Source organism: Streptomyces sp. UC4497, assembly GCF_054871485.1.
Window position 1 is genome coordinate 1 of the sequence record NZ_JBTYHB010000033.1, and the last position, 56,744, is coordinate 56,744.

Here is a 56,744-nt window from a genome sequence, read left to right on the forward strand (position 1 = left end):
CAGCAGTCGGCCAAGCAACAGATCGCCATCAGAGCAACTGGGGCGCTGTTGGCGGTGGCGTTCGCTGCGAGTTGCTCGGCGAGCGTGGGATCGAAGAACGTGAACAAGGACGAGGTCGCGAAGCAGGCCTCAACGGCCCTGGGCAAGCAGATCGGCCGGGAGCCCGACGACATCACCTGCGAGGACGACCTCAAGGCCGAGGTGGGCGCGACCGTCCGCTGCGAGCTCACCGACAGCGGCGAGACGCTGGGCATGACGGTCACCGCGAAGTCGGTCGACGGCGACAAGGTCAACATGGACTTCAAGGTCGACGACGCCGCGGTCGGCTGACCTCGGCCACCATGCCTGCGCCATGCTGAGCCGCGGGTGCGCCGTGGAGCGGGAGTTGGGCGCGGACGGCGCCCCCCCTTCGGCTACGCCGCCGACTCCGGTTGGCGTTCAGAGGCATCCGCCGTTCCGTCCCCCGCAACAGTCGGGGAACTCTGTACGGAGCCCGCACCCCGGCCGAAGAACAGCGATGCCGCGAACGCCACCAGGCCGATGACACCCGCGAGGACGAACGCCGCGCTCAGGCCACTCGCGTCGGGTGCGCCGGACGCACCGTCGGACGCACGGGACGCCACGGTGACGAAGACCGCCGTACCGAAGGCACCCGCGACCTGCTGCACCGTCGCGAGGATCGCACTGCCGTGGGAGTGCAGGTGGTCCGACAGCACGTTCAGGGACGCCGTCATCAACGGGGTCATCATCAGACCGAGCCCACCCATCAGCAGCAGGTGCATGCCGATGACCGCCACCAGCGAAGAGTCCGGGCCGAGCAGCGAGAACAGCCACAGCGAGGCCGCCAACGCGGCCGCCCCCGGAATCACCAGCGGACGGGCGCCGACGCGGTCGTAGAGCCGGCCCACCGGGCGGCCGAGGACGCCGAGGAGCAGGCCGCCGGGGAGCACGGCGAGGCCGCTGACGAAGGTGGTCGTCCCCATGACCGTCTGAAGGTAGAGCGGCAGGAGGATCGCGGCCGCGCCCAGCATGCACATGAACAGCAGCGCGGACAGCAACAGGGCAACGGAGAAAGTGGGGTTCGCCAGCGGGCGCAGGTCCAGCAGGGCGCGATCCTGGCGCTGCAGGCGCAGTTGACGTACGACGAACAAGGTGAGGGACAGCAGACCGGCGACGATCGGCATCCATGGCGCGACGGTGTGCTCCCCGCCGCCGGACTCGCCGATGGAGGCGAGGCCGTAGAGGACGCCGCCGAAGCCGATGGCGGAGAGCACCACCGACAGCACGTCCAGCGGAACCTTCCGCGTCTCACTGTCCAGGCGCAGCCATATCGCACCGATCACCAATGCCGCCAGTGCCAGCGGCAGCACGATCCAGAACATCCAGCGCCAGCCCAGCGAGGACAGCACCGCGCCGCCCACCGTCGGGCCGATGGCCGGGGCCACCGCGATGACGATCGTGATGGTGCCCATCATCGCCCCGCGCCGCTCCGCGGGGACCAGGCGCATCACCGTCGTCATCAGCAACGGGATCATGACAGCGGTGCCGAACGCCTGCACCACGCGACCGGTGAGCAGCATGCCGAAGCCGGGCGCGAGGGCGCTGATCAGGGTGCCGGTGCTGAACGCCGTCAGCGAGGCCAGGAAGACCTGGCGCACGGAGAAGCGCTCGAGAAGAAATCCTGTGATCGGGATGACCACGGCCATCGTCAGCAGGAAGCCGCTGGTCAGCCACTGCACGGTCGTCGTGGAGACACCCAGGTCGACGGTGAGGTCGCGCAGGGCGACGCTCAGAATCGTCTCGTTGAGGATCATCACGAACGCGGACGCGACAAGGACCGCGATGAGGACGCCCGCGCGCGCTGGTGTCCCGCCCGCGGGCGGGGCGGCCGAACTGCCGCTGCCACCGGGCGCGTTCGCGCTCTCGACGTTGGTTGGCTGGCTCATGTGGGGCGGTACCTCGCAAGAGTCGGTCGTAGTCATGGGCCAGGCCGTACGCCGCGGGCCAGGGACTTGGCACACACGGACAGGCCGGGCCGCTCAGGGCGCTCACCGCAGAACAGGAGAACGGCGCGCGCACAGCACGCACTCAACCCCCAACGCCTCGCCGGTGCACGGCATTCCCGGCATGACGGCCATCACAACGGTTCATGCCATCACGACGGATCACGCCATCGCAGTGGACCGCGCCATCGCAGTGGACCGCGCCATCGCAGCGGACCACCGCGACAGGAGTCGGACAGCCGTGTGCGCCGCGGGCACCATAGCCCGCGCCTCCGCCTCCAGCCGCTCACGTCACACCGGAGAGTCCTTCCGCCAGGTCCACTGCGCGTCGGGCGGCTCCTCGCCCAGTACGCGGAGCGAGTCGGTGGAGATCTGGGCGAGTCGGTCGACCTCGTCGAGGCCGAACCACATCTCGTGATTCTCCGAGCGCCCGCTGCGCGGCGGGTGGGTGTCCGGGTCGGACCAGCCGAGCGACAGCAGCTGCTGCTTCTGCGCCTCGGTCATCTTCCGGTACGCCAATGAAACGCATTCGGCGCCGAACCCGTCGTGCCACCTCATGAACTGCACGTAACGCCCGGTCTCCTGCCGGGGCTTGGGGCGCCGCTGCCACCAGCGCCGGCCCGGGTCGTCGGGCACCGGCACCGGCTCCGGGTCGGGCTCGGAGACCACCAGGGTGTCCCTGTCGCGCATACCGGCCACTTCCGCCCGCAGCCGTTCACGAAACTCGCTCCACGCCTCGTCCATCGGGCCAAGGTACCGGCACCGTTCGGTGAGACACCCCGCTGGGGCGTTTCCCCCAGCGGCATGTTGGTGAACGCGGACCACCCGCGCAGGAGGTGTCATGGAACGAACCGGCGGGTGGGGCCGGCAAGGGACGTAAGTACGCCTTGACCAGTGACGAGGGCGGTGACGATTTCTGGGGGTTCGTACAGGACTCCAACGGGCTGTTCGAATCTCAAGAAGACGGTCTTCGGCAGGTTGAACCGCTGGGGTGCTCACCGCAAGGAGTGTTCCTGGCCAGCCTCGACCATCTGGGGACCCGGAGAGCGACGGCCGGTGGGGCCCATCTGGCATTCCTCGATGCTGAAGGCATCGAAATGGGTTCCTACTTCGTCAGCGGAATGACCACGACGGCTGCGAGGTCGTCCGTGCACGGTGACGGCCTGTTCGATGTCGAAGTACGCCTGTGGTGCGATGAACTGCTCCCTGGAGCCGCAGAAATCTGGGACCTGCTCCGAACAGGGAATCTCGACCGCAAGGGCATGTGGGAGGACCTCGACGCGGTAGACCGGAAGACCTGGTTGTCCGTCGCGCTGTGGTCCCGTGAGTACCGGCGGGGAGGCGCACCGCCACCGATCTCGAGGTTCTCTTTGAGATCTTCGCCGACCACGATTCGTTCGCCAGGACGCCCTCACCGGCTTGCCGAAGACCGATGGGATCAGCCCAGTGAACGGCGCTGTCCAAGACGGTCCCGACGTCGTCATCACGCCACTCACGTCTGAAAGTCCCATTCCCTAAAGGGAATTGTCGGTCTCCACCGCGCCCCGCAGTATCGGGTCCGAATGGACCTGCCCGGGCAAGGAGACGAAGATGATCGAGATCGACCCGCAGCAGCTGGCCGACCGCTACACGGCTCAATGGAATGTGCCCGATGCCGCAGAGCGCCGCGCTGCCATCGAACGGCTCTGGGCCGAGGACGGCACCCATGTCCTTCACCCGCCTGCGGAGATACGGGAGGCCGCCGCGGAACTCGGCTTCGACCACCCGACTCTGGAGGCACAGGGATACGACGCCGTCGAGACCCGAGTGGCGCGAAGCTACGAGCGGTTCGTCGAGAAACAGGGGTTCGCGTTCCGGGCGCGCCCCGGTGCGACACGCCTCAATGGCGTGGTCAGGATCGGCTGGGATGCGGTGTCCACCGCAACCGGCGACGTGGTGGGTGGTGGTTCGGACCTCCTCGTACTCGACGACAACGGCCGCATCAAGATGGACTACATGTTCCCGGGATCCTGAGCGGCGGCGGCACAAGCCGTTGCCCCGGCGGCTGTTGAGAGAGCCTCGGCAGTCGCCGGGTCCGCCGGCAGGAACGCCTCCAGCTTCAGCTCGGCAAGCGTCACGTCGACGGCGGTCGCAAAGGTCGTCACAGTCGTCATCAGGCGGAGCTCACCGTACGAGGACCGCAGACGGAGTGGCACCGCGAAACCGAGTTGCCCGGCGGACGGCTCCAGCTCGGGAACGTACCCGGCGAGCTCAGTGCGCAACTCCTCCAGATGGCCAAGGCGCACCAGGATGTGGCGCGCCCACTCGGCGAGGTTGAGGATGCGGGGAGCCAGCCCGTCGGGATGCAGCGCCAGGCGGTACACATTCGTGCCCGGACCCACCAGATCGTCAGCCGCGCCCTCGGTGATCAGGTCGAATGCGGTGTTCGCGGCGACCAGGTCACCACCTCGGTCCACAACCAGCGCCGGATACGGCAGATGTCCGCGGAGGATGTGGTCGATCGCCGCGCGCACGGGGGCCAGCACCGGATCGTCCAGCGAGCTCTCCGGGTAGGCGGGCGCGTACCCGGCGGCCAGCAGCAGCTCATTGCGCTCCCGCAGGGGCAGCTCCAGCGACTCGGCCAGGCGCACGACCATGTTCCGGCCCGGGACGGACCTGCCGGATTCGATGAAACTGAGGTAGCGCTGGGTGGTGCCCGCTCGCAGCGCCAGATCGAGCTGGCTGACATGACGGCGGGTACGACGTTCACGAAGCGTACGAGGGAAGTCCACGGGCCTGTTGTAGCGGTGGCGGAGGGTCCTGGGCCATTCCCTGCAGGGAATTGTCGCCAGTCGTACCGGTCGTGAACATGGCCGACATGGACATCGGTGTACTGCTTCCGACCGGAACCGCCCAGTGGGGCCCTGCCGACGACCCTCGCGAGCTTGTTGCCTTCGGCCGCTGCGCCGAACGCGCCGGGTTCTCCTCGCTCTTCGCCAACGATTCGCTCATCAGCCCGCGCATCGAGGCGCTCACGATGCTGGCCGCACTCGCCCCGGTGACCGAGACCGTGGTGCTGGGAACAGCCGCACTGATGCCGTTCCTCCGTCGGCCGATCCAGGCGGCGCAGGCGCTTGCGTCGATCGATCTGCTGTCCGGTGGCCGGCTCACCGTGACCGTCGGCGCCGGCTTCCCCGGCCGCTTCGGACGGCCCCTCTACGCACTGTCCGAGCTGCCGTGGGAAAGGCGCTTCGCCCGCCTGGACGAGACTGTTCTGCTGTGGCGGGCCCTGTGGGACGGCGCCGACGCCTTCCACGGCGAGATCCTCAGGTTCGACGACATCCCGCCCACGACCAGGCCGCCCCGCGCCGGCGGCCCGCCCATCTGGCTCGGCGGCGCGGCCCCCGCAGCGCTGGCCCGCACTGGCCGCCTGTACGACGGATGGCTGCCCTACCCGCCTGACCCCGCCGACTATGCGTCCGGCCTCCGCACCGTCCACAAAGCGGCGACCGAAGCAGGACGCGAGACCGAGGACATCACCCCCGCACTGTTCGTCTCGGTACGGATCGACGACGACATCGAGCGCGGCCGTCGGGCAATGGACGACTACGCGCGGGCCACATACGGCATGCCACTGGAGGAGCTGGAAAAGATCCAGGCAGTGGTCACCGGCTCCGCGGACCAGGTGCTAGAGCACCTCGGACGGTACGTCGCCGCCGGTGCTCGGCACATCGTCGCCCGCCTCGGTGCCCTGGACCTGCGCTCCCAGCGCGACCAGCTCGAACAGATCGCAGCCCTGATCCCCGCCGTCCAAGCGTCAGCGCATCACGCCTCCACCAAGGAGACGATTCCGCCTGTGAGTTAGCGCCTCAGTTGGTTCTGACCGCGCTTCCGTGATAGCTACGGCTGCAGGAGGATGCGGGCTCTGAGCAGGGTGAAGGAGGCTCGGCCGTACATCTGCCGTTTGATCGTCTTGATTCTGTTGACGTGCCCCTCAACGGCGCCGGAACTGTAGGACAGGGTGAGACCAGCGGTGACGGCCGGGAGGTCCTGACGGACGGAGTCGGCGAAGACACCGATGGCCTCAGGACCGCTCACCTCGGCTTTCTGGATCCAGTCCCGGAGTAGGTGGCCCTGACGGTGGTGGACCATGGCTGTGAACTCCCATGCGAGGTCGCAGACAGCGGTGATCGCCGGACAGGCGTTCCGTACGGCTTCCAGCTGCGCGGTCTCCGAGGGCCGGAGTGTCTCCTGAGGGCACATGAACCATGAGGTGATGATGCGTGGGCTGGGCGTCGCTGCCTGGGCGGGGACCGCAGTGCCCTTCCTGATAGTGATCACGTAGCGGTTCACGACGTGATAGCCGCCGACATAGCCGAGACCGACCAACTCGCGATAGAGCTGCATCGAATTCGTGCAGCCCGCCTGGAAACGGTGCTGCACGTAGTCGGTGAACGGGTCGAGGAGACCTGCGCCCCGGTCCCGTGCCGAGGCGAGGAGGTCCTCAAGGTCGCTGTGCAGGTAGCGCCGTACCGTCTTGCGGTCCAGTCGCAGGCGGCGGCCGATGGCGCTGAGGGACAGCCCCGTGGCGGCCAGTTCGTTGACGTCCCTGTGGCGTTGACGCACACGGTCCAAGAAGGGGGTCGCTGGGGCAGTCGGCAGCGGTCCGGCATCTGTGGTGGCAGGTCGGCGCAGGCATGCACGGTGTCGGCGGCACGTTTTCTCCACGGCCGTCGAAAGGTTTTGGAGGAGGTGCCAGCGATCGGCGACTTCCAGGGCATCAGGGGCCGCCTGCTTGATCGCCTTGGTGAAGGCCAACAGGCGGTCACGGCATACGATCTCGGCGCCGGGGTGCTCGTGGAGCCAGGCGGCAACCGAACTGGTCTCGCGGTTGGGCAGGACGTCTACGGCCTGGAATTTTCGACGTCGACGAGGACAGTGCCGTAGGTCCGCCCCTTACGGAACGCGAACTCGTCGATGCCCAGTATCCGCGGTGCCCTGGCCGGCACAGGGGGAGCTACCAGCTGCCCCAACAGTGCCGTCCGCCGGCCGTGAAGCCGCAGCTTCGCGCAAAGACGCTGGCCCGGGCGCCCGCCGAGTTCCGTCGCGACCGCCTTCATCACCGGCCGCGCCGCCGGTGAAGAACGGCGGCGTGGTTCGGTCAGGCCCGCCACCTGTTCCACGAACGTCCGGCATTGGCACTGGCTCTGATCGCAGAAGAACCGACGCACGTGCAGGCGGACGATCAGCCACCGCCCGCTGACGGGTACCTCGGATATCTGACGCCAATATCGGCTGTGGACCCGCGTGGCGGGATGCGCGCACTGTGGACACCTGCCCGGCGGCCCGCATCCCGCCGCCTCGACCACCAAGTGGCCGTCGACGGTCTTGAGTTGCCGCGCCATGAGGTACACGCCGGGCCAGAGGACATCCTCAAGTGTCTCCACTCGCATGAGGAAGGGATTCCCTGGTGGAACGGTCCTGCAGTCCGGCGCTGCCGGACCAGGCTCTCTGTGGTCGTCACAGTTGGATGGGCCGGGCCGTCTCTTGCTACCCGGCGCGCGGTCCGAGGAACAGTCCACCACTTGCGTCGATGACCTGCCCGGTGATCCAGCGCGCCGCGTCGGAGGCGAGGAACGCGACTACGTCGGCGACGTCGTCGGGCCCGCCCAGCCGATCGAGCGCCGTCGTTCCGGCGATGAGTTCGGCCAGGCCAGGCGCTTCGAAGAACGATCCGTTGGTCGCCGTCAGAGTGGCGCCGGGAGCAACCGCGTTCACTGTGATCCCTCGGCCCCCGAGCTCGTTGGCCAAGGTCATGCTCATCGTCTCGACCGCGCCCTTCGTCATGGCGAAGGACGTCTGGGTGGGGTTGGCCATCCGGGTCGCCACGGATGAGATCGTGATGATGCGGCCACCGTCGCGGAGCGATGACAATGCTCGCTGGATGATGAAGTAGGGCGCTCGCACGTTCACCGCGAAGAGGTGGTCGAACTCCTTCCGGGTCGTGGCTCCGAGCGGGCCGGCGGGCGCAGCCGCCGCGTTGTTGACGAGGATGTCGAGTGGCCGCCCGGCCAGGCCGGCCTCGACTCCCGCGAAGAGCGTCTCGACGTCGTCGTCCACACCCAGTTCCGCCCGGACGGCGAGCGCGGTTCCACCAGCACGCTCGATCTCGTCGACCGTCGCCGTCGCACCGTCCTCGTCCGTGCCGAAATGCACGATGACCACTGCCCCCTTCGCCGCCAGCCGGACCGCGATCGCCCTGCCGATGCCGCGCGATGCTCCGGTCACCAGAGCTGTCCTGCCGGTCAGATCGCTCATCGCCACCACCCCGCCATGTGAGTGACTACCGATTTGATAGTCACTACCACTCCGGTAGGGTCTATCACATGCCCGACCAGCACTCAACGCTGCGAGCCCAACGGCGAGCCGAGACGCAGCGCACGATTCAGGCACGCGCGGTACGGCTGTTCACCGAGCGCGGATACGACGCCACGACCGTGACCGACGTCGCCGAAGCCGCAGGCGTGTCGCCCATGACCGTGTACCGGCACTTCCCCACAAAGGAAGACCTCGTGCTCGTCGACCAGCATGGCCGGCTCGTCGCTGAGCAGATCGCCGCGTCGTCCGCCACGCAGCCCCTGGTCCGCCGCATCGGCAGCGCGCTCATCGACGCGGCCGTGACGTTGACCAGGGGCGGCCACGGAGACGACCTGACAGCGAACGAGCAGTTCCTGCTCGCCCGCCTCCGGCTCATGATCTCGACGCCGGCCCTGCGGGCCAAACACCTGGACAACCACTACGCCCTTCAACAGGTAATCGTCGACGCCCTCGGGGCCGATACCACCGATCCCGACACGGCGTTCCACGCCGAAGCGGCGGTCGGCGCCTGCCTGGCCGCAATGCACACGGCACTGGTGCGCTGGGCCGAGGACGACGGACAGACCGAACTTCCCAACCTGATCGCCAAGGCGCTTACTGCCGCCTTCGGCGATGGCGCCGTCGACACCGGCCCGGACGCGTGAGAGAGACCTTCCGAGCACCCGTCAGAAGCGACCGACTCCGGCCAGGTCGGTCTCACAGTCGCGTCCCATGACGTCTCGGCGAGAGCGAGCTGGCCACAGAGAGCGTCCCTTTCAATACATTCCGGATCACAGGGCCCGGGTGGCGGTCAGGAAGCTGAAGAAGCTGCAGTACCGGCCCGAAGTGCTGACCGACTGCCTCCGTGCGACCGGCCGGGCCCTGATCCACCGCCGTCGGAACCCGAAACCGGATCCGCTCGCCGGAGATCGTTGCGGCAGCGCTTCCATGGCTGCTAGGGCAGATGCATCGCCGGGCTGTACCTCATCGAGTCGATCCTTCACGGAGGCGCGGTCACAACCAACCGGGGCGCCCAGCCACATCCGCCCTCGCTGTCCAGAGGGGGTGTCGCCTTGCCTCAGAAATCGAACACATGCTCTAGTGGCTGTATGCGGCACACCATCACCGATGACCTCGTACGGACCCAGCAGGAGTGGACCGCGACCTACCAGCAGCTCGCGAAGCAGCCCGGCCGCACCGTCCTGCGGCGCCGACTGCTGCACCTGTCGCGAGTACTGGCCGGCGAACGGCTCACCCCGACGCAAAAGGCGGAGCTGCGCCGACGCGCACAGGGTCAGACGTGACTCTGGAAGGCCCGTACTTCGTTGGTGCTCGCCGGGCGAGTGTCGGCTCCGGACGCACACACCTCCGCGGGATGTCACTGCGAGGCCGCCGCCACCACTTCAGGCGTGGCTGATCACGACCTTCCCGAAGTGGCCCCGCTTTTCGACGCAGGCGAACGCCTCCGGAGCCTCGTCGAACGCGAAGACGCGGTCGATGACCGGGGTCAGGCGGTATCGGGCGATGTCCCTGTTCATCTGCTCGAAGTCGCTGCGACTGCCGACACTGACGGACCTGAGAGTCGCCGAGCGCTGAAAGAAGCGTGTCAGTTCCATGCCGCCGCCCGACGCGAGGTCGCCGACCAGAGCGATCTGCCCTCCGTAGGCGACGGCCTCCACGGACTGGGCAACGCTTTCGGCGCCGCCGCCGATCTCGACGATGCGGTCGACGCCACCGTCCGACAGCGCGTGCACCCGGGCGCCCCACTCCCGTGTGCTGGTGTAGTCGACGACGTCGGACGCGCCGAGGGCGCTGAGGCGGCGGGCCTTGTCGGCGCTGGACGTCGTGGCCAGCACTCGTGCGCCGTACAAGCGGCCGAATTGCAGCGCGAAGAGTGACACGCTTCCCGACCCCTGGACCAGCAGCGTGTCCCCCGGACCCACACCGCGCACGGCCGACCACGCCGTGAGCGCGGCGCACGGCAGCGTGGCCGCCTCCTCAAAGGACAGCCGGTCCGGCACGGCCACCAGACTCTGCTCGTCAACGGCAACGTACTGAGCCAGCCATCCGTCGCGTTGCGTGCCACGCAGCTCGCCCCACCCCGGGAACCGGCCCTGCACCCAGTCCGGATGGAACGTACCCATGACACTGTCCCCGACCCGGAACCGCGTAGCCCCCTCCCCCACGGCCTCCACGACGCCCGCACCGTCGGAGAGCGGAATGCGCCCCGCCGGCACGGGGACGGCGTACTTGCCCGCGACGATGACGCGGTCACGGGCGTTCACGGAAGTGGCCATCACTCGTACGAGCACCTGGCCCGCCGACGGACGCGGCGTCGGGCGCTCGGTCGAGGCGACGAGGCCTCCACCCGCTTTTATGTGAAACGAGCGCATCTGTTACCTCTCCACCCTTTCGTTCGGTGATGCTCAACAGACTAGAAAGGCATGGCTGGACGCGTTGTATCTTGGGGTCCGCTGTTTGGTGCAGATCGTCCAGGACAGCGGAGAGTGGAGAGTGGAGGGCGGATGGACCCGATCGACGACCTGCTCGCCACGATGAAAGTCGAGGACGCCCGGTACGTGCGCGTGGATGCCCACGCCCCGTGGGGCATCTCGTTTCCTCCGCGACACCTCGCCCGGTTGGTGCTGGTCGCCAGCGGCTCGTGCCAACTGGAAGCAGACACACTGGACCAACCACAGTGGCTGGAGAAGAACGACTGCCTTCTGGTTCGCGCCGGCGTGGGGTTCACGCTCCAGGACGCTCCGGGCCGCGAGGTCACCGACTGCGACGGCCTCACCTTCCAGGAATCGGACCACTCGGCGAGAGCCGGTGGCGACGGTGAGCTGACCCGCATCGTGTCCACGCGGTTCGCCTTCGACGCGGTGGCGGCCGAGCCCCTCTTCGCGCTGCTGCCGCCACTGTTCAGGCTGAACCTGGACGACTCCTCCAGTCGGCTCCTGCGCACCACCTTCGACCTGATTGCCCGAGAGAACTCGGCGGACGGCCTCGGCAGTGGCTTCATCATGAGTCGTCTGTCCGACGTGCTCTTCGTCCAGGCACTGCGCACCTGTTGCACGGATGTCAGGAGCGGCACCGTCGGCTGGATCGCCGCGCTGCGCGAACCACGCCTGGCGTCCGCCCTACGACAGTTGCACGCGGACCTGTCCCACCCCTGGACGGTCGAGGAACTTGCCCACGCGGCAGGAATGTCCCGTTCGGCGTTCGCCGCCCTGTTCAAGGAGAAGACGGGAGACACTCCCCTGGGCCACCTCGCGGCGTGGCGCATGTACCGAGTGAAGCTCCTGCTCCGCGACACTCCCCTGAGCATTCAGGAAATCGCCGTCCGGGTCGGCTACGACACCGGAACCTCACTGAGCCGCGCCTTCGCCAAAAGAGAAGGCGTCTCCCCGGGGACCTGGCGAACGCAGAGGGAACCGAAGACCCTGCCCCGTGCAGACATGCCTGCCTGAGCCGGTCCACTGCCCCACTGCCGCACCACCCGGCCTGGAATCGGAGTCAGGACCCATCCACCCGCCCGCCGGCACCGGCATGGGGCCCGCGGATTCCGTCCAGGAGGTAAGTGGTGCGCCGGTCGTACTCGTCCCGGGCAGGTCGCTCCCCGTACTTGAGGGCGAGGGCGGTGTCGACGACAAGCGCGTAGAGGTCGCCCGCCGTACACTCCGGCCTCAGCGCACCGCAGGTCCGCGCGGCTGCGATGAGCTCGTCGTTGACCTCGCTTCCGACCCGGCAGATCTCCATGAGCTGCTGTGAGTGCGGATACGTCTGCAGCAAAACGTCGTTGACGGCGGGCTGGCGGTACTGGAGGTCGCGGATCGCGGTGAGGTAGTACGCGATCCGCTCGCCGACGTCGGCGATGGTCCGAGTGCGGTCGATGACGGCGAACAGCTCCGTCGCGACGACCTCTTCGATGACGGCCTCGATCAGGCCGACCCGCCCGCCGAACCGGTTGAAGATCGTGGCCTTGCTGACCCCTGCCGCTTTGGCGACCTCCTCCAGCGGCACCGTCAGGCCTCGCCCCTGGAAAGCGCCGATCGCGGCGGCGCGGATCTGCTCGGAGTTGCGCCTGGCGTCGGCGCGCAGCCGGGGTTCAGAGTTCGCCGCACCGGCCAAGGCCCTCACCATCTCTCGTCGCCACAACTTGACTCACCCGGTCAGTTTACCTACGGTCGCCGGCAGCGAAGAAATTGACCGCCTTGGTCAACTTACGGCGCGGAGCCCGTCACGACGGACACCGCACGGGCCCGCAGGAAGAGAGCACGCACATGATCGTTGTCACTGGCGCGACCGGTGGGCTGGGCGGCGCCACCGTCGAGCACCTCCTCAAGCGCCTGCCCGCCGACCAGATCGGCGTCAGCGTCCGCGATGCGGCCAAGGCGCAGCGCCTCGCCAACCGCGGTGTGCGCGTACGGCAGGGCTCCTACGAGGATCCGGCCGCGCTGCGCGACTCCTTCGCCGGTGCCGAGCAGGTGCTCGTGGTGTCCGGCAACGACCCGACCGCCGACATGGTCGGCCTGCACCGCAACGCCATCGAAGCCGCCGTCGCGGCCGGCGCCCGGCGGATCCTCTACACCAGCCAGCAGGGCGCCGTCCCCGGCAACCCGTACCCGGCATCGGATATCCACATCGCCACCGAGGCCGTCCTCGGCGACTGCGGCGTCGCCTGGACCGCACTGCGCAACGGCGCCTATGGCCCGCTCGACCAGGTCCTCGGCCCGTGGCAACGGACCGGCGAGATCGCCCGGCCGGCAGACGGCCCCGTCCCGTACACCGACCGCGACGACGTGGCCGAGGCTGCCGCGGTCATCCTCGCCGGTCACCGCTCCTTCGACGGCCCCGTCACTCTCACCGCGCCCACCGCCGTCACCTTCGACGATGTCGCCAAGATCGCCTCTGGCCTCACGGGCCGCACGATCAACCACATCGTCCTGGACGACGAGCAGTGGGTTGCCAACCAGATCACGACCGGTGTCCCGGAGCAGGCGGCCCGGTTCATGCTCACCTGGTACCAGGCCGGCCGCGCCGGCTACTTCGCCCAGCCGGGCCCTCTGTTGGCCGAACTCCTTGACCGCGAACCCCGCAGCATCGCCGACCGACTCGCAGCCGACATCACCGCCTGAAAGGGGGCATTCGATCGTTGCCCTTGGCTGGTGCCTGGTACGCCGTGGGCGGCCCGTAGAAGCCATCCAGTCCAGGCTGTTCTGCACGTGCCACCTCGACCAGACGCTTCGGGGCAGTGTGTGCGGCTTGCCGCGCTAACCGGCTACTGGGTCACGTCACCGTCGACGTACATCTGCCCCGCTGATCGCGTGACCGAGCTGCGGCGGATGACCGGCACGGTCAAGGCTGTTCCGGCCATCCGCTCTACGGGTCCAGACGCCGGCGCGGCGACCTCGCGGGCGTAGTCGGTGAGGTCTTTTGGTTGGCGACCCGGGGCCTCCTGGACGTGGATCTCTATCTCGCCGTCGACCGGCGCCCTCGATGCGTTGCCGTGCCCAGAGCACCGAGACCGTGGGCACCATCGCGGGGCGTTCATCGCGGCCGGAGGCTCAGGAACCAGCCACGTTTGTGGGCGCGGTCCAGCCGGTGACTCGGATCCACTCGGCCAGGTCCAGGGTGGCCGGCTCGATCGAACGCACCGCCGCGCGGTCCGCAGGATGTTCCGCCGGCTTCGCGAACTCGCGGAACATCTCCTTGTCGAGGTCGTTGGGAAGCACGCTCAACGGGAGGGCCTCGTACCGTGCCGGGAGCCCGGCGCGCGCGCCGAACGCCGCGGCGATCTGGGGGCCCGTCAGCTCGTCGCCGACGAGCTCGACGGCTCCGCCGGGCGCTTCCGCGATGTCGAGCAGGAGCGCGGCGGCGACCCGGCCGATGTCCCTGACCGAGATCATCTTCAGGGCGACGTCCTCCGGCAGCGGCAGCCTCAGCACGATTTCCCCGTACTCCAGGCTCGGTGCCATCACGCTCGCGAAGTTCTCCATGAAGGCGGTCGCGCGAACCATCGTCGCCCTGAGGCCGGACTTCCTCAGGTGCTCCTCGATCGAGTGCTTCGAGTCGTGGTGCGGCACACCCGACTCCCGGTCCGCCCCGAAGACCGAGTTGAAGACGACGTGCGGGACACCGGCCTCGACCGCCGCGTCGACGAGCGCGGTACCGATGCGGATCTCCGCCTCGACCTCTTCGAGGCTGTTCGCCTCCGGGGTCATGAAGTAGAACCCCTCGACCGTCGCCAGCGCGGCGGCCAGTGACGCCGGGTCGTCGGCCCGGACAGCCGCCAGCTCGACGCCGCGGGCGGCCAGTGCCTGAGCCCGGTCGGACTGCGGGTTGCGGACCAGAGCCCGCACCCGCGCCTTGTGGTCCAGCAGCGCGTCGACCACCGCCCCGCCCTGCTGCCCCGTCGCGCCGAAGACTGCGATCGTGCCGGTCATCTGTGTACGCATCGCTGCCACCCTTCATTGGTTCATGGCGTGAACGAAATTAGTTCACGCCATGAACTTCGTCAAGGTCGGGGGGAGCGGGAGCTTACGGTGTGACGGGTGGGTTCGAGGTGGACGAAGAGAGGTCCGAGGTGTCCACGATGGCGGTGGCCACGCGCTCGAAGTCACGCTGGTCGTCGGCGTCGAGGTTTTTCGCGATCTCGGGCAGGCGCTTGGCGACCTCGGCGTAAAGGGCCTCGGCGAGCACCTTCCCCGTGGGCGTCGCGCTGAGCATGACGACCCGTCGGTCCTGCGCCGAACTTGCCCGGCCGACCAACTCGCGCCGCGCGGTGCGATCGACCAGCTGGCTCAATGCGTTCTTGTTCATACCCAACGACGCGGCGAGGTCAGCCATCCGCCGCGGCTCGTTCCTGACTGCGCAGAGCAGCGTGGCCTGCGAGGGGGTCAGGTCGAAATCGGCGGCAATCTGCGCGTACTTGCGTTGAATCACAACCGAGAGCCAGAAGAGCTTGTCGCCATAGTCCACGCCGACCTCCCCGGTTCGATGACGAACGATCAGCCTACTCGTCGCGGCCGGCAGACCACGCCACTCACCAGGAGATGCACACCTCAGCGCTTGCTTGCCGCGCTGTGGCTGACGTGGTTGTCCCAATCGATGAGCACTGCGGCTGCCCGGTTCATCGTCGCCCGGCTGACGCCCGACTCCCGCCAGCCCCCCTCCCCCGGCGGAACCGTCGTCGCCACGGTTCTGTCTGCTGGTGGTGTGCCTCGGCTGACCCGGGCGTCCCTGCCGTGGGCGGGTGGCGACACCGGCCCCGCCCAGCTATGTGGCATCCGTTTCACGAGCAGCGGTCGCGGCGTAGTCGGTCGGGGTCAGGCCGTAGTACTTGCGGAAGGCGCGGGCGAAGTGGCCGCTGTCGGCGAACTGCCAGCGGGCGGCTATCTCCGTGACGGTCATGCGCCGGTGCGATGCGACGAGCGCGCGGCATGCCTCCTCGAGGCGACGGCGCCGGATGTAGCTGCTCAGCGGTCGGCCTTCCCTGGCGAAGGCCCGTTGGAGGGTACGCGGGGAGACATTCAACTCCCGGGCGAGAGCCGAGGGGGACAGAGCGGGGTCGGTGAGCCGGCGGTCGGCCAGGTCCCGCGCGGCTTGGGCCAGGGCCGGCGACAACAGGGGCTCCACGTCGTCCAGGCCGCCCCCGGCGGCGGCCCGGGCCAACTCGGCCAGGGTGCTGCGGGCGGCATCGACCCCGGCCGGCCCGAGACGGTCCAGCATCCGGCCCACCATGGCGGCGTGCGCCGTAAGCAACCGCACCTCGGCGGTGTCGGCCGGACCGGAGGCCGGACCGGAGGCCTGCCCGCCCCGTCCGGTCCGCACCTCTGCGGCGGGCAGGACGAGTACCTGCACTGCGGTGTGTGGCGCCGCGGAGAAGTGGGACAGCCTTCCCGTCTGTACCAGCAGGCGGCCGGCCGGTGCCGTGTGCTCGGCTCCTCCCGGTTCCTCGAACCTCCAGGTCCCCCGGTGGACGATCCACAGGCGTACGTGATCGTCGGCCCCGACCCGTCGGCCCGCCGTCCGCAGGGCGGCCGCGGTCTCGAAGCGGTTGAACATCATGTCCCGCACCCTGAACCCGCAAGACCGCGCCGAGAAGCCGGAGACGGTCGTCCGGCGGAAGGGCGCCAGCGCGAAGGGCTGGCCCATCCGGCTCCGCCACTCGTGTGCGAAGTCGCTGAAGGCGTTCGCGCCGCTCACGTCTGCCGAGAAAGTGCCGCTCATCGTTGTCGCGAATCTCCTGTTCGGACTGACGCGCCGGTCCAAGGCGCCGAGACCACACGCTTCCTACCGTTGTTCCGGCATGCATCGAAGAGCCGACATCCGCAGCCCGGAATGTCGAACAAGGTTAACGAGGTGGCGAATTGAGCACGCTCGCGATCGTGGGCGCAGGCCCTCAACTGGGGCACGCGATCGGCCGGCGGTTCGCCGCCGAGGGGGTCGACGTAGCGCTGATCGCCCGCAGCCGTACGACGCTGCAGGCGGTGGCCGACGACCTGTCCGACACGGGCGTACGGGCCGAGGTGTTCCCCGCCGACGTGACAGACCGTCCCGCTCTGCACGCGGCGCTCACCGCCGCCGAGGAGCGGCTGGGACCGATCGACATACTCGAGTACTCGCCCGCGCCGTCCCTGGCCGACCTGCGCCGGGCGCCGCTGGTCGAGGCCACGAAGGTCACCGTCGACTCGGTTCTGGCCCAGCTGGACCTCTATCTGCTCGGGGGCGTGGCGGCGGTGCAACACGTCCTGCCCGGCATGTTGGAGCGCGGCACGGGGACGATCCTGGTCAGCAGCGGGGCGGGGTCGGGGCCGGTGATCGCCCCGCATGTGGCGAACGTCCAGATCGCCACCGGCGGGATGCGCAACTGGATCCTCAACCTGCACGCGGCGCTCTCCGGCACCGGCGTCTACGCCGCGCACGTGGCGATCGCCGCCTTCATCGGCCAAGGGGGCCACGACTCCCAGCCGCAGACGATCGCCGACGCCTACTGGCGGCTGCACACCGGGCGCACCGAAGCCGAGTTGGTCATCCAGGATCTGCCGGATGACTACCTGGAACAGGGTTTGGCGGACAAGTTCGTCGAGCCCTGAGCCGTCGGCAGCTGCACGGCCGAGCGAGGCGGAGGGCGGTGTGTCGTCCCGGCCGTCCACGACGCCGGCGCCGTGGTCTGCCTGCCTGATGACGGGCGCCGGGCCGCGGGAAGCGCCGTCCGCCCGTAACGACGGGCAGTACAGACCGAGGAGAGCACGATGGTGACCAACCCCGCGCTGCGCGACGTCCACGTCCCGCACCTCTATCCCGAACGGCAGATCGATCTCGGCGAGATCACCATGAACTATGCCGAGGCCGGTGCCCCGGACAGGCCCGCCGTGCTGCTGATCCCCGAGCAGACGGGATCCTGGTGGTCGTACGAGGAGGCGATGGGCCTCCTCGCGGAGCACTTCCACGTCTACGCCGTCGACCTGCGGGGCCAGGGGCGCACCAGTTGGACCCCGAAGCGCTACAGCCTCGACAACTTCGGCAACGACCTGGTCCGGTTCATCGCTCTGGTGGTGAAGCGGCCCGTCGTCGTCGCGGGCAATTCCTCCGGCGGCGTCCTCGCGGCGTGGCTGTCGGCGTACTCCATGCCCGGTCAGCTCCGGGGCGTCCTGTGCGAGGACCCGCCGCTCTTCGCGTCCGAACTCGTCCCGGCGCACGGTCACTCGATCCGGCAGGCGGTGGGGCCGGTGTTCGAGCTCTTCCGCACGTATCTCGGCGACCAGTGGAGCGTGGGCGACTGGGAGGGGTTCTGCCGCGCGGCCGGCGTCTCGTCGTCGCCGATGGCGCGGTCCTTCGTGGCGGACGTGATCCCGCAGCACCTCAAGGAGTACGACCCGGAATGGGCCCGGGCCTTCTACGAGGGGACCGTCGGGCTGAACTGCCCGCACGAGCGCATGCTGCGCCAGGTCAAAACGCCGGTGCTCCTCACGCACCACGTGCACGGCACCGAGCCGGACACTGGGAACCTGCTCGGGGCGCTCTCCGACGAGCAGGCCGCGCAGGCGATGCGTTTGATGAAGTCGGCGGGGGTGAAGGTCGACTACGAGTCGGTGCCGGACACGTCGCACACGATGCACCAGTCCGACCCGGCGCGGTACTCCGAGATCTTCACCCGGTGGGCGGCCACGCTGGCCCGGTGACCGGGTGTCGCGCGGGCAGGCGCGGTCGGACCTCAGGCCCGCATCCAAGAGGAGGCGGGTTTCGTCATCAGCGCGCAAGTGAACTCCGCCGTTTCCAGGAGCCGTCATGTCAGCCGGACTGCGGTGACGTGGTGCGCCAGGGCGACCTTCGCCGGTGCTGAGTCTGTGCTTCGGCCTGCCGGACAAGCGCACATTGCCGGAGGGCGCGTCGCCTCGTACGCCGCCGAACTCTCCCGCGTTCCCGGCGTGTTCCAGGTCGACGCCCCCCCACCGGCAGCTACCGCGGCGGCGCTCAAAGGCTCTTCAGTGCAGCGGCGCTGGGACTGCCGGCTTCTGCCGTGTACATCACCGAACCAACGAGGCTCCTGCGCCGACGGGTTGGGACTTCGCACACCCCTCCAACGGCACAGGAGCTTCGTGGGCTGCGGGTCCCGCCGCGGTGAGGCGAACGGCTTGTCACACACCCTGACGCGGCGGCGCTTCTGCCACCGGCGGCGGAGGTGTCTGACAGGCCCGGTAGCTCATTGGATCAGGTCGGTGTGCGGATGCTCGGGGGAAGTCGGGCAAACGTAGATCTGCATGTTGTCGGTGCTGCCGACTTCGACCTTCGTCGGCTGCGAGGGGCTCTGGCCACAGCAACGCCCGACGGTGTTGGCGGCGTAGGCCGCGGCCTGTTCTTCGCAAGGCGCCCAGCTGTGTCCCTCACCGCCGTCCCACTCGAATGAGGCGATCGTCAGCAGCGGGACCATCCGCACATCACAGACAGTGCAGTACCGGGGGTTGGGATCGGTGCGGCCCCACGGAGGCCAACCTCCGACCTTCCATCCAGGTGCGTCTGCCAGATGGAGGTCATAGAAGTCCCGCGGGCAGTCCGCGTAGGAGCTGTCCACGTCGGTGCCAGCTGCCTGCCATCTGTTCCAGTCCTCCACCATCCGCAGCATCTGCGGGCTCAGATCGAGGCTGTTGGGGTACTCGGTGATCGCTTCAGGTGCGAGCACGCACGGCTCCGGCAGATAGCCGTCCGCGTTCACCTCGTACGGTTCGGGCGGTGTGGCGAGGACGTCGACGACCGCGGCGGCGGACCGCCAGAACAGTGCGGTTGACGGCTTGTGATGCGGATCGTGGTCGTAGGGGCACCACAGAACCTGGAGCAGATCGGCCTGTCCGGGCGGCCGCAACAGCGGTATGTCGCGCAGATACAGCTGGGTCACGGGCAGCATGGGGACCGGGCAGTCTGCGGGCGGAGGGCCGACAGCGAACCGCTCCGCGAGCATCGCGGCGTTCTGCTCCTTGGCCGCCGCCTCCTCGGGCGTTGTTCCACGGCCACTGTGATCACGGTGCCACCGGGCCTGCATGCGTCTCTTGAGCCGCACGTCGGCCGGCGACTGGCGGAACCCACTGTCCACGTGCAGGTGCGAGGCTTCACAGTGCGGCCACGGCTCCTCAGCCGGCCACAGCAACGGCCCCCCGACCGAGCTCTCCCCGACCGAAGGCGACCCGGGAAGAGGGTGCAGCCGAATCGCAGGCCGCGCCAACGGCGCCAACTCGGGAAAGACCGCGGTCACGTCCACCGGCCGCGGCGGAGTAGTACGTACGAAAACCATGCCGGCGATCCTGTCACCAGCCACTGACAACTCCTGGCCACAGCAACAGCAAGCCCGCCTGCATGACAACCAGCGTGCTTCGGCCCAGCCATCACTCGATAAGTGGCCACTCTGAAAGGGCTCACTGCATGTTTCGGAGTTCGGGCAGGGCGAGGGCGGAATGGGCCGGTCGTGCCTCCGCGGCCGGCATCGCGGCGAGCGTGCACAGCCTGGCGTTGCGCTGTTCCAGAGCTCGCGCCGTGGTCGGGAAGAGCGTGGCACCACCCTTGCGGACCAGTGCCTGGTTCAAGGTCACGAACTCGCGGGTGTCACGTTCGTATGCGGCGAAGGCCTCGGCATGGTCTCCGAAGCGGGCGGTCAGGGAGTGGGCGAGCATATAGGCGCCGACGAGCGCGAGGCTGGTGCCCTGGCCGGTGAGGAACGAGGGCGCGTACGCGGCGTCGCCGACCAGGGCGACCCTGCCGCGGTACCAGTGCGGCATGCGGATCTGGCTGACCGCGTCGAAGAACAGGTCGTCGGCGTCCCGCAGGGCGGCGAGCAGCCCCGGGACCTCCCATCCGGCGTCGGCGAACACCTCGGCGAGCAGCTCCCGTTGGGCCTCTGGTTCCGCGAACGTGTCGAACGACGGTTGCGGATGGGCGAAGTTCAAGAACGCGTGCACTTCTTCGGTCGCGCCTACCGCGTAGAGGGCAGCGGCCCTGCCCGGGGTGTTCCACATGACGGTTTCGTGCGAGAGCCCGAAGGTGTTGGGCAGGGTGAAGATGCCGAAGCAGTAACCGAGGTAGTGGTGGAACGGCGCTTCTGCACCGAACACCAGTCGGCGGGTGTGGGAGTGCGCTCCGTCCGCACCGATCACCATGTCAAACGTGCGGCTGTCGCCGCTGCGGAAGGTGACGTCGACCCCGTGGCCGGTCTCGTCAAGGGTGTTGATGGAGTCGTTGAACAAGAACACCACATCGTCGCGCACGGCTGTGTACAAGGCGTCGGTGAGGTCTCCGCGCCGCACTTCGAGGTCATGTCCCGCGGCGCCGCCGGAGACGGTGTGCGGGTGGAGCGAGGCCACCTCACCACCCTCCGCGTCGAGGAACGTCATCCGGTGCAGGTCGATGTGCGCCTCCCGCAGCCGCGGCAGGATACCCATCCTCTCGACGACGTCGAGTGCGGTGCCGCGTACATCGATGGGGTAGCCGCCGCGCCGCGGCGCGGCCGCCTTCTCGACGACGGTGACCGCGAATCCGGCACGGTTGAGCCAGAACGCGAGGGCGGGCCCCGCGATACTGGCACCAGAGATCAGGACCGAGTGCCTTGACGCGGCGCGGGTATTCATGGGCTCTGTACGTGTCATGTCGTGACTCCCTTTCGCATCGTGCGGGTGACGAACAGGGCCGACGCGGTGACGACGCCGGCAATCACGAAGCCGGTGACGAAGGCCGATTCGGCCGGGACATCCGATCCGGCAGGCGTGGCGGCGGTCAGGAGCGCACCTCCGAGTTGCGCTCCTACGGCGTAGCCGACAACGCGCGTCACCAGGACCAGGCTGCTGGCGATGCCGGTGTCGGCCGGGTCGACGGAGGTGGCGGTGCTGGTCATCATCGCCGTCACGCACAAGCCGTTGGCCAGCGCGATCAGTGCCTTGGCGACGACGAGGTGCCAGGGCTCGGTGTGCATGGCCGCCACGGCGGTCAGGGAAGCGGCCATCATCACGACTCCTGCGGCGACCACGCGGCGCGAGCCGAGCCGGCGCGTTGCGAGCCCGCCGAGCGGCCCTGCCAGTGACGCGGCCACGGCGCCGGGAAGCAGGAAGAAGCCAATCTCGGTGGCACTGGCCCCGAAGCCGTACGCGTCGGTGGACACCGCGAACAGCTGCGGGACGAGATAGACCGCCATCGACGTCCCGACGCAGATCACGAACGTCAGCACGCAGGCCTTCCATATCGCAGGCCGTGCCAGCATGCGCAGATCGATCATGGGGGAGGCCGCGCGTCGTTCCACCGCTGTCCATCCGGTCACGAACGCGGCCAGCACCACGACGAGGGCGCCGAGCACCAGCGGCTGCGAAACCATGTCCGGTGCCAGCGCGAGCACGAGCATGAGCGTGGTCAGCGCGCCGCACAGGAGGCCCAGGCCGGCCCAGTCCATGCGGACATGCTCGGACCGGGCCGGCGGATCGTGCGGCAGCAGCCTGCGCACCAGGAGGGTGGCCCCGATGACGGCGCAGGTCGGCAGCGCGAACATCCAGTGCCGGGACAGCGTCTCCGCCACGGGCCCTGCCGCCAGCGTCCCCGCCATGCCGCCCCCGACGAACAAGCCGCTGACCACCCCGATGGCCACCTTTGCGTCCCCTTCGGGCAGATGCTTGCGCACCACGATGAAGGACAGCGGCAGGGCGCCCACCATCGCCCCCTGCAGCACCTGTCCGAGTAGCAGCACCGGCAGGTTCGGCGCCAGCGCGGACACCAGGCCACCAGTCGACACCACCGCCATCAACCGCGTCAGCACGCGCTTGCCACCAAGACGGTCGCCGAACTTCCCGGCCACCGGCGTGACGAGCGCGCCGGTGATGAGGAGCACGATGCTCAGCAGCGCGCCCTGGGCCGCAGTCATGTCGAGTTCGCGTTGCAGCAGTGGGAGCGTCGGGGTCACCACCGACTCCAGCGCGCCGGTGGCCAGTGCCAGCAGGCCCACCGCGCCGACAGCGGCCTTCCCGATCCGGACCGGCGGGTCGAGGGTTGTGGTCATGGGGCGTCCTCTCCATACATGACGGGGCGTCGCAGGCGGCTTCGTCGTGTGGCGCTGCCGCCCAGGGCAGGTGTGCTCGCCGGGGGCCGGCGCGGGACGGGCAAGGGTGGCGGTGGCGGCCCCTCCCCGGGGAGGCCGTACGGCCAGTGCCGCCGCCATCGCTGTAGGGCGCTACGGCCAGCGGCGCAGTGCTCTCAGCGCCGGCAGTGTGATCGCGAGGTGTGTCAGCCCGCCCGCGGCCGCGGCGATCGCGCTGCCGAGGAGCACGCCGGGGGCCAAGACCAGCAGGCCCTCCCAGCGGAGCATCCGCATGACCTGGCGGCGGGTGGAATCGACCAGGCGCAGGGTGCCCAGTTCGCGGCGGCGGTCGAGGACGGTCATCACGAGGGTGTTGGCGGCGGCTATGGCGGCGAAGCCGCCGAGGACCGCGGCCATGATGTTGTTCGTCCAGGCGCTCGTCTTGGCGTCGAGGCTCTGCTCGGCGGCGTAGCCGGAGGCGTCGGTCACCTCGCCCAGGGCGCCGAGCGACGACGGCGAGCCGCCGTGTACGAGGAGGATGCTGTCGAAGCCGGAGGTGGTGCCTGCGGCACCAGGCCCACCGCTGGCCCGCTGCCGGTTATCCGCCGTCTGGTTCTTGTCCCTGCGCAACCTCATGGTGCGACCTCTCGCGATCTTCTCGTGCCGACGGATGAAGAGTGCGGGGACGACTGCAGGCCACGCGTCATACCGGGGAGCCAATGTGGAGGTGATACCGCAGTAGGGGGTGTACGGGCGGGCGGGGCGGGCGGATCTACTCGCCCGGGGTGACCAGCCCGGATTCGTAGGAGAAGACGACCGCTTGTGCGCGGTCGCGCAGGTCCAGCTTGGTCAGGAGGCGACTCACATGTGTCTTCACCGTCTGCTCGGTGGCCAGGGCTATACGGGACATGTGGGACTGCTCCTGGAGAGTGCGTATTTGAGGGACGAGGGCATCCGCCGCCATGTGCGGCGACAGGCCGGGCATGGTGGGCGTCATACGGTGAGGTCTTCTGCGCGGTCTCCTGCAACGACGTCACGGCGCGCCGCTGTCGAGTCCGTTCCCGCGTCGCCTGTGCTGCCGGCGGCGGTGCTGACGGCGCGGAAGCCGATGGCGGCGGCAGCCAGGACAGCGGGTACCAACAGGAACGGTCCGCAGAAGACGAGCACCGTACCGACTACGCCGCAGCTCGCCGCGGCGCTGATCCGCAGCAGGGTGCGGCCTCGCAACAGGACGGTCGCCGAGGCAAGTCCGGCGAGGGTGACCGCCGCCAGACAGGCAGAGGTGGCGCGCAGCAGGCCGTCCAGGCCGATGAGTCCGAGAGCCGCCGCCATCGTGATCGACACGGAGGCGAGCGTGACGACCGTGAGGCTGCGCCGAGGGACGCCGTCTCCAGGGGATTGCGTGGTGATGCCGCGCGGCATGGCGCCTTGCCGCCCCAGGGCCTCACCGAGCCGGGAGGCTCCCGCGAGGTAGGCGTTAACCGCGCCGAAGGTGAGCAAGAGAGCCGCGGTCGCCGCCACGGCGCGGGCGGGTGCGCCGAAGTCTTGTTCCAGCAGGAGCGTGAGCGGTGTGGTGGTGGTTGCGGCCCGCGGCCCGAGCACGCCGATGGTGACGTACGCGAGACCCAGGTAGAGGACGCTGACGATCCCCCAGGCCAGCAGGGTCGCCCGGGGAAGGTCACGGCGCGGGGTGGAGAACTCCGCCGCGAGATGGCTGACAGCCTCCCAGCCCGCGAAGGCGAAGAACAGGATGCCGGCCGCGATCCCGACGGAGTTCCAGCCGTGGGGCAGGAAGGGGGCGAAGTGGGTCGGCTGGACATGAGTGCCGGAGACAGTGATCGTGACTGCCAGCAGGGCGGCCAGAAGTCCGACCATGAGCAGTTGCATCCGGCCCGACAGGCGCAGCCCGACAAGGTTGCTGCCATACGCCGCGGCCAGCACGAGCAGAGCGACCACCGAGGCCGCTGTCTGCCCCCACCCCGCGGCGGCGGCCGCGTACTGCCCGCCGATGAGCGCCGCGGCCGGGACTCCCAGAGGGACAGCCCAGTAGAACCACCAGCCCACCGGCGCGGCCAGGAACGGCCCGAAGGCCCGGCCGGTGAAGGCCGCCACCCCGCCCCCGTCGGGATGCCGGGCGCTCAACGCCGCGAACACCCAGGCGATCGGCAGGCTCACTACGACAAGGCCGAGCCACGCCACGATCGACCCCGGCCCGGCGGCCGCCGCGGCCGCCGATGTCAACGTCAGGGCCCCGGGCCCCAACACCGCACCGATACACAGGGCCGTACCCGTACCGACCCCCAGGCCGGACTGCCTCTCCATCACACGTCTCCACTCGCTGGTTCGGCTGACGACGGCGAATGTAGAGCGATTGACAAGAGCTCAGAGGCTGAGCCGAAGGCAATTCGGCACAGGGGCGACAATGGCAGTCATGGACGAACTTGATTCGCAGATCCTGGAACATCTGCAACGCGATGCACGGATCACCAACAGGGAACTGGCCCGCACATTGGGGATCGCCGCATCGACATGCCTGGAACGCACGCGCGCACTGCGCCGGCGCGGAGTGATCACAGGCTTCCACGCGGCAGTTGACCTGCGCGCACTCAACCGGCCCGTCCAGGCACTGGTGTCGATCCAAGTGCGCCCGCTCAGCAGAGACGTCATCGAGGGCTTCAAGGCGTACGTCAGCGACCTCTCAGAGGTTCTGTCCGTGTTCGTCGTCGCGGGCAGCGACGACTTCCTCGTCCACGTGGCCGTACCGGACGTCGACCATCTGCACGCCTTCCTGATGGACCGCTTCAGCCCGCGCCGAGAGGTCGTCAACTTCCGCAGCAACGTGATCTACCAGCACGTCAGCAGCACTCAGGTCGTCAGTCCTCTGCATGACCCCACGAAGTAGCCGGCCCGCACGTGGACCGTGTCTCATGAGACATGGCAAAGTCTGATGAAGGACGGCGACCGTGGGGCAGCCCCACACCGCGTACGAGGCGGGGCACTTCGACGCCGGCGCACCGTCTCCGCCGAGCGGGGCCAGACCGTCTGACGCGGCCGATCGGTCCTGAATCAGCGGAGGGGAACGCATGACGGACAGTGCACTTGAGCGGCTTTTGGGACGCGCCCGCGGGCCGATGGGGCCGGCGGTCGAGCTGGACTTCGGTGTCGATCACGGTCCGCTCGTGGAGCTTGGCGGGATCATCACCAGGATGAACGGGTTCTTCCTGTTCAACGGTGGTGTCCAGGTTTTCCGCGTAGGCGAGGAAGGGCTCGGACCGGACATGCTCTCGTGGAACACCGGCGAGGTCTGGAAGGATGCTTACGGCGGCCTGGCCGATGACCTGTTCTGCTTCGGCCAGGACCTTTTCGGAGCACAGTTCGCCATTGTCGGTGACGAGCAGGTTGTTCGGTTCGATCCGGAAACTGCCGATGTGGAGCCCATCGGCACCAGCCTTGAGGACTGGGCGACGTGGCTGCAGTCGGACCCCGACGTCAATGGGGTCAACTCGTTCTCGTACGCCTTCCAGAAGGAGAACGGCGCCCTGAAGCCCGAGGAACGTTTGATCCCGCTTCAATTCTTTGTCGGGGGCGGCTCCTACGACTTCGACAATTTGTCCGTCAAGGACGGGGCTGTCGCCATGCGGATTCGTGGCCCCATCGCGCAGAAGATTCATGACGCACCGGATGGCGCCACGATCCACCTCAGTACAGCCGTACCGCCCACCCCGAACCCTCTCGGCTAACTCGGGGTTGCATTACGGCGATCGCGGGGCGCGAGGAAGGTACTGTCTCTCACTCCTCTATGCCGGGCATTACCCAGGGGTTGCCACGGTCAAGGCTTTCCGCCGGCCGCGTCACGCAGACCCGTTGCCACGGCCACGGCTGTTGGCCCAACTGCGCTGCGCGGCCACGAGGAGTACACCGAGCCCCAGGAAGCAAGCCGCGGCGACGGCGAGCGCGCCGAGTGGCCGGTCGTTGCCGGTGTCCGGGAGGGAGGGGTGCGGGCCGGGGGCGGACGGCGGTGTGGATGTGGGCGTCGGCGTTGTCGGGGTAGCCGTTGGTGACGGGCTCGGGCTGGGGGCCGCGGTCACGAGGACGGTTTCCGCCCGTACGCCGAGGCCGTGGCCCACCGGTACTTCGCCGCCGGTCAGGGCGTCATGGGTGACTTCGGCGTCGAAGCTGTAGCAGCCCGGCTCTTGGAGGGTCACGGGGTCGGTGGCGTAGGTGGCGTTCGCGCGGACGACGAGCGGCGGGAGGCGGTCGGCGACAGGCAGACCGGGGGCCGACCAGTCGACGCCTTCGCACGTGCCGTCGGCGGCGGGGGCGAGCGGTCCGTAGAGGGTGACGGCGGCGGTGAGGCTGCGGCCCTCGGGCAGCCCGGTCACGGTGACCCGATCGCGCACGCTGTCGCCCGCCTCGGCGGTATTGGCCGAGGCCCGCGTCGTCACGGAAAGCACCGGCGGTACGGGGCGCCGCTCGGCCAGGAACGTCTCCAGGGGATCCCCGGGAGCGTGTGACACATCGTCGCCGACGGCCGGGTCCAGGGTGGCGCCGAACGAGTAGCAGCCGGGCTCGTCGATCTGCCGTTCCGGTGTCGTGGTGCGGCCCGAACCGGTCAACGCGACGGAGTCATAGCGGTGTTCGACGGGTGGGGTGCCGGTCCAGTCGACGGCTTTGCAGGAGTCGTCGACCGGGGGCAGCGGCCCGTACAGGGTGATGTCGAGGGTGGCGTCGCCGGTGAGTCCGGAGACGGCGAAGGTGTCGGTGACGGACTGTCCGGTGGTGAGGGTGGTGGCGGAGACCTCGCTGGCCAGGCGGGGTGGGTCGCCGGCCGCGATGTCGACGGTGCGGGCCGATTTGCCTTGGAGGGGCAGTGCGCCGGCGAGTGCCATCGACTGCACCTTGTAGGTGGGATCGCCTTCCATGAGGGTGCCGATGCCGGCGGTGACGGGGCCGGTCGCGGCGATCCGTGCGGCGCCCGGTGTGGTGGAGCGCAGCCAGAGCTGGCCGCCGGGGGCGAGGGTGTCGCCGGAGGTGAAGGGCTGGGTGCCGGCGGCATCGGTGAAGGCGTCGGCGTTCTCGACGGTGACCGTGACCGGACCGGTGGCATTGGCTCCGATGGTGTACGGGCCGATGAGGGTGTTGGTGTCACCGCCGTCGGGGCCTTCGATGGTGGGAGTGGGGTCGGCCGGAGCGTCCGCGGGCCCGGCGGCAAGCACATCGGTGACGATCTTCTGCACCACCGCGTACATCTCGGGCGCCTGATAGTCCGGTGGCATCACGATGCCGTCGGTGAAGTAGTGGATGGCCATGGCGACCGCCCCGGAACGCTGCCGGTTGGCGACGGTGGCGTTGGTGGACGGAACGGCGGGCTCGTTCGTCGCGGGCCAGTAGTTCTCCAGGATCCGCTGCACATAGCCCGCATTGCGGATGCCCCCGGCGGGTTCGGGGTCGTAACCGGTGCCGGAGCGCTGCCCCTTGGCCCACTGCACGCAGTACCCGGATCCGATCACGGTGCCGTTCGCGTCGCGGAAGTTGTAGCGGCAGGCGTTCGTGCCGCTGGTGCGGGTGAAGCCGAGGCTCTCGGGGTCGTAGCCGAAGTCCGGGTAGGCGTGGTCGGCCGGGTCGTAGTCGTCGGGAGCGGCGTACGGCTTGGGCTGGGTGTCACGTGCACCGACTTTTCGAGGCAGCCGTTCGTGCCGTACTGCACGGCCGCGAACGGCTCCGACGACGGCACCTCGTCGGCCGCGGCGCGCGGCAGTGCCACCACCGCCCAGGCGAGCAGGATCGCCAGGACGAGCCCTGCGGACAAGACAGTGGTGCCAGTGGCTCGGGAAAGGCGTCGCGGCATCCGCGCCATGGAGCAGCCCCCAGGAGACAGCCAGAAGGAAAGAAATATGACTATCTGCTATTTATCGGACAGGCGGGACATGGTCCGGTCGACACGCTCCATCCGTCCCCTGTCCGCACCCGTACAGCCGCGACGGGGCCACCAACCGCACCATAGAAGAGCCGCGTGGGTGGCGGGCTGACCGCCCCCACGACCACGGAGTCGCTGTCACATCCGGGTCGGTGTGTGGTCCGGAGCAGTGCCTCGATCAGCGTCAGCCCTTCGAGGGGCAGGGGGAGGTCGGGGGCCGGTGCCGGGGCGGCGCCTGCGGTTGAGGACGCCTCGGGTGGCCTTGAGGGAGTAAGGGCGGTCGACGGACAACGCGGTGAGCGTTTCCTTGCCGCCGGAGCTGAAGGTCCGGCGCCGGGCGGGCCTTCGCGGCCCCCTTCCTACTGCTGGGCTGTGACTACAGCAGACTCCGACACCGCACCGGTGACACACGGCTACCGCAGTCGTCGTCCGGTCTGCTTGTACGCCGTCATAGCAGTTCACCCCTCCCCGTGCTTCCTCCTCCACCCCATCGGTCCGCCCGACATCAGCAGATGCGCGGCAGCTGCTCCCCCAGCGGCATCTCGACCGTTCGACGGGAACCGACCATGGTGCGTACGGCCACTCTGCCCGGCGCTTCCGTCCCCACCTCCCCGATCCGGGCGGCCTGCGCTCCCTCCGGCAGCCCCCGCAGCGCACGTAGGGCCGCGCCGACCGAGCCAGATGCTACGAACGCCACGAAGCAGCCTTCGTTGGCGACGACGAGAGGGTCGAGACCCAGGAGGTCGCAGGCGGCCCCGACTTCAGTGGGGATCGGAAGAAGGCTCTCTTCGATCTCCACGCCTACGTGCGCGTCGCGGGCGATCTCGTTCAAGGCCGCGGCGACGCCGCCGCGTGTCGGATCACGCAGGGTATGGATGTCCGGTCCGTAGGGAGCGAGCGCCGTGACCAGTCGGTGCAGCGGACGCGAGTCGGAGGTGATGGCGGTTTCGAAGCCGAAGCCCTCCCGTGTGGAGAGCACCGCGGTGCCGTGCAGCCCCATCGGACCGGAGATCAGGATCTGGTCGCCGGGCCGTGCCGCGGCTGCGGACGGGGTCAGGCCGGGAACGCGACGGCCGATGCCCGTGGTGGTGAGGAAGAGACGGTCCGCCGCGCCCCTCCCCACGACCTTCGTGTCGCCGGTGACCACCGGAACGCCGACGTCGTGCGCCGCCTTTCCCGCCGACTGCAGCACGGCCCGCAGCTCGGCCAACGGGAGGCCTTCCTCGGCGATCACCGTGAGGGCGAGGGCGATCGGCAGGGCTCCGCGCATGCCCAGGTCGTTGACGGTGCCGTGGACGGCGAGCGAGCCGATGTCGCCCCCGGGGAACACCAACGGCTGCACGACGAACGAGTCGGTGCTCATGACCAGGTCGCTCTCACCGGGCAGCAGCGCCGCGTCCTCCAACACGGCGCCGGATGGACCCCCGAGCGCGGGGATCACCAGTTCGTCGAGGAGTTCGGCGGTCAAGCGCCCTCCGGCGCCGTGCCCGAGGAGCAGGGCGTCGTGGTCGGTGTGCGGGTTCGGACAGCCAAAGGTCATTCCGCACTCCTTGCGCGCACCGAATCGAGTAGGGCCCGGTGTCCCGAAGACGCACGCGGGGGCCGCCCGGCCGAGTGGTACGCGGCGCACGTGCCCTCCGTCGACACCATGGGCGCGCCGAGCGGGGTGCGTGGTGTGCAGCGCGTGCCGTAGGCGGCGCAGTCCGGTGGCTCGGCAGCACCGGTGAGGATCGCCCCGGCGATGCAGTCCGGGTCCTCGGATGCCTGCAGACCGGTGACATCGAAGCGGTGGACGGCATCGAACTCGGCGTAGGCGTCGGCCAGTTCGAGCCCGCTGGCCGGGAGCGTCCCGATGCCTCGCCAGGCCCTGTCGGTGACCCGGAAGACCCGTTTCATCGCGTCCTGCGCCTCGGTGTTGCCGTCGCGGCGGACGGCGCGGGCGTACTGGTTCTCGACGACGTGCCGCCCGTCCTCCAGCTGCCGCACGGCCATGAGGACGCCCTCCAGGAGGTCGAGCGGCTCGAATCCGGTGACCACGATGGGGACGCGATAGCGGTCGGCGATCGGCTCGTACGCGCGCCAGCCCATGACCGCGCAGACGTGTCCGGCCGCGAGGAAGGCCTGTACCTCACAGTCGGGATCGTCGAGCAGCGCGGTCATGGCGGGCGGCACCAGAACGTGGCTGACGATCACCGAGAAGTTGGTCAGGCCCAGGCGGGCCGCCTGGAGGACCGCCATGGCATTGGCGGGCGCCGTGGTCTCGAAGCCGACGGCGAGGAACACCACTTCCCTGTCCGGGAGTTGGGCAGCGAGGCGCACCGCGTCCATCGGGGTGTAGACGACGCGGACGTCGGCGCCGCGGGCCCGCAGGGACAGCAGGTCGGTGGTGGAACCCGGTACGCGGAGCATGTCGCCGAAGCTGGTGAGAACGGTGCCGGGGCGCGCGGCGATCGCCATGGCCCGGTCGAGGGTTTCGAGCGGGGTGACGCAGACCGGGCAGCCGGGGCCGTGGATCATTCGGATGCCCGCGGGCAGGAGCTCGTCGATGCCCTGGCGGACCAGGGTGTGGGTCTGGCCCCCGCACACTTCCATGATGCGCCAGGGGTGAGTGGCCGTGGCCGTCAGCTCGACGAGGAGCCGCCGGGCGAGGACGGGGTCGCGGTACTCGTCGAGGTACTTCATCGCGGCTTCGGGGCCGGGGCGGTGAAGTCCATCCGGATGTCCACCACGCCCTCGACGGCCCGGGCGAGCCGGGCGGCGACAGGCACCAGGTTGTGGTTGCCGAGCGTGCCACCGAAGGTGACCACGCCGTCGGTCACGGCGACCGTGACGGGCTGGTCGGGGAAGAGGCCGGCGGCCACCGTGCGGCGCACTTCGTCGGCGATGTCCTCGTCGGAGCGGAGGAAGACCTTGAGCAGGTCGGAGCGGCTGACGACGCCTTCCAGCATGTCCTGGGCGTTGACCACCGGGAGCCGCTTGACCTTGCGGTGGGCCATGATGCGGGCGGCCTCGGCGAGGGTGGCATTCGCGTGGACGCAGACGGCGGGGCTGGTCATCAACTCGCCCGCGCAGACCGCGCCGGCCTTGGCCAGGTCGGTCAGGCGCCGCAGTTGGTCGTACCGGTCCGGGTCGCTGTCGCGGAACTCCTCCTTGGGCAGCAGGTCGGCCTCCGAGACGATGCCGACGACGCGGCCCTCGCCCTCCAGGACGGGCACTGCGCTGACGTGCCACTGCTTCATCAGGCCGACCACTTCCTTGAAGGGGGCGTCGCGGCCGACGGCGATCACGGTGTGTGTCATGACGTCGCTGACGATGTGCGGGCTGGTGCTCACGACGGCCTCCTACGGTGTCGGGAGACGCTCGACGGTGAGGTCGAGGAAGTGGGTGGAGCAGGAGATGCACGGGTCGTGATTGCGGATGGCGCGTTCGCACAGGTGCGTCAAGTCCGCGTTCTGCACGTCTGGTTGAGTGAGTGCCGCTTCGGTGAAGCGCCGCAGGTCCTCCTCGATGGCGCCCTGGTTCTGCGCGGTGGGCGGGACGAGGCGGGCGTCCGTGACGGTGCCGTCGGTGTCGAGTACGTACCGGTGGTAGAGCAGGCCGCGCGGCGCCTCGGTCGCGCCGTGCCCTGTGCCCGCGCGCGGCGGCACGTCGACGTACGGCCGGGCGGGCGGTTCGTAGGCGTCGATGATCCGCAGCGCCTCGTCGACGGCGTAGAGGGTCTCGACGGCACGGACGAGGATGCTGCGGAACGGGTTGCGGCACACCGCGCCAAGGCCGGCCTCGCGTGCGGCTTCCTGGGCGAGCGGGGAGAGCAGCCGGCCGCTGATGGCGTAGCGGGCGAGGGAGCCGGTGAGGTGGCGGCGCCCGCGCAGGGTGGCGTGCAGGGCGGTGGAGTGCGGTACCTGCGTCTCGACGACCTCGCGGGTGAAGTCGGCGAGGGGGAACTGCCGCGGCGCGTCGTCGCCGCGGCGCAGGACGGTGGGTGTCCCGCCGGCGATGGCGTAGCGGGCCGGCTCGGCGAGGGCCAGGAAGTCGTGGGCGCAGTCGGCGTCGGGGAAGTCGAAACCCGACGCCCAGCGCACCGTCGCCCAGGCGTCGTCGAGCGCCCGGCGCAACTGCCCGGCGAGCGGTGTGAGTTCGGCCTTCGTCGGGGCGCGGTGGAAGCCGCCGACGCGGATGTTGACGGGGTGGATGGCGCGCCCGCCGAGCAGTTCCATGAGGGCGTTGCCCGCCTGCTTCAGGCGCAGACCGCGCTCGACGTCGGCGCGGTGGGTGCGGGCGAGGTCGATGGCGCCGTCGCGGCCGAGAAAGTCGGGCGCGTGCAGCAGGTAGATGTGCAGGGTCTGGCTCTCGATCCATTCACCGCAGTACAGGAGCCGTCGCAACTCGCTTATTTCGTGAGGGACTTCGACTCCGCAGGCGTCCTCGATCGCCGCGCACGCGCTCAGCTGGTAGGCGACGGGGCAGATTCCGCACACCCGTGCCGTGATGTCGGGTGGCTCGGTGTGGGCACGGCCGCGCAGGAACGCCTCGAAGAACCGAGGGGGTTCGTAGATCTGAAGGCGGGCCGCGGTCACGGCGTCGCCCTCGACGGTCAGGTGGAGGGCGCCCTCGCCCTCCACGCGCGACAAGGAGCCGACGTGCAGGACCCGCGTTCCACGGTGCGTCACGGCCTGGGCTCCTTGTCGTACGTGTCGAAGGCGGCGACGTTGAAGGTGCTCAGCAGACGCTCAGTGTCGCGTTCGTCGAGGCCGTCGCGGCGCAGCAGCGGGATCAGGGCGGGCAGGTTCACGGACCCGGACGGGCCGAAACAGCCGTAGCAGCCGCGCCCGTACGCGGGGCAGATCGCGCCGCATCCGGCGTGGGTGACCGGGCCGAGGCACGGCGTTCCGTGGGCGACGGTGACGCAGACGGTGCCGCGCCGCTTGCATTCGAAGCAGACACTGTGGTTCGGGATGTCCGGCTTGCGTCCTGCGAGGAACGCCGTGATGACCTCGACGAGTTGGCGTCGGTCGATGGGGCAGCCGCGCAGTTCGAAGTCGACGTCGACATGGGCCGAGACCGGCGTGGAGGTGGCGAGGGTCTCGATGTAGTCGGGACGGGCGTAGACGGTGCGGCGGAACTCCTCCACGTCGGCGAAGTTCCGCAGCGCCTGGATCCCACCGGCCGTCGCGCACGCCCCGATGGTGACCAGGTGGCGTGAGGCGGAGCGGATGGCCCGGATGCGCTCGGCGTCGGCGGCCGTGGTGATCGAGCCCTCGACGAGTGTGAGGTCGTACGGGCCGGGCAGTACGGCGCTCGACGCCTCCAGGAAGTGGGCGATCCGCACCTTCCCCGCCAGGGTGAGGAGTTCGTCCTCGCAGTCGAGCAGGGTGAGCTGGCAGCCGTCACAGGAGGCGAGCTTGAACACGGCGAGCGTCGGGGCCTCATTCATCGTCGTCACAACTCCCTTACCGACATGAGGTGTTCGGCCCGGTCGTAGCCGATGACGGGGCCGTCGCGGCACAGCAGTACCGGACCGAGCTGGCAGTGGCCGCAGTGCCCGGTGGCGCACCGCATGTTCCGCTCCAGGGAGACCCGAACGCGGCCGGGTGGTACGCCGCGGTGGGCCAGGTCGCGGGCGGTGGCACGGATCATCGGCTCGGGACCGCACACGAAGGCCGTCGCGCGGTCGGGGTCGAAGTACGCGCCGTCGAGCAGTCGCGTGACCAGACCCACGTCGCCGCGCCAGTCCGGCCCCGGGTGGTCGACTGTCACGCCCGTGTACGCCGTGCCCCACTGGTGCACCTCGGACGGATACAACAGGTCGGCGGGCGTGCGGGCGCCGACGAGGACATTGATCCTGCCGTACGCCTTCGGGTCGGCGACGGCCTGCCGGATCAGCGGCCGCAGCGGCGCGAGCCCGATGCCGCCGGCGACCACGACGAGATCCCGGCCACTCGCCTCGTCGAGTTCCCAGCCGGTGCCGAACGGGCCACGCACTCCGAGGTTCGCACCGGTCGTCGCCGTACGCAGCGCTTCGGAGACGGCGCCCACCGAGCGGATGGTGTGGGCGAGGATTCCGTCCGGCCCGAGCGCACTCACCGACAGCGGGATCTCTCCGACGCCGAAGGCGTACACCATGGCGAACTGACCGGCGGAGAAGGGCTGGAGCGGCGCCTCCACCGGCGCGAGGCGCAGCGTGACCGTGTCACTCGCCTCGTCGCGGCGGTCGACCACGCGATACGGCACCGGAAGCATGGTCATCGCTACAGTCCGCTGCCGTGCGGGGCGTAGAGGTCGAGCAGCCGGGTCCGGGCCGCGTGGAGCCGGTGAGCGAGCACTTCACCGACCCAATGGTCCACATCTCGGCCGAAGTCCGCGTCGCCCTCGCAGAGAGCCCGCACCTGTGCCGCGTCGAACTCGTACGCACGCACCAAAGTCATCGCTTGGGCCCCGAGTTGCCACACGTAGGGCTTGAACAACCAGGACCAGCCCACCAGTTCACCGAAGCCGAGCGTCTCGATGACGGCAGGGCGACGGCCCGGAATGTGCATGTCGAGGGCGACGGTGCCGGTTCGGACGATCCAGAAGCGGTCGGCATGGCCGCCCTCTTCGAAGATGCGGGATGCAGCGGGGAAGTTGACCTGCCGAGCCAGGCCCATCAGGCGCTCCCCATGGGCTCGGTCAAGTGACCTGACCATACGGGGACTTGTCGTTGCGATCACGGCTTGGCCTCCTCTGCCAGAGCTGTCACTTCCTCCGTGATGTCGATGCCGACGGGGCACCAGGTGATGCACCGTCCGCAGCCGACACAGCCGGTGGAGTCGAACTGGTCGTGCCAGGTCGAGAGCTTGTGGGTGAGCCACTGCCGGTAACGGCTTCGCGGTGTCGCTCGGACCGGACCGCCGTGGAGGTGGGAGAAGTCGAGGTCGAAGCAGGAATCCCAGCGCTGCCACCGCTCGGCGTGGTCACCGGTCAGGTCGGTGACGTCCTCGGTGGTGGTACAGAAGCAGGTGGGGCAGACCATGGTGCAGTTGCCGCAGGTCAGGCAGCGGTCGGCCACATCGTCCCAGCGCTCGGCCTCAAGACTCCCGCCCATCAGGGTGCGCAGGTCGATCGGGGGCATCGTGCGCCCCATGTGGTCGCGGGCCGCGTCGACTGCCGTACGGGCGGTCTCGACCGTCGTCGGGTCCCCTTCCTCGTGCGGGACCCGGGCCAGGATCCTCGCGCCCTCGGGGCTGCCGGACCGGACGAGGAAGCGGTGGCGGTCGGCGTCCACGAGTTCGGTGAAGGCGAGGTCGTAGCCGGCATCCGCCGCCGGCCCGCTCCCCATCGACAAGCAGAAGCAGGTCGCTCCGGGCTCGGTGCACTCGACGGCTATGAGGAACGCCCCCCTCCGGCGCTCCGCATAGCCGTCGTCCTTGAAGTGCCCACCGGCCAGGACCCGGTCCTGGATCGCGATGGCCCGCAGGTCGCAGGGCCGCACACCGAGGAAGGCGTACGACGGCTGCTCCCGCTGGGCACTTCGCATGCTCAACCGGCCCTCGGCGTCACGTTCCGCCTCCCACAGCTTCTCGCGCTGCGGATGCAGGAACGTCTTCCAGGACTGGGGACCCGAGGTGTGGGAGAAGGCGGCCTCGTCGGTGCGGCGGACCAGCCGGTAGCGTCCCGCCTCGAGTTCGGTGCCCCAGCCCCAGGGCAGGTCGTCGGCGCTGTCCAGGGGCGCGAGGACGACGGCGCCGTCCCGGACGGTGGGGCCGACGACCGTGCGGCCGTCGTCCTCCAGGACCGCCACGAGGGCATCGAGGCCGTCCCGGTCGAGAACTGCTGTGCCGTCGGTGGCCTGCATCGTGTACTCCTTCGTCAGGGGCCGCTGCCGCCTCCACCCTCCGCCCCAGCCACCGCCGAAGGTATGGGCCGAGCGGCCCTCGTCCTCTTACGGTCAGCCTCCTGCGGGCGCACCCCCGTGTCCTGGGCCGAACGTCCCCTCCAAGGGCCGAACCGGCCCTCTTGCCCGGGCCCTTCCCCGTGCCACGGTGAAGGGGAGAGCCGCTCCGGCTCACCCGCGTACGGCTGTGAGAGGCGGTGGGCACCATGGCGCTCCCCTTGGTCGTGGGGGTCGATGGATCCGATGCAAGCCTCCGCGCCGTGGAATGGGCTGCCCATGAAGCCGCGCTGCGCGGCTACGAATTGCGATTGGTGCACGCGTCACTCTGGGAGAAGTACGAGGGCGATGAACTTGCGGAGGCTCCGAACAGCCGCCCTGGCCGGGGCGACCTGAGCGAACGGATTCTGCGGACTGCCGTCGCACGGGCCGCCGGCCGCCACCCCGAGGTGAAGGTCTCCGTCGACGCACTGGCCGAGGATCCCGAGACGGCGCTGCTTCGCGCGGCTCGCAACGCCGTCGCCGTCGTCACCGGGCGGCGCGGTCGCGGCCCCGTGCAGGAGCTGCTGCTCGGCTCGGTCAGTCTGGCCCTGGCCGCACACGCGCAGTGCCCGGTGATCGTCGTACGCGGCGACGAGGCCGGTCTCTCGGGCAGGCACGAGCGGCTGCTTCTAGGGGTGGGCGATGCGGATTCCGCGGGCTCGGCCGTCCGTTTCGCGTTCGCGGAGGCCGAGGCCCGGCACTGCGTGCTGGACGCGGTCCGCGCCTGGCGCACGCCGACGCTGGAGACGCCCGCGTACCCGCTGGGAACCGGGGAGGGAATTCCTCAAGTCCGGCGGAGCGCCCAGGACTTGCTGGACAGCACGCTGCGCGGGCCGACCGCCACGCATCCCCACGTCCAGGTGCGCGCGGTCACGGTGGAGGGCCCGGCCCGCAGGATCCTGATCGACCGGTCGGCCGCCGCCGACCTGCTGGTCGTCGGCGCTCGACGGCGCCATGGTCACTTCGGCCTGCAACTCGGCCGGGTCGGCCACGCCGTTCTGCACCATGCCGACTGTCCGGTCGCCGTGGTACCGCAGCACGGATCCTGAAGGAAGGAAACCCGTCTCATGACGGCGTGGACGTGGCAGTACGAGGGGTACGCCCCCGGCGACGAACGCCTCCGGGAATCGCTGTGCACCCTGGGCAACGGCTACTTCGCCACCAGAGGAGCGCTCCCCGAGTGCGCGGCCGACGAGATCCACTACCCGGGCACCTACGCCGCGGGGTGCTACGACCGTCTGACATCTCGGATCGCGGGCCGCCACATCGGCAACGAGGACATGGTCAACCTCCCCAACTGGCTGCCGCTGCGCTTTCGTTGCCGGGACGGGGGCGGCGCCGGCGCATGGCTGCATCCCGACACCGCCCGGGTCGTGGAGCACCGAATCACCCTCATCATCGGCAGCGGCCTGCTGGAGCGTCGAACGACGTACGAGGACGCAGCCGGACGCCGCATCCGGCTGCGGCAACTGCGCCTCGTGCACATGGCGGACCCTCATCTCGCCGCCCTGCGAACCGAGTTCACCGCGGAGAACTGGACCGGTGAGCTGGAGGTGGAGGCCGCACTGGACGGCGCCGTGCGGAATGCGGGCGTGCCGCGCTACCGGGACCTGGCCGGCCGGCATCTCGTCCATGGCCACACGGGCACCGCCGCGGCGGACCTCGTCTGGCTGCGGTGCCGCACCCGCGCCTCCGACGTTCGCATCGCCCTCGCGGCCCGTACCGTCTGCGCCGACGCCACTCGGAGGCATGGAAACAACACCGCCGTACGCGCCGCACAGGTGCTGTTCATTCCGATGCGCCCGGGCGCCACCACGACCGTGGACAAGATCGTGGCGCTGCACACCTCCCACGACCCCGCCATCAGCGACCCGCTGCAGGCCGCGATCGACCGCGCGCGACAGGCCCCCACCTTCGACGAGCTGCTGGACACCCACCTCACCGCGTGGGACCAGCTGTGGCGCCGGGCCGAACTGGACGTCCCGGGCGAGGCGGGACGCATCCTGCGGCTGCACCTCTTCCATCTGCTGGGGACCCTCTCCCCGCACACGGCCGAGCTCGACGTCGGGGTACCGGCCCGAGGACTGCACGGGGAGGCCTACCGTGGGCACGTCTTCTGGGACGAGCTGTTCGTGCTGCCCTATCTGAACCTGCACTTCCCCGAGGTCTCCCGCGCCCTGCTCACCTACCGGCACCGGCGTCTTGAGCAGGCCTGCCGGGCCGCCCGGAACGCCGGGCACCAGGGCGCCATGTATCCGTGGCAGAGCGGCAGCGACGGCCGCGAGGAGACGCAACGCCTGCACCTCAACCCGAACTCCGGGCGTTGGCTGCCCGACCACACCCACCTCCAGCACCACGTCGACTCGGCCATCGCGTACAACGTCTGGCGCTACTGGGAGGCCACCGGCGACGCCGAGTTCCTGCACACCAAGGGCGCCGAGATGCTGCTGCAGATCGCCCGGTTCTGGGCGGACGCGGCCACGTACGACGAGGAACTCGGCCGCTACCGGATCCGCGGCGTCGTCGGTCCTGACGAGTACCACGACGCCTATCCCGGTGCCGATGGTCCGGGCATCGACGACAACGCGTACACCAATGTCACGGCCGCCTGGGTGCTGGCTCGTGCCCTGGAACTGCTCACCCTGCTCCCTGAGCCGCGCCGTCGGGAGCTGACGGAGCGGATCGGCTTCGACGGTGGCGAGGCGGAGCTGTGGCGGGATGTGTCGCGGTCGCTGTACGTCCCGTTCCACGACGGGGTCATCAGCCAGTTCGCCGGGTACGAGCGACTCGCCGAACTGGACTGGGACGCGTACACGAAGAAGTACGACGACATCCGCCGCCTGGACCGGATCCTGGAGGCCGAGGGCGACAGCGTCAACCGCTACCGGGCCTCCAAACAGGCAGACGTCCTGATGCTCGGATACCTCTTCACCCCTTCCGAACTCACCGCCGTGTTCGACCAGTTGGGCTACTCCGTCGACGACACGACGTGGCGGCGCACCGTCGACCACTATCTCCGTCGTACGAGTCACGGTTCCACGCTGAGCGGGCTCGTGCACGGCTGGGTGCTCGCGCGGGCGCGCCGCACCGATGCCTGGAAGTTCGTCCACGAGGCCCTGGTCGGCGACATCGCGGATGTCCAGGGTGGCACCACCGGTGAAGGCATCCACCTCGGCGCCATGGCCGGCACCGTGGACCTGGTACAGCGCGGCCTGACCGGTCTGGAGACACGTGGTGAGGCGCTGTGGCTCGACCCGGCACCGCTCCCCGAACTGACCGGCACCTCCTACGGGTTCACGCTCCGTTACCGGGGGCACTGGGGTGTGCTGTTCCGGCTGCATGCCGACCGTCTGCACATCACCGTGCCGGCATCGGACCGTTCCGCCATCACGGTCGAGCTGCCGGACCGTGCGGTGACGGTCCGGCCGGGCGAGACATGTGAACTGGTGCTGCCGAGGTGAAGGTCGCTGCCCTTCGTCGCGTCACACCCCAGCACGTCCTTCGAGGGCCGACCCGATGTCGTCGGCGACCTCCCGCGCCCATGCGGAGATGTGCTCGAAGTCCCGGAAGTCGCCGCCCTTCCCGGAGTTGACAATCATCCGGGCCATGCGGCCGCGGGCATGGTCGTCGAGGCGTCCGCCGAACGTCACGTGCCCGCGTGCGTCGATCCGGGACGCGATGCGGCGCACACCCGGGACCGGCGCGATGTCGCGGTCCGACGCCGACGCGTCGAGCGGTCCGCTGCTGAGCAGCCACACCGGGCGCGCCGTCAGTTCACGGCGTGCGCGGCGGGCGAAGCGGCGTGCGTTGCGGTGCCACCGGCCCGCGTAGAGCGCTCCGCCGAGGACGACGGCGTCGTACTCCGCGACGTTGCGCCACGCGGCGTCCGCCGAGCGGACCGTAGTGGAACAGCCCTCTTTGCTCAGCACGTCACCGATGCGTTCGGCGATCTCGGCGGTGGAGCCGTTGGTCGTCCCGTAAGCGATGAGCACGCGGGGCTCCCTGCGTTCCATTCCTCTCACTCTCCTTTTGCGCTCGGCTTGTTGTCGCGCAACTGGGTCGTGTCGGACGTCAGATCTTGCGCAGCCAGTCGTCCGCGACGCCGTGCAGCGCCTGCTCGTCGGGGCGCAGGTGGGAGTCGTCCAGCCGGTACGTGAGCTTGTCCACGACGGCGACGACCCCGTCGATGTGGCCGGTCATGCGGGCGGCGATCTCCTTCTCGCTGCGCCGTTCGACCTGCCCGTCGAGGGTGACCACGCCCTCGTGGACCTGGACGGTGAGCGCCCGCGGTGACAGCCACAGGCTGCGGACGAGGACCTCGTCGATCACCTCGTGGCGGATCTCGTCGTCGCGGCGCAGGAACGTCTGGAGCAGGTCCCGGCGGGTGACGATCCCGACCAGCCGGTCGTCCTCGTCCACCACGGGCAGGCGTTCCACCTTGCGGTGGGCCATGGTGCGGGCGGCCTCGGCGATCGTCACCTCGGCATGGACCGTGACCGGCGGCTCGGACATCAACTGGCCGGCCGTGCGGGCCTGTGCCCTGCGGTGCTCGGCACGGGAACCGCGTCCGATGACCGGAAGCCGCCGACGGCGCGCGTGCGGGGCGGGGTTGTCCTCCGCCTGCACCTGGCGGGCCAGGAGGTCCGTCTCGGAGATCACGCCGATGACACGCTCCTCCTCGTCGACGACGGGGAGCCCGCTGATGCGGTGCGCGTCCAGCAGGCGCGTCACTTCTTTGAACGGGGTGGCGTAGACGGCGCGTACGACGTCGTTCGCCATGACGGAGCCGACCTTGCTGTGCTTCATCTCCATGCCTCCTTCGGGCAGTGCCGCGGTCGGATCGCGCGTCAGCGCAGTCGCCGCAGATAGGGGTCCTGGGCGCGGGCCGGTGCGAGCCGTACCCGTGCGTCGAGCGCGGTGACTCCCTCACTCCAGGCGAGGAGCGGGTTCAGGTCCGCCTCCGCCAGCTGCGGCAGGTCGCCCGCCATCTGCGAAATCCGCAGGAGGACCTGCTCGAGGCCCTCCAGGTCGACCGGCCCCTCGCCGCCGCTTCCGAAGAGCAGCGGGGCGCAGCGCGGCGCGGTGATCAGGTCGTGCACGTCGTGGTCGGTGAGCGGGGCCAGGCGGGCCGCGTGGTCGGCGAGGACATCGGTGGCGGTGCCGCCGTGCCCGAACAGGACCAGCGGTCCGAACACGGCGTCCTGGACCACGCCCGCCACCAGCTCGATCCCGCGCCGGGCGAGCGGCTGCACCACCACGCCGGTCATGAGCCCGGCGAACCGGGTCTCCAGATCCCGCCAGGCCGCCCGGACCTGGGAGTCACCGCGCAGGTCGAGGTGGACGGCGTGCTCCTGGCTCTTGTGCAGCAGGCCGGGCCAGTACGCCTTGAGGACGACGAGGCCGTCGGGGCCCTTGAGGCGTTCGGCGGCAAGTACGGCCTCGTCCTCCGTCTGCGCCCAGGCCCAGGAAAGCTGCGGGATGCCGTAGCAGTCGAGGAGTTCGGCGCAGGTGCGCGGATCGAGCCAGCCGCCGTTCTCGTGCGCGGCGAGGTAGCTGTCGACGACGGTCCTCGCGCGCCCGGCGTCGGTGCCGGAGAGCTCGGGGACGGTGCCCGGCGGACGGGCCAGCCACCGCGCCCGGGCCACCGCGTGGGCGAGGGCACGCGCGGCTGCCTGCGGGTCGGCGTACGCGGGGATGTGCCCTTCGTCGGCCGTCAGGAGCCGGGCCGGTTCCGCCTGGTCGAGAAGGACCGCGGCGACCGTACGCAGGCGGCTTCGTCCCGGGGCCCGGGTGAGGGAGCGGACGAGGTCGTCGCCGGTCGCCGCGGAGACGGCGGTCGGCACCAGGGCCACCAGGATCGCGTCCACGGCGCCGGTGGCGGCGAGCTTGTCGAGGCAGGTGCGCAGTTCGTCCTCGGAGACGGCGGCCGTCGCGTCGATCGGGTTGGCGGCCGTGGCTCCGGACGGAAGGGTCGACAGCAGATCGTCGATGAGCTCGGACCCGAGCGACGGCACGGTGAGCCCGGCCTCGGCGCAGGCGTCGGCGGCGAGCACTCCGGCGCCGCCCGCGTTGGTGACGACCGCTACGCGGGCGCCGGACGGCAGCGGCTGGGAGTGCAACAGGGCGGCGGTGTCGAGGAGTTCACGGATGGTGTGCGTCGCGGTGACGCCGGCCTGGGCGAACAGGGCCCGCCGGGTCATCGTCCGGGTGGCGGCGGCCGCGCTGTGCGAGGCGGCGGCGCGCCGTCCCGCTTCGGTGCGGCCCGCGTCCACGGTGAGGACGGGGATGCGGCGGGTGACGCGGCGCGCGGTGCGGGAGAACGCCCGCGGGTTGCCGAACGACTCCAGGTGCAGCAGTGCCAGGTCGGTGCGGTCGTCGCTCTCCCACCACTGGAGGAGGTCGTTGCCGCTGACATCGTATTTGTCGCCGAGCGACACGAACGTCGAGACGCCGATGCCGAGCCGCCTCAGGCCGCCGAGGAGCGCGATGCCCACGCCACCGGACTGCACGGCGACCCCGGCGGTCCCGGCAGACGGGTGGGTGGCGGCGAACGTGGCGTCCAGGCGCAGGGTGTCCTCGGTGTTGGCGAGTCCCAGGCAGTTGGGCCCGGCGCACCGCATGCCGTAGCCGCGGCACGCCGCCAGCAGGGTGGCCGCCTGCGCGGCATCGAGCCCGGCGGTGACGACGACCAGGGCGCGCACACCCGCCTTGCCGCACTCCTCCGCGACGGCGGCGACGTGCGCGGCGGGCACCGCCACGACCACCAGGTCCGGCACCGTCGGCAGGGCGGACACGGACGGACTCGCGTGCGCCCCGAGAATCGTCGTGGCCTCGGGGTGCACGGCCATGAGGCGGCCGGTGTAGCCGCTGGTGCACAGATTGCGCAGGATCGCCCTTCCTACCGATCCCGGCTTGCGGCCCGCACCGACCACGGCCACCGAGCGTGGCCGCAGCAGCGGGACGAGACTGGCCACATCGGCCGCACGTCCGCGCTCCTCTACGGCACTCAAGTAGGTGTTGTCCTCGGCAAGTTGGACAGTTGTGTGGACTTCCGGTCCGTCGAAGCGGCGGGCGGTGTGCAGGCCGAGGTCGGCGAAGACCTTCAGGACCTCGTGGTTCTCCGACAGGGCGTCCGCGGTGAACGCGGTGATGTCCGCCTCCCGGGCCGCGGACACCAGGTGTTCCAGCAGGAGCGTCCCCACGCCTCGGTGGTGCCAGGCGTCCGACACGGCGAGAGAGATCTCCGCCAGGTCCGCGTCCGCCGTCCGCTCGTACTCCGCGACGCCCACCAACTGGCCCTCGACCTCGGCGAGCAGACCGAAGTAGCCGCTTCGCCGCTCGGGGCCGCACATGCGGTCGGCGGCCATCGCTGCCGAGATCCGGCTCAATCCGAAGAACCGCAGCCGCAGGTTCTGGTCCGACATCTCCTCGTACAGGCCCTGCACCGCGTCGTGGTCCGATCCGAGCGCCGGCCGGATCCGCACGGTCGTACCGTCGGCGAGGAGCGCGTGTGCCGCCCCGGCCCTGGCCTGTGTGCTGTCCGTCATGTCCTTCGCCTTCCGTTGCCCGGCGGGGCCGTCGACACCGTCGGCGGTCACTTTCAGCGTCCGGCGCACGGGCCCGGCCACCCAGGGCCCGCCCGGGTATCGATCAGGGCCGAACGGCCCCTGATTCCGCACCGGTCGTTCCGTCCGGGAGGGGCTCGCCGAGCTCGCTCTCGACGGCGCCGGCCATGGCGCGCAGCACGTCGAGCGTGCGCTGCGCCTCCGCCTCGTCGACGACGGTGATCGCGAAGCCGACATGCACGATGACGTACGTCCCCTCGCCCGCCTCCGGCGTGTACGCCAGGCAGACATCGCGTCGGATCCCGCCGAAGTCGACCGTGGCCATGCGCAGTCCGGCGCTGTCGTGAACTTCCGTGATCCATCCGGGGATTCCCAGGCACATGTGTCGCTCACCCCTTCGTTTCCGCGAGCCGGGCGGCCGCGACGGCCGCCTGCCCGTAGCTGATCCCGCCGTCGCCGACCGGCACGGCGGAGCCCACCAGGACCCGCAGCCCCTGGGCGCGCAACAGCCTGCGCACGTCGGTCAGCAGGCGCCGGTTGACGAAGCAGCCGCCCGCCAGGCAGACGGTGCGCGGGGCGCCCGATTCGACGGCCCGGCCGACGAGTTCGGCGGTGGCCTCGGCGATCGTGGTGTGGAAGGCGGCGGCCAGCACGGGGACGCTGTCGCCTGCGGCCCGGCGCGTCAGCAGGTCGGTGAGGGTGGGCGTCGGGTCGTACACCCACAGGCCGTCGACCCGTACGAAGCGGCGCTCCAGCGACACGGCGCGCAATCGTCCTGCCGCTCCTTCGAGGGCGACGGCGGCCTCGCCCTCGTACGTGACGCTGTCCACGAGGCCCAGCAGACTCGCCACCGCGTCGAAGAGCCGGCCGGCGCTCGATGTCCGCGGGCAGTTGAACCCTTGCTCGATCATCGCCCGCACCGTCGTCACCGCATCCGGATCGAGCCGTTCGGTGAGTGAGCGGGTCAACTGCGGTGGCGCGCCCGGCACTCCGAGCGGTTCAGCGCCGTGCAGGTATCCGAGCGCGGTGCGCCAGGGGTGCCGCACGGCCGCGTCGCCGCCCGGCAGCGCGGCGGTGGCGAAGCGGCCGACCCGCTGGTACGAGGTCAGGTCGGCGACCATCACTTCGCCGCCCCAGAGGGTGCCGTCGTCGCCGAGTCCGAGCCCGTCGTAGGTGACCGCGGTGAACGGGCCGGCCAGTCCGTGCTCCGCGGCGCAGGCCGCCGCGTGGGCGTGATGATGCTGGACCGGCAGCAGCGGCAGCCCCGTGGCCCGCGCCCACTGCGTGGACAGATACCCGGGGTGCAGGTCGTGCGCGACGGCGCCCGGCGTGACACCGGTCAGCGCGCTCAGGTCCCGGTACGAGGTCTCGAAGGCGTCGTACGCCGCCGGGGCCGCCAAGTCGCCGATGTGCGCGGCGAGATGGGCCCACTCCCCCGCGGCGAGCGTGAAGGTGTGCTTCAGCTGGGCTCCTGCCCCCATCAACGGGACCGGGGCGGGCCGGGGCAGCCGCAGGGCGCCCGGTGCCAGACCCCGGGCCCGCCGCACCGTCGTCACGGTCCGCCCGGCCACCTGCACCACGGAGTCGTCGTACCGTGCGCGGATGGGCCGGTCATGGCCGAGGAAGCCGTCGGCCACGGCGCCGAGCGCACGCCGTGCCTGCGCGTCGTCGACGGCGATCGGATCGTCGGCGGCGTTGCCGCTGGTGACGACGAGCGGCCGGTCGGCGGCCCGCAGCAGGAGGTGGTGCAGTCCGGTAGTCGGCAGGAACACTCCGACCTGGTCCGTGCCGGGATGTATGTCGGCGGGCAGCCGGCCGTCGACAGCGGTGAGCAGCACCACCGGGCGTACCGGGGAGGTGAGCACCGCCGCGGCCGACAGGCCGACGCGGGCGAGGCGGCGGGCCCCGTCCAGGTCGCGCACCATCACCGCCAGCGGTTTGACGGGACGGTGCTTGCGGCGCCGCAGCTCCGCGACCGCCGCAGGGTCGGTCGCGTCGCACACGAGCTGAAAGCCGCCGAGCCCCTTCACCGCGACGATGCCGCCCGCCTCCACCGTCTTCGCCGCCGCCCGCAGCGCGTCCTCGCCCCGCAGGTCCTCCCAGGACAGCGTCGGCCCGCAGTCGGGGCAGGCGACGGGCTCCGCGTGGAAACGCCGGTCGCCCGGGTCCGCGTACTCCGCCGCGCAGGCCTCGCACATCGGGAAGCGGCGCATCGTGGTGCGCCTCCGGTCGTAGGGCAGGCCCTCGATGATGGTGGCGCGCGGTCCGCAGTCGGTGCAGTTGATGAACGGGTAGCGGTGGCGGCGGCCCGCCGGATCGAACAGCTCGGCCAGGCACGCGTCGCAGATCGCGGCATCCGGCGGGATCTCGCGGGCGACGGCCAGGGCTCCCCGGCCGCTGCCGCCGTCGCTCGTACGCACGTGGAAGCCGCTCCCCCGCTCGAGCGCCGCACCACCCGCTGCCGCCACGCGCACCTCGCGAACCCTGGCGAGCGGCGGGGCCCCGTACCTCATCAACTGCGCGAACTCCTCGACGGCGCCCGGCTCACCGGCGACCGTGCCCGCCACGTGTCCGTCCACGTTGGCGACCCAGCCATCAAGCCCGAGGGCCGAGGCGACGCGGTACACGAAAGGACGGAATCCCACGCCCTGGACGATCCCCGTGACCTCGAAGTCCCTGACGACATAGGTCACTTGGTCATCCCCGCGCGACGGCGTCGCTGTATCGGGCGATCTCGTCCTCGACCGATGCGGCCAGCGGATCGACCACGGCCGCGACCGCTCCGGACATCACCGTGCCGAGGGAACTGTCGCCGACCTCCACCGCGTACACGACGAGACGCCCCGGCAACCGGCCAAGGACACGCGAGAGTTCGACGGCCTCCCCCAGGCCCATGCCGTGCGAGCTCGTCGTGGGTGGCTGGTTCAGCCGCTCGGAGTCAAGTTCGATCCGGTGCACACGGCCGGGCTTTCCGGGGTGGGCATGCGCGGCGTCGACGACGACCGCGAGGCCCGCTCCCTCCCACAGCCCGATCAGCCGGCCCGGGTCTCCGTCGCAGACGTCGAGAACCGTCCCCGTCGGCAATGGCCGCCGCGTGGCGCGCCCCCGCAGACGGTCCACAACGGCCCAGCCGACACCGTCGTCCCGTCGGAACTCGTTGCCCACACCGATCACGGCGATACGTGTGCGTCCGGCCATGACCGCTCCCTCCACAGGTTCCGCGGCTTCTACGGCAGACGGGCCGCGACGTACTCGGTGAGGTCGAGGAGTCGGTTGGTGTAGCCCCACTCGTTGTCGTACCAGCCGAAGACCTTCACCAGGTCGCCGTTGACCTGGGTGAGCGGGGCGTCGAAGACGCAGGAGGCGGGGTCGCCGACCACGTCGCGCGAGACCATCGGCGCGTCGGACACCCGCAGGATTCCCTTCAGCGGGCCGTCGGCGGCCTCCCGGAACGCGGCGTTGATCTCCTGTGCGGAGGCCGGCTCGTCGAGCACGACCGTCAGATCGGTCAGCGATCCGTCCTCCACCGGCACCCGCACCGCAAGCCCGTCCAGCGTCCCCGCGAGCTCCGGCAGCACCACTCCGACGGCCCGGGCCGCCCCGGTGCTGGTCGGGATGATGTTCACGGCGGCCGTGCGGCCCCGGCGCGGGTCCTTGTGCGGGCCGTCGAGGACCGCCTGGTCGTTCGTGTAGCCGTGGATCGTGGTCATCAGCCCCATGGCGACACCGAAACGGTCGGCGAGCACCTTCATCATCGGCGCGACGCAGTTGGTCGTGCACGAGGCGTTGGAGATCACGTGGTGGTGATCGGGGTCGTACGTCCCCTCGTTGACCCCCATCACCAGGGTGGCGTCGACTCCCTTGCCCGGGACGGACAGCAGCACCTTGCGCGGGCCGGACTTCAGGTGCGCCCCGGCGTCCTCACGCGTACGGAAGCGGCCGGTCGCCTCGATGACCACGTCCACCCCGCTCGCATCCCAGGCGAGGGCCGCAGGATCGCGCTCGGCCGTGACCGCGACACGGTGCCCGTCGACGGTCAAGGAGCTGTCGTCACTGGTGACGGTGCGGTGCAGCCTGCCGTACGTGGAGTCGTACTCCAGCAGGTACGCGAGGGTCGCAGGCGACGTGATGTCGTTGACGGCGACCACCCCGACCGGTGTCCCGGCCGAGCTCTCGGCACGCTCCAGAGCACAGCGCAGATAGTTGCGGCCGATGCGGCCGAACCCGTTGATGCCCACGCGCACGCTCATGTCCCGTCCCCTCCCGATCATCCGGCTTCTCGTCCCTGCCGTCAGCCTCGTGGTCGGCCGACGGCGCGGGCAGGGGTCCTGCGGGTCCGGGCGAGGGCCGTTCGGCCCCCTCGACAGCGGACGTCGGGTCCCGTCCCGGCCGTGCCCCGGCTCAGCGGCCGTGCGCGACGACCGCGTCCGGCCCGACGGTTACGGCATGGTCCGGTGTTCGCCGTGGGGCGGCCGACGCTTCCGGCCCGTAGCCCAGACGCACCAACATGTGGACATGACCCGCGAGTTCCGGGTCGGGACGCATGTTCCTGCGCAGGTCGGGCCACTCCATTGCCTGGTGCAGCAGGGACGTGCGCAGGCCGTGGGCCGTGGCGACGAGCAGGACGTGCTCGAGGGCCTGCCCGGCGCGCAGCCAGTCGGCACGACGATCGTGCACGGTACTGAGCAGCGCGATCACAGGGCGGCGCTCGAACTTCTGGGCCGGCAGTCCCGCGAGGTGGCGCTGCGCGCTGAAGTCCCGCATGGGGAGCTGTTCATGGGCATCCTGCACCCCGAGAGTCGCGCGCGGCATCCCGAGATCGGCCCTGTCGTACGCGTCCCTGTGCACCCAGCGACGGCTCTCCGCGGAGCGGTCGGGGTCGCTGCGGTTGCGCCGCTCCGCTTCCGCGGTGACCCGCAGCAGGAAGACCTTCTCCGCGGACGTCGGGAAGGAGAGCAGGGCACCGCTCAGGTGCGCCGCGTCGGCCAGTTCGGCGCAGACAGCAGGCGGCAGCGGGCGTTCGGAGAAGGGGAACCGGCTGCTGTGGCGCCGCCAGATCGCGTCGTACAGGTCCCGGCGATGCCCCGGCGAGCGCCCCGGAGCGGCCCGCCGGGGCCGCACGCTGGCGAGCATCCCGGGGTCGTCCGGGCTGGGCAGCAGGCGCGTCACCGGTACCCACCCGCAATGAGCCACCGCGACACGGAGGTTGAAGACAGCGGCACCGACCGACAGGTGCAGCGCGCGGCCCGTCGGATCCGCCTCCCTCAACGAGCGCTCCGGCGCGGCCCACACCTCAAGGGCGCTGGTGTCGGGGTCGAGCCGGAACTTCCACGGCTGCGTATTGAAGATGGAGGGCGCTGCCACGGCAGCCGCCAGCAGCCTTTCCAGTACCGATGCGTCCAGCGTCGTAGCGCTCATGGCCGCCATCTCCTCAGCGGGTGCCGTACAAGAGTTCCTGTGACCACGGTGCGTCCGGAGCCGGCGCACGGTGCAGGGGCCGAACGACCCTTGCGCCGAGGCCGGTTCGGCCCCTGCACCGCGGGACGGCGCGGTGGCAGCGTGCACCGGGTGGGCCCCTGGGTCCCGGGGCCCGGTCCGAGAGGAGGCGGAGACAGTGGAACGAACTCTGATCGTGGGAATCGACGGCTCGGAGCCGAGCCTGCACGCGCTGGACTGGGCCGTGGACGAAGCGGTCCGGAGGGCGACCGAACTGCGCATCGTGCATGCCTCGCGCTGGGAGCAGTACGAGGCCCACCTGCCGTCCAACAGCCTCGACCGCAGTTCGCTGCAGCAGCACGCGGAGCACCTCGCGGCCCAGGGCGTCGAACGCGCCCGACAGCGTGCGCCCCAACTGACGATCACCAGCCGGGTGGTGCCGCAGGATCCGACCGCCGCGCTGGTCGAGGCCTCACGCGACGCCGGCGCGGTCGTTGTCGGAAGCCGCGGACACGGTACGTTCACCGGCCTCCTGCTCGGTTCGGTGAGCCTGCCCGTGGCGGCCCACGCGGAGTGCACGGTGGTCGTCGTACGCGGCAACGACAAGAACGTCCAGGGCGGCCTCGGCCAGATCACCCTGGGCATCGGAGACCCCGAACGGGCAGGAGCGGCGGCCGAGTTCGCGCTGCGCGAGGCAGAGATGCGAGGCACGGACGTCCTCGCCCTGCGCGCCAGGCGCTGCCCCGCCCACGAAGTCCCCGACTATCCAACGGCCGACAGCGAGGGCCACGTGGTGCGCGCGGGGAACGAGCTGATGTCCGCGCTGCACGACCCGCGCGAGGCGCACAGTTCCGTCACGGTGCGTGCGCACCCCTACGAGGGCCGCGCCCGCGACGTGCTGGTGGAGGCGTCCGCACTGTCGGACCTACTGGTCGTCGGCGCACGACGGCGCCGCAGCGGCGTCGGTCTCCAACTCGGCCCCGTCAGCCACGCCGTGCTGCACCACTCGGCATGTCCGGTCGCCGTCGTGCCGCACGACTGACAGCGCGCGCCGGGGTCCCGCCTCCTCTGCCGTCAGTGCCTGTGCAGCAGTGGATCGCGCCACACCAGCTTCGCGGGTCAGGCCCAGCACCGGCCCGAACCATCCTCCGGCCGCCGCCCACACCCGTGCGGGCTTCCGGCCGGCCGGAGGTGGGCCGCGCCGCACTCAAGGGCGTGCTTGCACGGTGGGGCACGAGGGCTGTTCGGAGTCCTGGAGTTCGGCCAGCAGGGCGCTCTGGCCGGCGAGGAGTTCGGTGAGGATGCGGCGGGCCGCGCGCAGGAGTTCGGCGACGTCGCCGCCGGCCAGCGCGTAGGTGACCGTGGTGCCCTCACGGGTGGACACGACGATGCCGGAACGGCGCAGCACGGCGAGTTGTTGTGAGAGGTTCGAGGGCTCGATGTCGATGTCGATGAGCAGATCCCGTACGGACACCGGCCCGTTCTGCAGGAGTTCCAGGACGCGGATGCGGACGGGATGCCCGAGCATGCGGAAGAACTCTGCTTTGACCTGATAGAGGGGGCGCTGCACGGGCTCGCTCACTTCCCTGGCTCGGATGAGGTTGCGAAGGAGGGGCGCGGCGGCCTCGCTCGTCGCCACGCCCGGTGCGTTGTCCGATTCTCTTCCCCGCCACGGCTGCTGGAGTCGACAGCTCGACAGATGCAAGTAATGACTTGAAGAAGTCTTCAAGTAGCGGGCAAATGAAGTGGCGTCGGGGCTCAGACTTCCAGTTGCTCCTCGGTCTGCTTGAGGCGGTGGCGGGCCATGGCGAGGTTCGAGCGGGCCTTGTCGATGACGACGTAGATGAACAGTCCGTTGCCGGACCTGCCGGCCACCGGGCGGATGAGGTGGTACTGGGTGCCCAGGGTGATCAGGATGTCCTCGATCTTGTCCTTGAGACCCAGCGTCTCCATGGTGCGCATCTTGGCGCGGATCACGTCGGTGTTCCCGGCCGCGGCGACGCTCAGGTCCAGCTGCTTGCCGCCGCCCAGGGTGCCCAGCGCCATGCCGCTGGTGTAGTCGACGACCGCGGCTCCCACCGCGCCCTCGATCTCGGTCAGCAGGGTCTTCAGCGACACTTCCACACTGGTCATGGGTCCTCCTAGGGAGAGAGGTACGAGGGCTGGTTCCAGGCCCTCGTAGAGGAACCTAGGAGGCGTATCGCCACCTCGGAGGCATATGCCCAAAGTGGTTGCGGACGGATTTTCCACGCGATATGGCACCTGTCGTGCCGGGGTGGACGGCCGCTTGTCGCGAGGGCTTCGCGTGCCTGCTGGTGCGACGTCTACTCCCCTGAGTAACTGTCGCGGCATGGTCCGCCGGGTAGGCCGGGACCCAAGGTCCATATCAGGGGATCAGACACAGGCTTCCCCCCTTGCGGCACGTTGGTTGTCGGCATCACGTGTCACTCATGCGGAACCACCGCCACGGGGCAGTCCATGTGATGGATCACCGCGTGCGCCACCGGCCCGAGGTGGGGCCCGATCGCCGCCGGCCTGTTGCGCCTGCCCACGACCAGCAACCCCGAGCCGGCGGCCGCCTTGACCACGTGGTGCGTCGGACGGCCTTCCACGACGACTTCGCGCACGGGGACCTTCGGATACTTGCTCCGCCACGGCTCCAGCACCGCGGCAAGCCGGCTCCGCGCACGATCCCTGGTCGCCGCGCGCTCGTCCGGGCCGACCAGACCCTGCCGCAACGGAACGTGCCACGCGTGCACGATCCGCAGCGGTGCACCGCGCAACTCCGCCGCCCGGAAGGCGAGGTCGACCACGGGATCGCAGTGCTGTGCCGGGTCGACGGCGAGCGCGACGTCACGGGCGGACCCACGTGTGGCCTCGGGGTGCGCGCCCGGCAGGTACTCCCGGTCGGCCGTATGCCCGGACCGCACGAGCACCACCGGGCACGGGGCGTGGGCCGCGGCCCCGAGCGCGACCGATCCTGCGAGCACCCCGCTCACGCTCCCCAGCCCCTGGCTGCCCAGCACGAGCATCTCGGCCGCCCCGGTCTCGGCCAGCAGGGCGGGCCCGGGAGCCGCCCTGAGCTGCTCCGTGGACACGAACAACTTCGGGTGCCGCAGATGCAGTTGCTCGCTCACGGTGCGCAGCGCGCGCTGTGCCCAGAACTGCGGTGCCCGCAACTCGGGCAGGGTCGCCTTCACGCCCTGCGGCGGCAGGCCCTCCCATGCGTGCACCAGGCGCAGCGGAAGGTCACGACGCAACGCTTCCCTGGCTGCCACGTGTGCCGCGGCGACGCTTTCACGGGATCCGTCGACGCCGACGACAATCGGTTTCAACATGTACGCCACCCCCTTGTGGTCGTGCCGTGCGCTTCAGCGGCTGTCACTCGACGCGACCGGGCCGAGCGCGGCCCGGCCCGCTTCGAGCCGCGCGGTCGGGATCCGGAACGGCGAGCACGAGACGTAGTCGAGACCGGCCCGGTGGAAGAAGTGAATGGAAGCGGGGTCTCCGCCGTGTTCGCCGCACACCCCGGTGGTGAGGGCAGGTTTGGCGTCACGTCCGGACTCCACGGCGCGCAGCACCAGTTCGCCGACGCCCTCTTCGTCGAGGCTCTCGAAGGGCGAGACGGCGAAGACGCCGCCGTCCAGGTAGAGCGGGAAGAAGGATGCCTCGGCGTCGTCCCGGGACATGCCCCAGACCGTCTGCGTGAGGTCGTTGGTGCCGAAGGAGAAGAAGTCGGCGAAGGCAGCGATACGGCCGGCCGTCAGCGCGGAACGGGGCAGTTCGATCATCGTGCCGATCGGGCAGTCGATGCGACGCCCGGTCTCCAGGGACACCTCGGCGAGCGCCCGCTGCACCTCGGCGCGTGCGAGCTGGAGTTCGGTCGCGGTCGCCACCAAGGGGATCATGATCTCGGCGCGGGGATCGCCGCCGTCGCGCAACCGTTGATCGACCGCCTCGGCGATCGCGCGGGTCTGCATGGCGACCAGGCCCGGGGTCGCCAGGCCCAGGCGCACGCCGCGCAGACCGAGCATCGGGTTCTGCTCGTGCAGTTTCCTTACGGCGCCCAGGAGTTCGCGGTCGCGGGAGCCCGATTGGGTGTGCGTCGCCACGCGTACGGACAGGTCGGTCAGGTCGGGCAGGAACTCGTGCAGCGGCGGGTCGAGCAGCCGGATGGTGACCGGCAGGCCGTCCATGGCGCGCAGGATGTCGGTGAAGTCGCTCCGTTGCAGGGGCAGCAGCGCTGCCAACGACGCGGCGCGGGCCTCGTCGTCCCGCGCGAGGATCATGTCCTCGACCAGGGAGCGGCGTTCGCCCAGGAACATGTGCTCGGTGCGGCACAGGCCGATCCCCCGCGCTCCGAGCTGCCGCGCGAGCGCGGCGTCGGCCGGGGTGTCGGCGTTGGCCCGGACCTCCACGCGGGCCGCCTCGTCGGCGTGATCCAGAGCCCGTCGCACGGCGCTTCCCAACTCCCCCGTGTCCGCACCGGTTTCGACCGCCTGCCGGACCTCGGAGTCCACCAGGGGCAGCGCCCCGAGGTGCACGGTGCCCGCCGTCCCGTCGACGGAGACGGTGTCGCCTTCGTGGACCACCACACCGGACGGCGTGGTCAGGCGGCGCGCCGCGATGTCGACGGTGAGCGTGTCCGCGCCACAGACGCACACCTTGCCCATGCCGCGGGCCACGACGGCGGCATGGCTGGTCTTTCCGCCCCGGCTGGTGAGCACGGCATCGGCGGCGATCATGCCGGGCAGGTCGTCCGGAGTGGTCTCGCGCCGCACGAGTACGACGTGCTGCCCCGCCCGGTGGCGCCGCACGGCGGTGGGTGTGTCGAAGACGACCGCACCCACCGCGGCGCCCGGGGACGCGGCCACGCCCCGCGCAAGCGGTACATCGGTGGAGTGCCCGGCGAAGCGCGGGAACATCAGCCGGTTCAGGGCCGCCCCGTCCACGCGCGTCAGCGCCTCGTCCTCGGTGATCCGGCCCTCGTCCACCAGCTCGTACGCGACACGGAACGCGGCCTCCGCCGTGCGCTTGCCGATGCGCGTCTGCAGGATCCACAGCTTGCCGCGCTCGATGGTGAACTCGACGTCGCACATGTCCCGGTAGTGCTCTTCCAACGTACGCAAGTGCGAGGCCAGTTCGGCGTACACGCCGGGCAGGGACGTCTTCAATGTGGCGAGCGGCGAGGCGTCGCGCACGCCGGACACGACGTCCTCGCCCTGGGCGTTCAAGAGGTAGTCGCCGTACAGGCCGGGGGCGCCCGTGGCCGGGTCGCGGGTGAAGGCGACGCCGGTGCCGGAATCCTGGCCGAGGTTTCCGAACACCATGGCCTGGACGTTGACGGCGGTGCCGAGGTCGTCGGGGATGTGCTCGCGCGAGCGGTACAGGCGCGCCCGTTCACTGTTCCACGAGGTGAAGACCGCGCGAATGGCCAGCTGAAGCTGTTCGACCGGGTCCTGCGGGAAGTCCTCTGCGCCTTCCCGCCGAATGAGTTCCTTGAACTCGCCCACCAGCCACTTGAGTTGGTCGACGTCCAGCTCACCGTCGTCCTTGACACCGGCGTCGCGCTTGCGGGCGGCGATGAGGTTCTCGAACAGCGTGGCGTCGACGCCCAGCACGGTGTGCCCGAACATCTGCAGCAGTCGCCGGTAGGAGTCCCAGGCGGAGCGCTCCTGTCCGGTGGCGCGGGCCAGTCCTTCGACACTGACGTCGCCGAGGCCGATGTCGAGGATCGTCTCCATCATGCCGGGCATGGAGAACCTGCCGCCGGAGCGCACGGAAATGAGCAGCGGCTCGTCCGGAGCCCCCAGAGTGCGCCCCGCCTCCCGCTCCAGGGACACGAGTTGCTGTGCCACCTCGACGCCCAGGTCCCTGGGCTCCTCGCCGGTGAGCAGGAACGCACGGCAGGCTTCGGTGGTGATGGTGAAGCCCGGCGGCACGGGCAGCCCCAGCCTGCTCATCTCCGCGAGGCCCGCCCCCTTGCCGCCGAGCTGGTCGGCCATGTCACGGTTGCCGTCGCCGAACGCGTACACGTATTGCTTGGGAACGCTCATGACAGGCTTCCCTTCAGCGGTGCGGGTCAGGAGTGCGGGACGATGGCGACGGGGCAGCGGGCATGGTGCATCACCGCGTGGGTGACGGGGCCGTTGTGGTGGCCGGTGCGGTGTCGCCCGGGTGCGCGCCGGCCGACCACGACGAGGCGGGCGCCCTCGGTGGCCGCCAGGAGCGGCGTCACGGCCCGGCCCTCGACGACCGTCGCGGTCACCTCCACGCCGGGGAACTTTCCGCGCCAGGTCTGCAGCACCGCGTCCTGGAATCCGTGCCACTCCTCCTGACGCTGCGGCCGTGCCGCGAGCGCGAGTTCGCCCGGCCCCAGCGTGTAGAGGGACGGGCCTCGCCAGGCGGACACGACGTGGAGACGGGCCCCCTTCAACGCGGCTTCGGCGAACGCGAAGTCGACCACCTCGTCGCACGGGTCGGACAGGTCGAGCCCGAGAATCACGTCGGCGCGTGGCTTGTCCTCGGTGCCCGGTCCGTGTGCGTGAGCGGTGGGCGTTCCGGCACGGACGAGCACGACGGGCACCGGCGCCGCGGCCGCCACGCTCTGCGCCACGGAACCCACGACGACGCCGCTGATGGCGCCGAGCCCCCGGGACCCGAGCACAAGAGCCTCGGCCTGCTCGGCGGCCCGCAGCAGCGCGGTCGACGCCGGCCCCTCCACGGCATCCGCCGTCAGGGGCACGGCCGGGCAGACGCCACGCACTCGGGTCTCCGCCCTGCCCAAGGCCGCCCGTGCACGGGCGCGTTGCGCCACGCCGGCCGATGTCGCGCCGAGGGGCACATCGGAAGCGGGGTGCGGGCTCCAGTTCCAGGCATGCACGAGCCGCAGCGGCAGGTCACGCGCCATCGCCTCCTCGGCCGCCCACTCGGCGGCGGCGAGGCTCTCGGAGGATTCGTCGATTCCGACAACCACAGTTCGCGACATGCTCGGGCACCTTCCGTGGGCTCTCCCGCTCCGGACGACCTC

At 70.2% G+C, this 56,744-nt stretch carries 52 protein-coding genes and 2 pseudogenes; 15 read left to right on the forward strand and 39 right to left on the reverse strand.

Features of this window, described 5'->3' with window-relative positions; translation table 11 throughout:
• On the forward strand, positions 1-330 hold a 330-nt coding region (locus ACYSUO_RS32685), incomplete at its 5' end, for a DUF4333 domain-containing protein (RefSeq protein WP_461779831.1).
• An 83-nt stretch (positions 331-413) separates the two neighbouring features.
• Here the strand turns inward: ACYSUO_RS32685 and ACYSUO_RS32690 are convergent.
• Positions 414-1,946, reverse strand: coding sequence for a DHA2 family efflux MFS transporter permease subunit (locus tag ACYSUO_RS32690; protein WP_461779832.1), 1,533 nt, complete (start codon positions 1,944-1,946; stop codon positions 414-416).
• A 348-nt stretch (positions 1,947-2,294) separates the two neighbouring features.
• Positions 2,295-2,747: a TY-Chap domain-containing protein gene (locus tag ACYSUO_RS32695; RefSeq protein ID WP_461779833.1), complete on the reverse strand. Its 453-nt coding sequence runs from the start codon at positions 2,745-2,747 to the stop codon at positions 2,295-2,297.
• A gap of 143 nt (positions 2,748-2,890) precedes the next feature.
• Here ACYSUO_RS32695 and ACYSUO_RS32700 point away from each other — a divergent pair, with 143 nt between their 5' ends.
• A complete protein-coding gene (locus ACYSUO_RS32700; RefSeq protein WP_461779834.1) occupies positions 2,891-3,505 on the forward strand; it encodes a hypothetical protein in 615 nt (204 codons plus the stop codon).
• Positions 3,506-3,593: 88 nt separating this feature from the next.
• The gene (locus ACYSUO_RS32705) at positions 3,594-4,016 is read left to right on the forward strand and encodes a hypothetical protein (protein WP_461779835.1); all 423 of its coding nucleotides are present in this window, start codon (positions 3,594-3,596) and stop codon (positions 4,014-4,016) included.
• On the opposite strand, the gene ACYSUO_RS32710 is transcribed toward ACYSUO_RS32705, so the two are convergent.
• Positions 3,995-4,774, reverse strand: coding sequence for an MmyB family transcriptional regulator (locus tag ACYSUO_RS32710; RefSeq protein ID WP_461779836.1), 780 nt, complete (start codon positions 4,772-4,774; stop codon positions 3,995-3,997). The genes ACYSUO_RS32705 and ACYSUO_RS32710 overlap by 22 nt on opposite strands.
• Before the next feature lie 86 nt (positions 4,775-4,860).
• Between ACYSUO_RS32710 and ACYSUO_RS32715 the strand changes: the two genes are divergently transcribed.
• A complete protein-coding gene (locus ACYSUO_RS32715; protein ID WP_461779837.1) occupies positions 4,861-5,847 on the forward strand; it encodes an LLM class flavin-dependent oxidoreductase in 987 nt (328 codons plus the stop codon).
• Between the two features lie 35 nt (positions 5,848-5,882).
• Here the strand turns inward: ACYSUO_RS32715 and ACYSUO_RS32720 are convergent, their stop codons facing one another.
• The 3 genes from ACYSUO_RS32720 to ACYSUO_RS32730 all read right to left on the reverse strand — a co-directional run bounded on the left by ACYSUO_RS32720 (position 5,883) and on the right by ACYSUO_RS32730 (position 8,300).
• Positions 5,883-6,881 (reverse strand): ISL3 family transposase, encoded by a 999-nt coding sequence (locus ACYSUO_RS32720; protein WP_461779912.1) that lies wholly within the window; start codon positions 6,879-6,881, stop codon positions 5,883-5,885.
• Between the two features lie 5 nt (positions 6,882-6,886).
• Entirely contained in the window at positions 6,887-7,435 is a 549-nt protein-coding gene (locus tag ACYSUO_RS32725) for a transposase family protein (RefSeq protein ID WP_461779838.1), read from the reverse strand.
• A gap of 97 nt (positions 7,436-7,532) precedes the next feature.
• Positions 7,533-8,300 carry an SDR family oxidoreductase gene (locus tag ACYSUO_RS32730; RefSeq protein ID WP_461779839.1) on the reverse strand — a complete coding sequence of 256 codons (768 nt, stop codon included), beginning with the start codon at positions 8,298-8,300 and terminating at the stop codon, positions 7,533-7,535.
• Between the two features lie 68 nt (positions 8,301-8,368).
• Between ACYSUO_RS32730 and ACYSUO_RS32735 the strand changes: the two genes are divergently transcribed.
• Together ACYSUO_RS32735 and ACYSUO_RS32740 are read left to right on the forward strand one after the other, a co-directional pair.
• A complete protein-coding gene (locus tag ACYSUO_RS32735; RefSeq protein ID WP_461779840.1) occupies positions 8,369-9,004 on the forward strand; it encodes a TetR/AcrR family transcriptional regulator in 636 nt (211 codons plus the stop codon).
• A 444-nt stretch (positions 9,005-9,448) separates the two neighbouring features.
• Entirely contained in the window at positions 9,449-9,643 is a 195-nt protein-coding gene (locus tag ACYSUO_RS32740) for a hypothetical protein (protein WP_461779841.1), read from the forward strand.
• A 99-nt stretch (positions 9,644-9,742) separates the two neighbouring features.
• Here the strand turns inward: ACYSUO_RS32740 and ACYSUO_RS32745 are convergent, their stop codons facing one another.
• Entirely contained in the window at positions 9,743-10,732 is a 990-nt protein-coding gene (locus ACYSUO_RS32745) for a zinc-dependent alcohol dehydrogenase family protein (protein ID WP_461779842.1), read from the reverse strand.
• 132 nt (positions 10,733-10,864) lie between these two features.
• Here ACYSUO_RS32745 and ACYSUO_RS32750 point away from each other — a divergent pair, with 132 nt between their 5' ends.
• Positions 10,865-11,809, forward strand: a complete 945-nt coding sequence (locus ACYSUO_RS32750; RefSeq protein ID WP_461779843.1) for an AraC family transcriptional regulator — start codon at positions 10,865-10,867, stop codon at positions 11,807-11,809.
• Between the two features lie 46 nt (positions 11,810-11,855).
• On the opposite strand, the gene ACYSUO_RS32755 is transcribed toward ACYSUO_RS32750, so the two are convergent.
• Positions 11,856-12,479, reverse strand: a complete 624-nt coding sequence (locus ACYSUO_RS32755; RefSeq protein ID WP_461779913.1) for a TetR/AcrR family transcriptional regulator — start codon at positions 12,477-12,479, stop codon at positions 11,856-11,858.
• A gap of 143 nt (positions 12,480-12,622) precedes the next feature.
• On the opposite strand from ACYSUO_RS32755, the gene ACYSUO_RS32760 reads away from it, so the two are divergent.
• A complete protein-coding gene (locus ACYSUO_RS32760; protein ID WP_461779844.1) occupies positions 12,623-13,477 on the forward strand; it encodes an NAD(P)H-binding protein in 855 nt (284 codons plus the stop codon).
• A gap of 429 nt (positions 13,478-13,906) precedes the next feature.
• On the opposite strand, the gene ACYSUO_RS32765 is transcribed toward ACYSUO_RS32760, so the two are convergent.
• The 3 genes from ACYSUO_RS32765 to ACYSUO_RS32775 form a co-directional block, all read right to left on the reverse strand.
• Entirely contained in the window at positions 13,907-14,797 is an 891-nt protein-coding gene (locus tag ACYSUO_RS32765) for an NmrA family NAD(P)-binding protein (protein WP_461779845.1), read from the reverse strand.
• An 82-nt stretch (positions 14,798-14,879) separates the two neighbouring features.
• On the reverse strand, positions 14,880-15,320 hold the full coding sequence (locus tag ACYSUO_RS32770) for a MarR family winged helix-turn-helix transcriptional regulator (protein ID WP_461779846.1): 441 nt from the start codon (positions 15,318-15,320) through the stop codon (positions 14,880-14,882).
• Positions 15,321-15,617: 297 nt separating this feature from the next.
• Positions 15,618-16,571 (reverse strand): helix-turn-helix domain-containing protein, encoded by a 954-nt coding sequence (locus tag ACYSUO_RS32775; protein WP_461779847.1) that lies wholly within the window; start codon positions 16,569-16,571, stop codon positions 15,618-15,620.
• A gap of 140 nt (positions 16,572-16,711) precedes the next feature.
• Here ACYSUO_RS32775 and ACYSUO_RS32780 point away from each other — a divergent pair, with 140 nt between their 5' ends.
• Together ACYSUO_RS32780 and ACYSUO_RS32785 are read left to right on the forward strand one after the other, a co-directional pair.
• Entirely contained in the window at positions 16,712-17,437 is a 726-nt protein-coding gene (locus ACYSUO_RS32780; protein WP_461779848.1) for an SDR family NAD(P)-dependent oxidoreductase, read from the forward strand.
• Positions 17,438-17,596: 159 nt separating this feature from the next.
• Positions 17,597-18,526: an alpha/beta fold hydrolase gene (locus ACYSUO_RS32785; protein ID WP_461779849.1), complete on the forward strand. Its 930-nt coding sequence runs from the start codon at positions 17,597-17,599 to the stop codon at positions 18,524-18,526.
• 521 nt (positions 18,527-19,047) lie between these two features.
• Here ACYSUO_RS32785 and ACYSUO_RS32790 read toward each other — a convergent pair.
• The 6 genes and pseudogenes from ACYSUO_RS32790 to ACYSUO_RS32815 all read right to left on the reverse strand — a co-directional run bounded on the left by ACYSUO_RS32790 (position 19,048) and on the right by ACYSUO_RS32815 (position 25,209).
• A complete protein-coding gene (locus ACYSUO_RS32790) occupies positions 19,048-20,130 on the reverse strand; it encodes a hypothetical protein (protein WP_461779850.1) in 1,083 nt (360 codons plus the stop codon).
• A gap of 121 nt (positions 20,131-20,251) precedes the next feature.
• Complete coding sequence (locus tag ACYSUO_RS32795) at positions 20,252-21,475, reverse strand: FAD-dependent monooxygenase (RefSeq protein ID WP_461779851.1); 1,224 nt, start codon at positions 21,473-21,475, stop codon at positions 20,252-20,254.
• Positions 21,472-22,869, reverse strand: a complete 1,398-nt coding sequence (locus ACYSUO_RS32800) for an MFS transporter (RefSeq protein ID WP_461779852.1) — start codon at positions 22,867-22,869, stop codon at positions 21,472-21,474. Before ACYSUO_RS32800 ends, ACYSUO_RS32795 begins: the two co-directional genes overlap by 4 nt.
• Before the next feature lie 171 nt (positions 22,870-23,040).
• Positions 23,041-23,445, reverse strand: a pseudogene (locus ACYSUO_RS32805) (FtsX-like permease family protein); the annotation flags it as partial.
• A 214-nt stretch (positions 23,446-23,659) separates the two neighbouring features.
• A pseudogene (locus ACYSUO_RS32810) lies at positions 23,660-23,776 on the reverse strand (LuxR C-terminal-related transcriptional regulator); the annotation flags it as partial.
• 104 nt (positions 23,777-23,880) lie between these two features.
• Positions 23,881-25,209, reverse strand: a complete 1,329-nt coding sequence (locus ACYSUO_RS32815) for an APC family permease (RefSeq protein WP_461779853.1) — start codon at positions 25,207-25,209, stop codon at positions 23,881-23,883.
• A gap of 109 nt (positions 25,210-25,318) precedes the next feature.
• On the opposite strand from ACYSUO_RS32815, the gene ACYSUO_RS32820 reads away from it, so the two are divergent.
• Both ACYSUO_RS32820 and ACYSUO_RS32825 read left to right on the forward strand, forming a co-directional pair.
• Positions 25,319-25,789: an Lrp/AsnC family transcriptional regulator gene (locus tag ACYSUO_RS32820; RefSeq protein WP_461779854.1), complete on the forward strand. Its 471-nt coding sequence runs from the start codon at positions 25,319-25,321 to the stop codon at positions 25,787-25,789.
• A gap of 181 nt (positions 25,790-25,970) precedes the next feature.
• Positions 25,971-26,627, forward strand: a complete 657-nt coding sequence (locus ACYSUO_RS32825) for an SMI1/KNR4 family protein (RefSeq protein WP_461779855.1) — start codon at positions 25,971-25,973, stop codon at positions 26,625-26,627.
• 111 nt (positions 26,628-26,738) lie between these two features.
• On the opposite strand, the gene ACYSUO_RS32830 is transcribed toward ACYSUO_RS32825, so the two are convergent.
• The 9 genes from ACYSUO_RS32830 to ACYSUO_RS32870 form a co-directional block, all read right to left on the reverse strand.
• Entirely contained in the window at positions 26,739-28,397 is a 1,659-nt protein-coding gene (locus ACYSUO_RS32830; protein WP_461779856.1) for a hypothetical protein, read from the reverse strand.
• A gap of 912 nt (positions 28,398-29,309) precedes the next feature.
• Positions 29,310-30,344, reverse strand: coding sequence for a hydrogenase expression/formation protein HypE (gene hypE / locus ACYSUO_RS32835; RefSeq protein WP_461779857.1), 1,035 nt, complete (start codon positions 30,342-30,344; stop codon positions 29,310-29,312).
• Positions 30,341-31,486: a hydrogenase formation protein HypD gene (gene hypD / locus ACYSUO_RS32840; protein WP_461779858.1), complete on the reverse strand. Its 1,146-nt coding sequence runs from the start codon at positions 31,484-31,486 to the stop codon at positions 30,341-30,343. Before hypD ends, hypE begins: the two co-directional genes overlap by 4 nt.
• Positions 31,483-32,136 (reverse strand): CBS domain-containing protein, encoded by a 654-nt coding sequence (locus ACYSUO_RS32845; protein WP_461779859.1) that lies wholly within the window; start codon positions 32,134-32,136, stop codon positions 31,483-31,485. The genes hypD and ACYSUO_RS32845 overlap by 4 nt, the downstream gene beginning before the upstream one ends.
• A gap of 9 nt (positions 32,137-32,145) precedes the next feature.
• On the reverse strand, positions 32,146-33,474 hold the full coding sequence (locus ACYSUO_RS32850; RefSeq protein WP_461779860.1) for a Ni/Fe hydrogenase subunit alpha: 1,329 nt from the start codon (positions 33,472-33,474) through the stop codon (positions 32,146-32,148).
• A complete protein-coding gene (locus tag ACYSUO_RS32855; protein WP_461779861.1) occupies positions 33,471-34,238 on the reverse strand; it encodes an NADH-quinone oxidoreductase subunit B family protein in 768 nt (255 codons plus the stop codon). Before ACYSUO_RS32855 ends, ACYSUO_RS32850 begins: the two co-directional genes overlap by 4 nt.
• 5 nt (positions 34,239-34,243) lie before the next feature.
• A complete protein-coding gene (locus ACYSUO_RS32860) occupies positions 34,244-35,050 on the reverse strand; it encodes an FAD/NAD(P)-binding protein (RefSeq protein WP_461779862.1) in 807 nt (268 codons plus the stop codon).
• 2 nt (positions 35,051-35,052) lie between these two features.
• The gene (locus ACYSUO_RS32865) at positions 35,053-35,487 is read right to left on the reverse strand and encodes a cyclic nucleotide-binding domain-containing protein (protein WP_461779863.1); all 435 of its coding nucleotides are present in this window, start codon (positions 35,485-35,487) and stop codon (positions 35,053-35,055) included.
• A gap of 20 nt (positions 35,488-35,507) precedes the next feature.
• Positions 35,508-36,635 (reverse strand): 4Fe-4S dicluster domain-containing protein, encoded by a 1,128-nt coding sequence (locus ACYSUO_RS32870; protein ID WP_461779864.1) that lies wholly within the window; start codon positions 36,633-36,635, stop codon positions 35,508-35,510.
• A 245-nt stretch (positions 36,636-36,880) separates the two neighbouring features.
• Here ACYSUO_RS32870 and ACYSUO_RS32875 point away from each other — a divergent pair, with 245 nt between their 5' ends.
• Together ACYSUO_RS32875 and ACYSUO_RS32880 are read left to right on the forward strand one after the other, a co-directional pair.
• A complete protein-coding gene (locus ACYSUO_RS32875; RefSeq protein ID WP_461779865.1) occupies positions 36,881-37,762 on the forward strand; it encodes a universal stress protein in 882 nt (293 codons plus the stop codon).
• An 18-nt stretch (positions 37,763-37,780) separates the two neighbouring features.
• Positions 37,781-40,174, forward strand: coding sequence for a glycoside hydrolase family 65 protein (locus ACYSUO_RS32880; protein WP_461779866.1), 2,394 nt, complete (start codon positions 37,781-37,783; stop codon positions 40,172-40,174).
• A gap of 21 nt (positions 40,175-40,195) precedes the next feature.
• Here ACYSUO_RS32880 and ACYSUO_RS32885 read toward each other — a convergent pair whose 3' ends face one another.
• From ACYSUO_RS32885 to ACYSUO_RS32920, 8 genes are all read right to left on the reverse strand, one after another.
• Positions 40,196-40,726 (reverse strand): flavodoxin domain-containing protein, encoded by a 531-nt coding sequence (locus tag ACYSUO_RS32885; protein WP_461779867.1) that lies wholly within the window; start codon positions 40,724-40,726, stop codon positions 40,196-40,198.
• A 58-nt stretch (positions 40,727-40,784) separates the two neighbouring features.
• The gene (locus ACYSUO_RS32890; RefSeq protein ID WP_461779868.1) at positions 40,785-41,519 is read right to left on the reverse strand and encodes a CBS domain-containing protein; all 735 of its coding nucleotides are present in this window, start codon (positions 41,517-41,519) and stop codon (positions 40,785-40,787) included.
• Positions 41,520-41,560: 41 nt separating this feature from the next.
• A complete protein-coding gene (locus ACYSUO_RS32895) occupies positions 41,561-44,260 on the reverse strand; it encodes a bifunctional acetate--CoA ligase family protein/GNAT family N-acetyltransferase (protein ID WP_461779869.1) in 2,700 nt (899 codons plus the stop codon).
• Between the two features lie 103 nt (positions 44,261-44,363).
• Positions 44,364-44,660, reverse strand: a complete 297-nt coding sequence (locus ACYSUO_RS32900) for a HypC/HybG/HupF family hydrogenase formation chaperone (RefSeq protein WP_461779870.1) — start codon at positions 44,658-44,660, stop codon at positions 44,364-44,366.
• Between the two features lie 7 nt (positions 44,661-44,667).
• A complete protein-coding gene (gene hypF, locus ACYSUO_RS32905; RefSeq protein ID WP_461779871.1) occupies positions 44,668-46,971 on the reverse strand; it encodes a carbamoyltransferase HypF in 2,304 nt (767 codons plus the stop codon).
• 4 nt (positions 46,972-46,975) lie between these two features.
• A complete protein-coding gene (locus ACYSUO_RS32910; RefSeq protein WP_461779872.1) occupies positions 46,976-47,476 on the reverse strand; it encodes a hydrogenase maturation protease in 501 nt (166 codons plus the stop codon).
• A 29-nt stretch (positions 47,477-47,505) separates the two neighbouring features.
• Positions 47,506-48,528: a type I glyceraldehyde-3-phosphate dehydrogenase gene (gap, locus tag ACYSUO_RS32915; protein WP_461779873.1), complete on the reverse strand. Its 1,023-nt coding sequence runs from the start codon at positions 48,526-48,528 to the stop codon at positions 47,506-47,508.
• A 151-nt stretch (positions 48,529-48,679) separates the two neighbouring features.
• Positions 48,680-49,696, reverse strand: a complete 1,017-nt coding sequence (locus ACYSUO_RS32920; RefSeq protein ID WP_461779874.1) for an Acg family FMN-binding oxidoreductase — start codon at positions 49,694-49,696, stop codon at positions 48,680-48,682.
• A 196-nt stretch (positions 49,697-49,892) separates the two neighbouring features.
• On the opposite strand from ACYSUO_RS32920, the gene ACYSUO_RS32925 reads away from it, so the two are divergent.
• Positions 49,893-50,756, forward strand: a complete 864-nt coding sequence (locus ACYSUO_RS32925) for a universal stress protein (protein ID WP_461779875.1) — start codon at positions 49,893-49,895, stop codon at positions 50,754-50,756.
• Positions 50,757-50,921: 165 nt separating this feature from the next.
• Here the strand turns inward: ACYSUO_RS32925 and ACYSUO_RS32930 are convergent, their stop codons facing one another.
• The 5 genes from ACYSUO_RS32930 to ACYSUO_RS32950 all read right to left on the reverse strand — a co-directional run bounded on the left by ACYSUO_RS32930 (position 50,922) and on the right by ACYSUO_RS32950 (position 56,702).
• Positions 50,922-51,284 (reverse strand): ArsR/SmtB family transcription factor, encoded by a 363-nt coding sequence (locus ACYSUO_RS32930; RefSeq protein WP_327660208.1) that lies wholly within the window; start codon positions 51,282-51,284, stop codon positions 50,922-50,924.
• A 188-nt stretch (positions 51,285-51,472) separates the two neighbouring features.
• Complete coding sequence (locus tag ACYSUO_RS32935) at positions 51,473-51,847, reverse strand: roadblock/LC7 domain-containing protein (protein ID WP_461779876.1); 375 nt, start codon at positions 51,845-51,847, stop codon at positions 51,473-51,475.
• A 311-nt stretch (positions 51,848-52,158) separates the two neighbouring features.
• Entirely contained in the window at positions 52,159-53,052 is an 894-nt protein-coding gene (locus ACYSUO_RS32940) for a universal stress protein (protein WP_461779877.1), read from the reverse strand.
• 33 nt (positions 53,053-53,085) lie between these two features.
• Complete coding sequence (ppdK, locus tag ACYSUO_RS32945) at positions 53,086-55,770, reverse strand: pyruvate, phosphate dikinase (RefSeq protein ID WP_461779878.1); 2,685 nt, start codon at positions 55,768-55,770, stop codon at positions 53,086-53,088.
• Positions 55,771-55,796: 26 nt separating this feature from the next.
• Positions 55,797-56,702, reverse strand: coding sequence for a universal stress protein (locus ACYSUO_RS32950; protein WP_461779879.1), 906 nt, complete (start codon positions 56,700-56,702; stop codon positions 55,797-55,799).
• Positions 56,703-56,744 lie beyond the last annotated feature (42 nt).

Coding starts and splice junctions, on each gene's coding strand:
- ACYSUO_RS32690 (WP_461779832.1), bottom strand. CDS start 1,946: ATGAGCCAGCCAACCAACGTCGAGAGCGCGAACGCGCCCGGTGGCAGC.
- ACYSUO_RS32695 (WP_461779833.1), bottom strand. CDS start 2,747: ATGGACGAGGCGTGGAGCGAGTTTCGTGAACGGCTGCGGGCGGAAGTG.
- ACYSUO_RS32705 (WP_461779835.1), top strand. CDS start 3,594: ATGATCGAGATCGACCCGCAGCAGCTGGCCGACCGCTACACGGCTCAA.
- ACYSUO_RS32715 (WP_461779837.1), top strand. CDS start 4,861: ATGGACATCGGTGTACTGCTTCCGACCGGAACCGCCCAGTGGGGCCCT.
- ACYSUO_RS32725 (WP_461779838.1), bottom strand. CDS start 7,435: ATGCGAGTGGAGACACTTGAGGATGTCCTCTGGCCCGGCGTGTACCTC.
- ACYSUO_RS32730 (WP_461779839.1), bottom strand. CDS start 8,300: ATGAGCGATCTGACCGGCAGGACAGCTCTGGTGACCGGAGCATCGCGC.
- ACYSUO_RS32735 (WP_461779840.1), top strand. CDS start 8,369: ATGCCCGACCAGCACTCAACGCTGCGAGCCCAACGGCGAGCCGAGACG.
- ACYSUO_RS32740 (WP_461779841.1), top strand. CDS start 9,449: ATGCGGCACACCATCACCGATGACCTCGTACGGACCCAGCAGGAGTGG.
- ACYSUO_RS32745 (WP_461779842.1), bottom strand. CDS start 10,732: ATGCGCTCGTTTCACATAAAAGCGGGTGGAGGCCTCGTCGCCTCGACC.
- ACYSUO_RS32750 (WP_461779843.1), top strand. CDS start 10,865: ATGGACCCGATCGACGACCTGCTCGCCACGATGAAAGTCGAGGACGCC.
- ACYSUO_RS32760 (WP_461779844.1), top strand. CDS start 12,623: ATGATCGTTGTCACTGGCGCGACCGGTGGGCTGGGCGGCGCCACCGTC.
- ACYSUO_RS32765 (WP_461779845.1), bottom strand. CDS start 14,797: ATGCGTACACAGATGACCGGCACGATCGCAGTCTTCGGCGCGACGGGG.
- ACYSUO_RS32775 (WP_461779847.1), bottom strand. CDS start 16,571: ATGAGCGGCACTTTCTCGGCAGACGTGAGCGGCGCGAACGCCTTCAGC.
- ACYSUO_RS32785 (WP_461779849.1), top strand. CDS start 17,597: ATGGTGACCAACCCCGCGCTGCGCGACGTCCACGTCCCGCACCTCTAT.
- ACYSUO_RS32790 (WP_461779850.1), bottom strand. CDS start 20,130: ATGGTTTTCGTACGTACTACTCCGCCGCGGCCGGTGGACGTGACCGCG.
- ACYSUO_RS32795 (WP_461779851.1), bottom strand. CDS start 21,475: ATGACACGTACAGAGCCCATGAATACCCGCGCCGCGTCAAGGCACTCG.
- ACYSUO_RS32800 (WP_461779852.1), bottom strand. CDS start 22,869: ATGACCACAACCCTCGACCCGCCGGTCCGGATCGGGAAGGCCGCTGTC.
- ACYSUO_RS32815 (WP_461779853.1), bottom strand. CDS start 25,209: ATGGAGAGGCAGTCCGGCCTGGGGGTCGGTACGGGTACGGCCCTGTGT.
- ACYSUO_RS32820 (WP_461779854.1), top strand. CDS start 25,319: ATGGACGAACTTGATTCGCAGATCCTGGAACATCTGCAACGCGATGCA.
- ACYSUO_RS32825 (WP_461779855.1), top strand. CDS start 25,971: ATGACGGACAGTGCACTTGAGCGGCTTTTGGGACGCGCCCGCGGGCCG.
- hypE (WP_461779857.1), bottom strand. CDS start 30,344: ATGACCTTTGGCTGTCCGAACCCGCACACCGACCACGACGCCCTGCTC.
- hypD (WP_461779858.1), bottom strand. CDS start 31,486: ATGAAGTACCTCGACGAGTACCGCGACCCCGTCCTCGCCCGGCGGCTC.
- ACYSUO_RS32855 (WP_461779861.1), bottom strand. CDS start 34,238: ATGAATGAGGCCCCGACGCTCGCCGTGTTCAAGCTCGCCTCCTGTGAC.
- ACYSUO_RS32860 (WP_461779862.1), bottom strand. CDS start 35,050: ATGACCATGCTTCCGGTGCCGTATCGCGTGGTCGACCGCCGCGACGAG.
- ACYSUO_RS32865 (WP_461779863.1), bottom strand. CDS start 35,487: ATGGTCAGGTCACTTGACCGAGCCCATGGGGAGCGCCTGATGGGCCTG.
- ACYSUO_RS32870 (WP_461779864.1), bottom strand. CDS start 36,635: ATGCAGGCCACCGACGGCACAGCAGTTCTCGACCGGGACGGCCTCGAT.
- ACYSUO_RS32875 (WP_461779865.1), top strand. CDS start 36,881: ATGGCGCTCCCCTTGGTCGTGGGGGTCGATGGATCCGATGCAAGCCTC.
- ACYSUO_RS32880 (WP_461779866.1), top strand. CDS start 37,781: ATGACGGCGTGGACGTGGCAGTACGAGGGGTACGCCCCCGGCGACGAA.
- ACYSUO_RS32885 (WP_461779867.1), bottom strand. CDS start 40,726: ATGGAACGCAGGGAGCCCCGCGTGCTCATCGCTTACGGGACGACCAAC.
- ACYSUO_RS32890 (WP_461779868.1), bottom strand. CDS start 41,519: ATGAAGCACAGCAAGGTCGGCTCCGTCATGGCGAACGACGTCGTACGC.
- ACYSUO_RS32895 (WP_461779869.1), bottom strand. CDS start 44,260: ATGACGGACAGCACACAGGCCAGGGCCGGGGCGGCACACGCGCTCCTC.
- ACYSUO_RS32900 (WP_461779870.1), bottom strand. CDS start 44,660: ATGTGCCTGGGAATCCCCGGATGGATCACGGAAGTTCACGACAGCGCC.
- ACYSUO_RS32910 (WP_461779872.1), bottom strand. CDS start 47,476: ATGGCCGGACGCACACGTATCGCCGTGATCGGTGTGGGCAACGAGTTC.
- gap (WP_461779873.1), bottom strand. CDS start 48,528: ATGAGCGTGCGCGTGGGCATCAACGGGTTCGGCCGCATCGGCCGCAAC.
- ACYSUO_RS32920 (WP_461779874.1), bottom strand. CDS start 49,696: ATGAGCGCTACGACGCTGGACGCATCGGTACTGGAAAGGCTGCTGGCG.
- ACYSUO_RS32935 (WP_461779876.1), bottom strand. CDS start 51,847: ATGACCAGTGTGGAAGTGTCGCTGAAGACCCTGCTGACCGAGATCGAG.
- ACYSUO_RS32940 (WP_461779877.1), bottom strand. CDS start 53,052: ATGTTGAAACCGATTGTCGTCGGCGTCGACGGATCCCGTGAAAGCGTC.
- ppdK (WP_461779878.1), bottom strand. CDS start 55,770: ATGAGCGTTCCCAAGCAATACGTGTACGCGTTCGGCGACGGCAACCGT.
- ACYSUO_RS32950 (WP_461779879.1), bottom strand. CDS start 56,702: ATGTCGCGAACTGTGGTTGTCGGAATCGACGAATCCTCCGAGAGCCTC.